At 72.0% G+C, this 47955-nt stretch carries 42 protein-coding genes and 1 riboswitch (1 of these 43 only partly in view); of the genes, 24 read left to right on the top strand and 18 right to left on the bottom strand.

All coding sequences use genetic code 11. The features are described from left to right. Positions 1-139 precede the first annotated feature (139 nt). From ACIODU_RS22570 to ACIODU_RS22535, 8 genes are all read left to right on the top strand, one after another. Complete coding sequence (locus ACIODU_RS22570) at positions 140-784, top strand: HAD family hydrolase (protein ID WP_401769640.1); 645 nt, start codon at positions 140-142, stop codon at positions 782-784. Positions 785-844: 60 nt separating this feature from the next. Next, a complete protein-coding gene (locus tag ACIODU_RS22565; RefSeq protein ID WP_401769639.1) occupies positions 845-2059 on the top strand; it encodes an MFS transporter in 1215 nt (404 codons plus the stop codon). Then, complete coding sequence (locus tag ACIODU_RS22560; protein ID WP_401769638.1) at positions 2028-3200, top strand: acetoin utilization protein AcuC; 1173 nt, start codon at positions 2028-2030, stop codon at positions 3198-3200. The genes ACIODU_RS22565 and ACIODU_RS22560 overlap by 32 nt, the downstream gene beginning before the upstream one ends. 97 nt (positions 3201-3297) lie before the next feature. Then, positions 3298-4113, top strand: a complete 816-nt coding sequence (locus ACIODU_RS22555) for a phosphatase (RefSeq protein ID WP_401769637.1) — start codon at positions 3298-3300, stop codon at positions 4111-4113. A gap of 128 nt (positions 4114-4241) precedes the next feature. After that, complete coding sequence (locus tag ACIODU_RS22550; protein ID WP_161312241.1) at positions 4242-4454, top strand: helix-turn-helix domain-containing protein; 213 nt, start codon at positions 4242-4244, stop codon at positions 4452-4454. Between the two features lie 111 nt (positions 4455-4565). Continuing rightward, complete coding sequence (locus tag ACIODU_RS22545) at positions 4566-4664, top strand: 30S ribosomal protein bS22 (protein ID WP_003948845.1); 99 nt, start codon at positions 4566-4568, stop codon at positions 4662-4664. A 250-nt stretch (positions 4665-4914) separates the two neighbouring features. Next, on the top strand, positions 4915-5964 hold the full coding sequence (locus tag ACIODU_RS22540) for an NAD-dependent epimerase/dehydratase family protein (protein ID WP_356432227.1): 1050 nt from the start codon (positions 4915-4917) through the stop codon (positions 5962-5964). 1 nt (position 5965) lies between these two features. After that, positions 5966-7231: a lysophospholipid acyltransferase family protein gene (locus tag ACIODU_RS22535; RefSeq protein ID WP_401769636.1), complete on the top strand. Its 1266-nt coding sequence runs from the start codon at positions 5966-5968 to the stop codon at positions 7229-7231. A gap of 76 nt (positions 7232-7307) precedes the next feature. Here ACIODU_RS22535 and ACIODU_RS22530 read toward each other — a convergent pair whose 3' ends face one another. The 3 genes from ACIODU_RS22530 to ACIODU_RS22520 form a co-directional block, all read right to left on the bottom strand. Beyond that, positions 7308-8528, bottom strand: a complete 1221-nt coding sequence (locus tag ACIODU_RS22530) for a DUF5667 domain-containing protein (RefSeq protein ID WP_356432231.1) — start codon at positions 8526-8528, stop codon at positions 7308-7310. Between the two features lie 224 nt (positions 8529-8752). After that, positions 8753-9547 carry an ECF subfamily RNA polymerase sigma factor, BldN family gene (locus ACIODU_RS22525; protein WP_356432233.1) on the bottom strand — a complete coding sequence of 265 codons (795 nt, stop codon included), beginning with the start codon at positions 9545-9547 and terminating at the stop codon, positions 8753-8755. A 401-nt stretch (positions 9548-9948) separates the two neighbouring features. Further along, positions 9949-10899: an HAD family phosphatase gene (locus tag ACIODU_RS22520; protein ID WP_161312900.1), complete on the bottom strand. Its 951-nt coding sequence runs from the start codon at positions 10897-10899 to the stop codon at positions 9949-9951. 150 nt (positions 10900-11049) lie between these two features. Here ACIODU_RS22520 and ACIODU_RS22515 point away from each other — a divergent pair, with 150 nt between their 5' ends. The 6 genes from ACIODU_RS22515 to hemB all read left to right on the top strand — a co-directional run bounded on the left by ACIODU_RS22515 (position 11050) and on the right by hemB (position 17571). Continuing rightward, on the top strand, positions 11050-11340 hold the full coding sequence (locus tag ACIODU_RS22515) for a glutaredoxin family protein (RefSeq protein ID WP_401769635.1): 291 nt from the start codon (positions 11050-11052) through the stop codon (positions 11338-11340). Between the two features lie 294 nt (positions 11341-11634). Beyond that, a complete protein-coding gene (locus tag ACIODU_RS22510; RefSeq protein WP_401769634.1) occupies positions 11635-12450 on the top strand; it encodes a redox-sensing transcriptional repressor Rex in 816 nt (271 codons plus the stop codon). Beyond that, positions 12447-13802 carry a glutamyl-tRNA reductase gene (locus tag ACIODU_RS22505; protein WP_356432241.1) on the top strand — a complete coding sequence of 452 codons (1356 nt, stop codon included), beginning with the start codon at positions 12447-12449 and terminating at the stop codon, positions 13800-13802. The genes ACIODU_RS22510 and ACIODU_RS22505 overlap by 4 nt, the downstream gene beginning before the upstream one ends. Next, the gene (gene hemC, locus ACIODU_RS22500; protein WP_401769633.1) at positions 13799-14809 is read left to right on the top strand and encodes a hydroxymethylbilane synthase; all 1011 of its coding nucleotides are present in this window, start codon (positions 13799-13801) and stop codon (positions 14807-14809) included. The genes ACIODU_RS22505 and hemC overlap by 4 nt, the downstream gene beginning before the upstream one ends. Further along, on the top strand, positions 14806-16464 hold the full coding sequence (locus tag ACIODU_RS22495) for a bifunctional uroporphyrinogen-III C-methyltransferase/uroporphyrinogen-III synthase (protein ID WP_356432242.1): 1659 nt from the start codon (positions 14806-14808) through the stop codon (positions 16462-16464). The genes hemC and ACIODU_RS22495 overlap by 4 nt, the downstream gene beginning before the upstream one ends. 105 nt (positions 16465-16569) lie before the next feature. Beyond that, positions 16570-17571, top strand: coding sequence for a porphobilinogen synthase (gene hemB, locus ACIODU_RS22490; RefSeq protein WP_401769632.1), 1002 nt, complete (start codon positions 16570-16572; stop codon positions 17569-17571). Positions 17572-17675: 104 nt separating this feature from the next. Here the strand turns inward: hemB and ACIODU_RS22485 are convergent, their stop codons facing one another. The 4 genes from ACIODU_RS22485 to ACIODU_RS22470 all read right to left on the bottom strand — a co-directional run bounded on the left by ACIODU_RS22485 (position 17676) and on the right by ACIODU_RS22470 (position 21046). Next, positions 17676-18500 carry an ABC transporter permease gene (locus tag ACIODU_RS22485; RefSeq protein WP_401769631.1) on the bottom strand — a complete coding sequence of 275 codons (825 nt, stop codon included), beginning with the start codon at positions 18498-18500 and terminating at the stop codon, positions 17676-17678. Then, on the bottom strand, positions 18497-19513 hold the full coding sequence (locus ACIODU_RS22480; protein WP_401769630.1) for an ATP-binding cassette domain-containing protein: 1017 nt from the start codon (positions 19511-19513) through the stop codon (positions 18497-18499). The genes ACIODU_RS22485 and ACIODU_RS22480 overlap by 4 nt, the downstream gene beginning before the upstream one ends. A gap of 78 nt (positions 19514-19591) precedes the next feature. Further along, on the bottom strand, positions 19592-20437 hold the full coding sequence (locus tag ACIODU_RS22475) for a DUF4097 family beta strand repeat-containing protein (protein ID WP_356432249.1): 846 nt from the start codon (positions 20435-20437) through the stop codon (positions 19592-19594). Positions 20438-20527: 90 nt separating this feature from the next. Next, positions 20528-21046 (bottom strand): hypothetical protein, encoded by a 519-nt coding sequence (locus tag ACIODU_RS22470; RefSeq protein WP_356432251.1) that lies wholly within the window; start codon positions 21044-21046, stop codon positions 20528-20530. Between the two features lie 372 nt (positions 21047-21418). Between ACIODU_RS22470 and ACIODU_RS22465 the strand changes: the two genes are divergently transcribed. Continuing rightward, on the top strand, positions 21419-22156 hold the full coding sequence (locus ACIODU_RS22465; protein WP_401769629.1) for a DUF4328 domain-containing protein: 738 nt from the start codon (positions 21419-21421) through the stop codon (positions 22154-22156). Between the two features lie 82 nt (positions 22157-22238). Here ACIODU_RS22465 and argS read toward each other — a convergent pair whose 3' ends face one another. Further along, the gene (gene argS, locus ACIODU_RS22460) at positions 22239-23996 is read right to left on the bottom strand and encodes an arginine--tRNA ligase (RefSeq protein ID WP_401769628.1); all 1758 of its coding nucleotides are present in this window, start codon (positions 23994-23996) and stop codon (positions 22239-22241) included. Between the two features lie 136 nt (positions 23997-24132). Here argS and lysS point away from each other — a divergent pair, with 136 nt between their 5' ends. Further along, complete coding sequence (gene lysS / locus ACIODU_RS22455; protein ID WP_401769627.1) at positions 24133-25938, top strand: lysine--tRNA ligase; 1806 nt, start codon at positions 24133-24135, stop codon at positions 25936-25938. 74 nt (positions 25939-26012) lie between these two features. Here lysS and ACIODU_RS22450 read toward each other — a convergent pair whose 3' ends face one another. The 3 genes from ACIODU_RS22450 to ACIODU_RS22440 all read right to left on the bottom strand — a co-directional run bounded on the left by ACIODU_RS22450 (position 26013) and on the right by ACIODU_RS22440 (position 29721). Next, on the bottom strand, positions 26013-27551 hold the full coding sequence (locus tag ACIODU_RS22450; RefSeq protein WP_401769626.1) for a DUF2637 domain-containing protein: 1539 nt from the start codon (positions 27549-27551) through the stop codon (positions 26013-26015). 279 nt (positions 27552-27830) lie between these two features. After that, positions 27831-28604 carry a DUF3558 domain-containing protein gene (locus tag ACIODU_RS22445; RefSeq protein WP_356432259.1) on the bottom strand — a complete coding sequence of 258 codons (774 nt, stop codon included), beginning with the start codon at positions 28602-28604 and terminating at the stop codon, positions 27831-27833. Between the two features lie 193 nt (positions 28605-28797). Then, complete coding sequence (locus tag ACIODU_RS22440) at positions 28798-29721, bottom strand: DUF3558 domain-containing protein (RefSeq protein WP_401769625.1); 924 nt, start codon at positions 29719-29721, stop codon at positions 28798-28800. Positions 29722-30037: 316 nt separating this feature from the next. Between ACIODU_RS22440 and ACIODU_RS22435 the strand changes: the two genes are divergently transcribed. Continuing rightward, positions 30038-31231, top strand: a complete 1194-nt coding sequence (locus ACIODU_RS22435) for an RtcB family protein (RefSeq protein WP_401769646.1) — start codon at positions 30038-30040, stop codon at positions 31229-31231. A gap of 52 nt (positions 31232-31283) precedes the next feature. On the opposite strand, the gene ACIODU_RS22430 is transcribed toward ACIODU_RS22435, so the two are convergent. Further along, entirely contained in the window at positions 31284-32060 is a 777-nt protein-coding gene (locus ACIODU_RS22430) for an SDR family NAD(P)-dependent oxidoreductase (protein WP_356432262.1), read from the bottom strand. Positions 32061-32238: 178 nt separating this feature from the next. On the opposite strand from ACIODU_RS22430, the gene ACIODU_RS22425 reads away from it, so the two are divergent. Beyond that, positions 32239-32766, top strand: a complete 528-nt coding sequence (locus ACIODU_RS22425) for a hypothetical protein (RefSeq protein ID WP_401769624.1) — start codon at positions 32239-32241, stop codon at positions 32764-32766. 46 nt (positions 32767-32812) lie between these two features. On the opposite strand, the gene ACIODU_RS22420 is transcribed toward ACIODU_RS22425, so the two are convergent. The 3 genes from ACIODU_RS22420 to ACIODU_RS22410 form a co-directional block, all read right to left on the bottom strand. Continuing rightward, positions 32813-33550, bottom strand: coding sequence for a Mut7-C RNAse domain-containing protein (locus ACIODU_RS22420; protein ID WP_401769623.1), 738 nt, complete (start codon positions 33548-33550; stop codon positions 32813-32815). Positions 33551-33703: 153 nt separating this feature from the next. Further along, entirely contained in the window at positions 33704-34240 is a 537-nt protein-coding gene (locus ACIODU_RS22415; protein ID WP_401769622.1) for a GNAT family N-acetyltransferase, read from the bottom strand. Positions 34241-34316: 76 nt separating this feature from the next. After that, positions 34317-34976 carry a histidine phosphatase family protein gene (locus tag ACIODU_RS22410; RefSeq protein WP_401769621.1) on the bottom strand — a complete coding sequence of 220 codons (660 nt, stop codon included), beginning with the start codon at positions 34974-34976 and terminating at the stop codon, positions 34317-34319. 310 nt (positions 34977-35286) lie between these two features. Here ACIODU_RS22410 and cbiE point away from each other — a divergent pair, with 310 nt between their 5' ends. The 4 genes from cbiE (at position 35287) to ACIODU_RS22390 (ending at position 39456) form a co-directional block, all read left to right on the top strand. Continuing rightward, positions 35287-36681 carry a precorrin-6y C5,15-methyltransferase (decarboxylating) subunit CbiE gene (cbiE, locus tag ACIODU_RS22405; RefSeq protein ID WP_401769620.1) on the top strand — a complete coding sequence of 465 codons (1395 nt, stop codon included), beginning with the start codon at positions 35287-35289 and terminating at the stop codon, positions 36679-36681. After that, on the top strand, positions 36678-37466 hold the full coding sequence (gene cobM / locus ACIODU_RS22400) for a precorrin-4 C(11)-methyltransferase (RefSeq protein WP_401769619.1): 789 nt from the start codon (positions 36678-36680) through the stop codon (positions 37464-37466). Before cbiE ends, cobM begins: the two co-directional genes overlap by 4 nt. Positions 37467-37528: 62 nt before the next feature. Then, on the top strand, positions 37529-38680 hold the full coding sequence (locus ACIODU_RS22395) for an FAD-dependent monooxygenase (protein WP_401769618.1): 1152 nt from the start codon (positions 37529-37531) through the stop codon (positions 38678-38680). Beyond that, on the top strand, positions 38677-39456 hold the full coding sequence (locus ACIODU_RS22390; RefSeq protein ID WP_401769617.1) for a cobalt-precorrin-6A reductase: 780 nt from the start codon (positions 38677-38679) through the stop codon (positions 39454-39456). Before ACIODU_RS22395 ends, ACIODU_RS22390 begins: the two co-directional genes overlap by 4 nt. A 91-nt stretch (positions 39457-39547) precedes the next feature. Here ACIODU_RS22390 and ACIODU_RS22385 read toward each other — a convergent pair whose 3' ends face one another. The 3 genes from ACIODU_RS22385 to ACIODU_RS22375 are packed head-to-tail and all read right to left on the bottom strand — an operon-like array spanning position 39548 to position 43196. Next, positions 39548-41101 carry a precorrin-2 C(20)-methyltransferase gene (locus ACIODU_RS22385; protein ID WP_401769616.1) on the bottom strand — a complete coding sequence of 518 codons (1554 nt, stop codon included), beginning with the start codon at positions 41099-41101 and terminating at the stop codon, positions 39548-39550. Continuing rightward, positions 41101-41751 carry a precorrin-8X methylmutase gene (locus ACIODU_RS22380; protein ID WP_356425677.1) on the bottom strand — a complete coding sequence of 217 codons (651 nt, stop codon included), beginning with the start codon at positions 41749-41751 and terminating at the stop codon, positions 41101-41103. Before ACIODU_RS22380 ends, ACIODU_RS22385 begins: the two co-directional genes overlap by 1 nt. After that, positions 41748-43196 carry a cobalamin biosynthesis protein CobG gene (locus ACIODU_RS22375; RefSeq protein ID WP_401769615.1) on the bottom strand — a complete coding sequence of 483 codons (1449 nt, stop codon included), beginning with the start codon at positions 43194-43196 and terminating at the stop codon, positions 41748-41750. The genes ACIODU_RS22380 and ACIODU_RS22375 overlap by 4 nt, the downstream gene beginning before the upstream one ends. 176 nt (positions 43197-43372) lie before the next feature. Continuing rightward, positions 43373-43445, top strand: a riboswitch (cobalamin riboswitch). A gap of 53 nt (positions 43446-43498) precedes the next feature. Here ACIODU_RS22375 and cobN point away from each other — a divergent pair. Both cobN and ACIODU_RS22365 read left to right on the top strand, forming a co-directional pair. Further along, positions 43499-47140 carry a cobaltochelatase subunit CobN gene (cobN, locus tag ACIODU_RS22370; protein ID WP_401769614.1) on the top strand — a complete coding sequence of 1214 codons (3642 nt, stop codon included), beginning with the start codon at positions 43499-43501 and terminating at the stop codon, positions 47138-47140. Positions 47141-47316: 176 nt separating this feature from the next. Continuing rightward, positions 47317-47955, top strand: partial view of an alkaline phosphatase gene (locus ACIODU_RS22365; protein ID WP_356425682.1) — the start only. It continues 654 nt past the right edge of the window; only the first 639 of its 1293 coding nucleotides appear in the window; its start codon is at positions 47317-47319; its stop codon lies off the right edge, out of view.

The following is a 47955-nucleotide window of genomic DNA, read 5'->3' as shown; positions in this document are numbered from 1 at the left end:
TAAGCCTCGTAGCGCCGATGGTACTGCAGGGGGGACCCTGTGGGAGAGTAGGACGCCGCCGAACAATCTTTGATCGTGGGAATGCCCTGTACCTTCTGGTACAGGGCATTCCTGCGTTCCGGGTCATAAGGTCAGAGGCATGCGCTACGAACTGGTTATCTTCGACAACGACGGTGTGCTTGTCGACAGCGAGCCCCTTTCCAACACCATCCTGGCCGGCTATCTCACCGAGTTGGGCCACCCCACCTCCTACGAGGACTCCCTGCGCGACTACATGGGAGCCGCCGTGCACCGCGTCCACGACCTCGTGAAAGAACGCACCGGCCAGCTTCTGCCCGCCGACTTCGACGACGTCCTGCACGCACGCGTCTTCGCCGCCTTCGAGCGGGAGTTGCAGCCGGTCGACGGGGTGGAGGAGCTGCTGGGGAAGCTGGCCGCCGACGGCGTCCCGTACTGCGTCGCCTCCTCCGGGAGCCACGAGCGGATCAGGGTCGGGCACCGGAAGACCGGGCTCGACCGGTGGTTCGACGACGCCGTCCTCTTCAGCGCGCAGGACGTCGGGCGGGGGAAACCCGCCCCCGACCTCTTCCTCCACGCCGCCGCCCGCATGGGGGTGGCCCCCGATCGCTGTGTGGTGGTCGAGGACAGTCCGCTGGGTGTCGCCGCGGCGCGGGCCGCCGGCATGGAGGTGTACGCCTTCACCGCCATGACGCCCGCCGCGCGGCTCTCCGGGGCCGACGGGTACTTCTCCACCATGGACGAACTGCCCGGATTGCTCGCCTGATCCATCTACCCAGGCGATCCGTCTACCCAGGGGTAGGGCGGCGCCCTACGCTGTCCCGCCATGACAGATGTGCGGTTGCGGCACGGACGGGCCTCCCTGGCGCTGGGCTTCCTCGTCCAGGGGGTGGCCTTCGCCCTGCTCGTCACCCGTATCCCCGGCATCCAGGACCGGTACGGCATATCCGACGCCGTCCTGCCGGTCTTCCTCGCCGCCGTGCCGATCCTCGCGGGCGTCGGCAGCGTGGTCACCGAGAAGCTGGTCCTCCGCGTCCGGCCCGGTGCGCTGCTGCGGGGGACCCAGCCCGTCCTGCTCCTCGCCCTCCTCGGGGTCGGCGCCGGCCGTGAGGTGTGGCAGCTCGCCCTCGCCCTGGCGGCGTTCGGGCTGGCGATGGGGGCGCTGGACGCCTCGATGAACATGCTTGGGGTGCGCCTCCAACGGGCGTACGGGCGCAGCATCATGATCGGTTTTCACGCGGCGTACAGTCTCGGCGGGATCGCCGGGGCCTCGCTCGCCTGGGCCGGGGTGCACCTGGACCTCTCGCTGCTGGTCTCGTATCTGCCGGTGGTGGCCGTGCTGGTGCCGGCCGCGCTCGTCGGCGGGCACTGGTACAAGGCCGCCGAGACCGTCCCGTACGGTCCCCAGGACAGTGGCGGCGCGCCCGGAGCGGTCGCCAAGCCCCTGGTCTTCAAGCTGCTGTTGCCGCTCTGTCTCGTCATGGCGTTCGCGTACATCGGTGACTCCACCGTGTCGAACTGGAGCGCCAAGTACCTCCACGACGTCCTCGGCAGTTCGGAGGAGCTGGCGACCGTCCCGTACAACGCCTACATGGTCACCACGCTCCTCGGCCGCTCGGTGGGCGATCTGGGGGTACGGCGTTTCGGGGCCGTGGCCGTCGTGCGGTGCGGGACGCTCCTCGCGGGCCTCGGGTTCGGTGTGGTCGCGGTGGCGCCGGGGGCCTGGGCCGGGATCGCCGGGTTCACCCTGCTGGGGCTGGGGCTCTGTGTGATCGTGCCGCAGACCTTCGCGGCGGCCGGGCGGCTGTTCCCGGACGCGAGTGACGCGGCCGTGGCCCGGCTCAACATCTTCAACTACGTGGGGTTCCTGGTCGGATCGCCCCTGGTGGGGGCCCTCGGCGACGCCTGGAGCTACCGGGGCGCGATGCTCGTACCAATGGTCATGGTCCTGGTGACTTTTGTATACACCCGCTCGTTCGGGGCGGACCCGGCCCGATACGGTGGCGGGCATGAGCGCTCGCGCACGGCTGATGTGGGATGACGGGGTAACGGGTTACAACTTTGGACCCAGCCACCCCATGGATCCCGTACGGCTCGCGCTGACCATGGGGTTGGTGCGGGCGTACGGCTTGGACGAGGTGGCGGAGGTGGTGTCCGCGCCGGCCGCGGGGGACTCGACCCTGCGGCTCGTCCACCAACAGGACTATGTGGACGCGGTACGGCGCTTCTCGGAGCGCCCGGGCGACGCCGACGGGTCGTACGGCGTCGGTACGCCCGACGACCCGGCGTTCGCCGGGATGCACGAGGCGTCGGCGCTGATCGCCGGGCAGTCCGTGGGGGCCGCCGAAGCCGTGTGGCGCGGGCAGAACGCGCACGCGGTGAACTTCGCGGGAGGTCTGCACCACGCGATGCCGGGGTCGGCGTCCGGGTTCTGCATCTACAACGACGCCTCGCTGGCGATCGCGCGGATGCTGGAGCTGGGTGCGGAGCGGGTCGCGTACATCGATGTGGACGTCCATCACGGGGACGGCGTCCAGGAGACGTTCTGGGACGATCCCCGGGTCCTGACGATCTCGATGCACGAGCACCCGCACACCCTGTTCCCCGGCACCGGCTGGCCCGAGGACACCGGTGGCGACGGGGCCGAGGGCAGCGCGGTGAACATCGCCCTGCCGGCCGGGACCGGCGACGAGGGGTGGCTGCGGGCCTTCCACGCCGTCGTACCCGAACTGCTCGCCGATTTCCGCCCGCAGGCGCTCGTCACGCAGCACGGCGCCGACACGCACTTCGAGGACCCGCTGGCGCACATCGCGGTGTCCCTGGACGCCCAGCGGGCCGTCCAGGCGGCCTGCCACGACCTGGCGCACGAATACGTCGAGGAGGGGCGCTGGGTGGCCCTGGGCGGGGGCGGGTACGCGGTGGTGGACGTCGTGCCGCGATCCTGGACCCATCTGGTGGCGATCGCGGCGCACGCGCCGATCGATCCGGAGTCGGTGGTGCCCGCCGCGTGGCGCGACGAGGTGTACGCGCTGACGCGGCAGTTGGGGCCGGGGCGGATGACGGACGGGCGGACGCCGGAGTGGCGTGCGTGGGACTCCGGGTACGATCCGGCCGACCGGCTGGACCAGTTGATCCTGGCGACGCGCAAGGCGGTGTTCCCCCTGCGGGGGCTGCTGCCCTGACGCGGACCGGGGCCGGCTGCCCGGCCGTTACGCCAACGGTGGGGTTCTGCGGCCGTTCCGGTCCCCCGCGGGCGCCGGAACGGGCAGCATCGGCGGGGTGTTGAGCACCGGAGCCCTGCGGGCGCATCTGCTGGCGGCCAGGCTGGCCGGTCCTGTGGCCACGTCACGGGAGAGGAGTCTGCGCAGTTACCGGCTCTTCGCGGCCAGGGATCCCCGGGTGCTGCTCGGGCTGGATCCCGAACGCCCCTGGAGCGAACGGGACGTGCTGGGGCTGATGGCGGACAAGTGTGGCGTCTCGTCCGATCCCGGTCGGGTGTCGGGCGCGGACGAGATCGACCCCGAGCGCACGCTGTCCGCGCTGCACGCCTTCGCGGAGCGGCTGCGGGAGGCGGCGGCGGACCGGGTTCCCGTGCTGTTCGGTACGGGGCACCCGGGGCGGCTGCTCGGTTTCTACGCGGCCCTGGCAGACGCTTTGTCGGCGGCGGGATGTCTCGTCCTCACCCCGGCACAGGGGAGATGTATCGACATAACGACCCGGTTCGGGGTACGCACGTACCGCCTCGACTACGTACGGGGAGTTGCGTTGATGCGTGAACCGGACCTGCCGTACGCCCGGAGTGAGACCGGCGCGCACACCCATTCGCCGCTGCCCGTCCGGGTGGCGCTGGACGGTCTGGTGGCGTCCCGGGGGCCCCTGCCGGGGCTGGTGGTGGGGGACCACGGATGGGTCTGCGGGGCAGGTCAGCTGGGTTTCGAGGCCATCGGTCTCGCGGACACGGACGATCCCGCGCTGTTCGTCGGCGAGGCGGAGGGGCGGGTGGCCGTCGCCGTACCGCTCGACGACGCCGTACGGTCCGCTTACTACCTGCCGCTTACTCGCTATGTACTCAATCGAGCGTGTCTGTCACAGTAGGCCGCCGTAGGCTGCTCCTCTTCCCCACTCGCACCACCCGCCCCTAGTCTGGGGCGTGAGCGCACAGCGACGAAGAGTCACCGGAGGGGAAGCCGGTGGCCGCCGCGTGCGGAAGGTACAGGTGGGTCATGGCTGCTGGCAGCGAGAGGCCTCTCAACGAGGTCAAGTTCCTTACCGTGGCGGAGGTCGCCTCGGTGATGCGAGTGTCGAAGATGACGGTGTACCGGTTGGTGCACAGCGGTCATCTGCCGGCGATCCGGGTGGGCAGGTCCTTCCGGGTTCCGGAGCAAGCGGTTCACGAGTACCTCCGCGAGTCATTTGTGGGGGTCCAGCCCGCCTAGGGCGTGCACTCGGATTACGTCTCTCACTCGGTGACGGGTAGGCTAGGCCGACGTAGGTCGTGTGGGCCCAGACGCCCCGCACCGAGTGAAGAGAAGTGAGCGAGGGTAGTCGTGGGCTCTGTTATCAAAAAGCGGCGTAAGCGGATGGCCAAGAAGAAGCACCGCAAGCTGCTCAAGCGCACCCGCGTTCAGCGTCGTAACAAGAAGTAGTCCGTTCCCGCTCCGGCGGGGGCGTTCCGCGACAGCTGTTCGTGCATTCACGGCTCTTCCGCCAGAACATGGCGGGAGGGCCGTTGGTGTTTTCCCGGCCGTCGGTGTTCGGGGCTTGTCGGCGTTCCGGGCCCGTTGGTGTTTCTTCGGCCAAAAGAGCTGTCCGGCGGGTCGTGCGGTCACGCCCGGGCAATACCGACCCGCTACGGTGACGTCGGAAGACCACCCGGTGCTAGGGAAGGCGCTGATCTTGGGCAAGGTCGTGCTCGTGACCGGAGCGGCCAGGCAGCTCGGAGGCCGTTTCGTACGGCGCGTTCAACGCGACTCCGACGTCGACCGGGTGATCGCCGTCGACGCGGTTCCTCCCGAGCACCAGCTGGGTGGCGCGGAATTCGTCCGCGCCGATATCCGGCAGCCCGCCATAGCGAGAGTTCTCGCCGAACACCGCGTGGACACCGTGGTGCACCTGGACGTGACCGGTACGCCGCTGGGCACCGGCGGCCGTGCGTCGGTCAAGGAGACCAACGTCATCGGCACGATGCAGCTGCTCGGCGCCTGCCAGAAGTCACCGACCGTCAAACGGCTGGTCGTGAAGTCCAGTACGAGTGTGTACGGCTCCGCGCCCCGCGATCCGGCGGTCTTCACCGAGACCACGCCGCCCAAGTCCCTGCCGAGCGGCGGCTTCGCGAAGGACGCGGTGGAGGTCGAGGGGTACGTACGGGGCTTCGCGCGGCGGCGGCCCGATGTGGCCGTCTGTGTGCTGCGGTTCGCGAACATCCTCGGGCCCGCGGCGGATTCGCCGCTGGCGGAGTACTTCGCGCTGCCCGTCCTGCCGACGGTCCTCGGCTACGACCCCCGGTTGCAGTTCGTCCACGAGGACGACGTGATCGACGTCCTGCTGATCGCGGCCGACGAGCCGCGGCGCGGGACGCTCAACAGCGGGACCTTCAACGTGGCGGGCGAGGGCGTGCTGCTGCTCTCGCAGTGCTCGCGGCGGCTGGGGCGGCCCACCGTGCCGGTGCTGCTGCCCGCCGTCACCTGGGTCGGTTCGGCGCTCCGTACCGTCGGCATGACGGACTTCTCGCCCGAGCAGATCAGGCTGCTGACCCACGGCCGGGTCGTCAGTACGGACCAGATGCGCGAGACACTGGGGTTTGAACCGACGTACTCCACGGCGCAGGCCTTCGCGGACTTCGCCCGCAGCCGGGGTGCGGGGCTGCTGCCGCCCCAGGCGGTGGCCCACGCGGTCGACCGGCTCTCCACGGCCGTCCGCACTCTCGCGAGCAAGGAGCGCAGCTGACATGGCCGATGCCAAGGTGATCCCCTTCGGCGACGAGCCGAGGCGGCGGGGGGCGGGGGGCCGTCCCAAGCAGGCCCCCAAGCAGGCCAAGGACGGGGCCGGGAAGCGGGGGCACGGGGCCGGGAGCGGTTCCGGGCCGGGTACGGGGGCGGGCCAGGGGCGCAAGCCGGGTCCGCTGACGCCCGTACCGGAGCCTGAACCCGAGACCTCGGAGGACGGCGGTCTCCCGGACGGCGGGGAGTCGTTGGGCGGGCTGTCGGCGGCGGCCGCGGCGGCCGGCGCGGAGGCGGACGACGCGGTCCGGGCGGCGGGCGGTGGCCCCGAGGGGGCGGCCGGCGGCGGTGCGGACGGTGGTGCGGGTCGCGGTGACGGTGGTGCGGCGGGCGGGGACGCCGAGGGCGCCGACGGTGGTACGGGCGGTGAGCCGGGCGGCTGGGAGCGGCGGATCGCGGGCGGTCTCGCGTTCCTGCGCCGGCGGGTCACCGGGGACTACGAGGTCGACGAGTTCGGGTACGACAAGGACCTGACCGAACAGGTCCTGATGTCGCTGGTGCGGCCGATTTACGAGAACTACTTCCGGGTCGAGGTGAAGGGCATCGAGAACATCCCGTCGGAGGGCGGGGCGCTCGTGGTGGCCAATCACTCGGGGGTCCTGCCGCTGGACGGGCTGATGATGCAGGTCGCCGTCCACGACAACCACCCAGGGGACCGGCATCTGCGGCTCCTGGCGGCCGATCTGGTGTTCATGCTGCCGGTGGTCAACGAGCTGGCGCGCAAGGCCGGGCACACGCTGGCGTGCGCGGAGGACGCGGAGCGGCTGCTGGAGCGCGGCGAGGTCGTCGGGGTGATGCCGGAGGGTTTCAAGGGCATCGGCAAGCCGTTCGGCGACCGGTACAAGCTCCAGCGGTTCGGCCGGGGCGGGTTCGTCTCGACGGCGCTGCGGGCGGGGGTGCCGATCGTGCCCTGTTCGATCGTCGGGGCCGAGGAGATCTACCCGATGGTCGGCAACTCGAAGACTTTGGCGCGGCTGCTGGGCATTCCGTACTTCCCGCTGACGCCGACGTTTCCGTGGCTGGGGCCGCTGGGGGCGCTGCCGCTGCCGACGAAGTGGACGATCCAGTTCGGGGAGCCGATTCCGACGGACGGGTATCCGCCGGAGGCGGCGGAGGATCCGATGCTGATGTTCAACCTGACGGATCAGGTGCGGGAGCAGATCCAGCACACGCTGTACAAGCTGCTGGTGCAGCGGCGGTCGGTGTTCTTCTGACGCCGCGCCGGACTTTCCGAGGGTGTGGCTGAGGCGGGGTTCCTGGTGGGAGCCCCGCCTCAGCTGTGTCCGTGAGCTAGTCCGCGTCGTCCGCGTGGATGCCGAGCCCTGGGAGCAGGTCGGGCAGCAGCGGGGGGATCGTGACGTCAGGACCCGGGCGGTCGGTGCTGTCCTTGGGTGCGGACGGCAACGGCAGGACGCCGTTCGGCGGGGGGTCGAGCAGGCCGCCGGTCTTGCCGCCGAGCAGGCCCTCCTCCGAGGCGTGCTCCGAACCGGAGCCCGAGGGGCGCGGCGTGTCGCTGGTGTGCGAGCCGCTCTCGCTGGTGCCGGGTGTGGCGGGTGCGCTGGTGGGGGCGGTACGGGGGGTGCCCGGGGAGTCCTGCGGGGTGCCGGGCCGGGGCTCGGTCCTGTGTCTCTCCGGGGCCCGCGGCAGCATCGACTGGAGCGGGGCGACCTCTTCGTCCATCGCGTCGAAGACCGAACTGACCTCGTCGCCCACGTCCGTCAGCTGGACGGGCAGGCGTTCGCGGAGTCCGTTCCACGCCTGGCGGTGGGAGGCGGAGAACGAGGAGAGGGTGGCGATCGGGCCGAGGGAGCCGTCCCGTTCGTAGGCCTGGTGCAGCAGTCGGTGACCTTCGGTCGCGTCGTGCTTCATCCCGCTCAGGGCGCGTCTGATCTCGCCCAGGGACTCGTGGTCCAGGTGGCCGGCGCGGTCGCGCTCCATCAGCCTGCGCGCTTCGTTCAGCCGGGTCGAGGCGTGGTCGAGGTAGAGCTCGCCCCGGCTGGAGTCGTCGTCCGCCAGGTTGAGCTTGAGATCCTCCATGCCGCGCTTCAGCCCGTAGAGCGAGTCGCCGGGCAGGGCGTCGGAGCTGGCCGCGGCCACCCCGCCGAACGCGCCGGCCGCCACCCCGACCGTGAGTCCGCCGGCCGCGAGGCCTTTGGACCACCGGGATCTGGGGCGCAGTTTCCGGAGCGGGGAGGCCCGGTGGGCACCCCGGCCGGACGTCCGCTGCTCGGGCACCGTGGTGCCCGAGGACATACCTCCGCCGGCTGTGCCTTCGAGCAGCATGGCCTCCATGGCGGCCACGAGCTGTGCTCGTTGCACCACTTTGACCTCGGGGTCCAGCGTGGGTCTCGGCAGGTCACCGAGACCACTCGCCAGGGCCAACAGCCGCCCCTGTTCGGCCGGTTCGGCCGACTCGGCGGGCTGTTCGGCCGCCTCGCCCTGAACCGTCCGGTCGTCCAGGGCCTGGGCGAAGGCGTTCGCCCGCCGGTGTGCCGAAACGTTCGCGATCACTGGCGGCACCTCCTCTCGTCATGACGATCGACTCCCCTGGGGGTCCGGAAGGTTGCACACCTTGAGCGCATCCACACCATCGGGTGAATGGCCGCGAGCGTGACGTGACCGCAGGGAGCCTGCATCCCGCACAACGAGCGGCTCGGCACTTGGGTTACGCGCGAAGGATGATCGGACCAGTGAGTCATCGAGGCGTCACCGAAAGTGAGTTGAGTCGTCGGCGGTCAGCGGGCGTCTTCGGGGAGCAGGCGGGCCAGGGTGCGTACGGCTCGGTATTGCAAGGTCTTGATCGCTCCTTCGTTCTTGCCCATGACGCGGGCCGTCTCGGCGACCGAGAGGCCTTGCAGGAAGCGCAGTGTGACGCACTCCTGCTGCTGGGGATTGAGTTTCCGTACGGCTTCCAGCAGCGCCGCGTTGGAGAGGGACTCCAGGACGGAGTCCTCGGGACTGCGCTCGACCTCGTTGGCGTCGAGCATTTCGCCCGTGGTCACTTCGAGCCGGAACCGGCTCGACTTGAAGTGGTCCGCGACCAGGTTCCGGGCGATCGTGACCAGCCAGGCGCCGAAGTCTCGCCCCTGCCAGGTGAAGGTGGAGATCCGGCGCAGGGCGCGCAGGAACGTCTCGCTGGTGAGGTCCTCCGCGGTCGCCTTCCCGCCCACGCGGTAGTAGATGTAGCGGTAGACGGTGTCGCTGTACTGGTCGTACAGCCGGCCGAAGGCTTCGGCCTCACCGGCCTGGGCGCGCTCGACGAGTTCCATCATGCGGGCGCTGTCGCTGTCGGCGGTGGGCCGGCGGGCGGTGGTCGAGGCGGCGGCGCCGCTTCGGCTTCCCCGTCTGCCGACCGCCGCACCGCCGCTCGCCAGGGCATAACAAGGTCCGATAGGGCCGCTCACGGCAGGGGCCGGTGCGGCGAAGGCGGGGACGGCGTACGCGGTGGGGACGAAGCCGCGCAAATGGTCGAGGACCGTTGCGCGCAGCGTAGCCAGGCCCGAGGCGTCAACCCCGACGTGTGGGTACACGGGACTCCCAGAGGCAGAGCTTCCATCACGTGCAGTGCGGGACCGTTCACTCGCCGTGGTGACGGGTGGGGTCCGGTATGCGTCTGAGGAGAATAACGCTTCGTACAGGCAGCGCTACACCCAGTTGCTCAAATCATCGATTACGTCGCTTCTGTGGCGGCTAAGCGGCGGATCAAGTAGCACATGGTGACCATTTGCTGATCAGATTTGGTCAAGATCTGTGTGTTGCGGTGATGGGTTGTGGCGGAGTGTCGTCACGGCGACTACGGGGAGAGACGCGCGGGTAGAACGCCGGGATCGCGAAACACCCCGGGCGGGGCGCCCGGGGTGTGGCGGTGGACTTGTGGCCGTGGTGTTGTGGCGGTGCGGTCGCGATCGCGGTCGCTGACGCGCGGGGAGTGTCAGCGGCGGCGGCGGTGCAGGGCGACGGCGGCGGCCGTGCCGCCCGCGAGGGCGCCCACTCCGGCGGCCGCCGGGATGCCGACCTTGGCCGCCTTGCGGCCGGTCCGGTAGTCGCGCAGCCGCCAGTCCAGCCGGCGCGCGTGCTTGCGGAGCTTGGCGTCGGGGTTGATCGCGTACGGATGCCCCACCAGCGAGAGCATCGGGATGTCGTTGTGCGAGTCGCTGTACGCGGCGCAGCGGTCCAGGTCGAAGCCCTCGGCGGTGGCCAGGGCGCGGACGGCCTCGGCCTTGGCGGGGCCGTGCAGGGGTTCGCCGACGAGCTTGCCGGTGTAGACGCCGTCCACGGATTCGGCGACGGTGCCGAGGGCGCCGGTCAGGCCGAGCCTGCGGGCGATGATCGTGGCCGTCTCGACGGGCGCGGCGGTGACCAGCCAGACCTGCTGGCCCGCGTCGAGGTGGGCCTGGGCGAGGGCGCGGGTGCCGGGCCAGATGCGGTCGGCCATGTACTCGTCGTAGATCTCCTCGCCGATGGACATCAGCTCGGAGACGCGGTGGCCCTTGACGATGGACAACGCGCTGTCGCGGGCGTCCTGCATGTGCTCGGGGTCCTCGACGCCGGCCAGCCGGAACCACGTCTGCTGCCAGGCGAACCGGGCGAGTTCGCGGCGCTGGAAGAACTTGCGCTTGTACAGGCCCCGGCCGAAGTGGAAGATCGCGGCGCCCTGCATCACGGTGTTGTCGAGATCGAAGAAGGCGGCGGCGCGGGCGTCCCCGAAGACGGGGAAGTCGGGCACGCGCGTGTCGCCGCCGGCGGGCGCGGCGCCCGCGGCGAGCGCGTCCTGCGATTCCTGCGTGGACTTCAGTCCTGCCTCGGCTGCGGCCTCGCCCGCCAGCACACTCCGGGCTGTCGCGGAGCGCCTACGGGGAGTGAGCCATCCCAGTGCGGCCATGTCGTGAGCATAGCCAGTCTGTTCGGTGCTTCCCCACGAGCCGGGATGCCGGGGGGTGAACTCTCCACGACCGGTCTGTTAATCAGGCAACCAGGGGGCGCCTGTGGACGTCCGGCGCCGGACGGCGCGGCGCGGGCGGAGAATGGCCGCATGAGTCCATTGATACGGAATCCGTTGTCGCGGCGCGGGAAGAGGAAGGCGGGGGAGCGGATGGTCACGCTCGTGTCGAAGCCGGGGTGTCATCTGTGCGACGACGCCCGCGCGGTGATCGAGAAGGTGTGCGCGGAGACGGGGGCGTCGTGGGAGGAGAAGGACATCACTCAGGACGAGGCGCTGCACCGCGCGTACTGGGAGCAGATTCCGGTGGTTCTGGTGGACGGGGAGCAGCACACGTTCTGGCGGGTGGACGAGGGCCGGCTCCGTCGCGAACTGGGGAGCTGAGCGGAAAGCCGGTTACCATCATGGGCGCTTCGCCGGGCATTTCATCGGTGGAAGCGGTCTCGGGGGCGTATTTCGTGAGGAGTGTGTGCGGTTTTGCCCCCTTCATGTGTGCATCAGGCTGAAGAGGCCGACGGTCCCGGGATCGCGGGATCGAGGTGCGTGACCCCGGTCACTTTGCTCGGACAAAACGGACACCATCTTTGTGCACGCGTTCACAAAGACATAGCCTGCATTCGACGGGGCGGTCCTGGGACATACGGCCGCCTACAGCCTCGCTCATCCCGCAGGAGCACCGTGGCAACTGGCCGAACTCACCGACCGGCGACCCGTAGCCGAGGAATCCCCGAGGCCACCGTCGCCCGGCTTCCCCTGTATCTGCGCGCACTGACCGCTCTGTCCGAGCGGTCCGTACCCACTGTCTCGTCCGAGGAACTGGCGACCGCGGCCGGGGTCAACTCCGCGAAGCTGCGCAAGGACTTCTCCTACCTCGGTTCGTACGGGACCCGGGGGGTGGGCTACGACGTCGAATACCTCGTCTACCAGATCTCCCGTGAGCTGGGCCTGACGCAGGACTGGCCGGTCGTGATCGTCGGAATCGGTAACCTCGGCGCCGCGCTCGCCAACTACGGCGGATTCGCGTCCCGCGGGTTCCGGGTCGCCGCGCTGATAGACGCCGACCCGGAGATGGCCGGCAAGCCGGTCGCCGGGATGCCCGTCCAGCACACGGACGAGCTGGAGAAGATCATCAGCGACAACGGTGTCTCGATCGGGGTCATCGCGACCCCCGCGGGCGCCGCCCAGCAGGTCTGCGAGCGGCTCGTCGCCGCCGGGGTGACCTCGATCCTCAACTTCGCGCCGACGGTGCTGTCCGTCCCCGACGGGGTGGACGTCCGCAAGGTCGACCTCTCCATCGAGCTCCAGATCCTCGCCTTCCACGAGCAGCGCAAGGCCGGCGAGGAGGCCGCGGCCGAGGCCGCCCTGCCGCCCGGCGAGCGCGCGCACCCCGCGGACGCCGCCGCCGTCGCGGCCGCCCCGCGCGACAGCGCCCCGCCGCACACCGCGACCCGGAAGGGGCCCGAAGGGGACGTACCGGCGGTGATGCCGGCATGAGCCTCCTGGTCGTCGGACTGAGCCACCGCAGCGCCCCGGTGAGTGTGCTGGAGCACGCCTCGCTCTCCACGGACGCGCAGATCAAGCTGTTGCAGGACTCGCTCGCCGCCGAGCCCGCCACCGAGGCGGCCGTCCTCGCCACCTGCAACCGCATCGAGCTGTACGCCGACGTCGACAAGTTCCACGCCGGGGTCGCCGAGCTGTCCACGCTCCTCGCGCAGCACAGCGGTGTCGGCCTCGACGAGCTGACCCCTTACCTCTACGTGCACTACGAGGACCGGGCCGTCCACCACCTCTTCTCGGTGGCCTGCGGCCTGGACTCCATGGTCGTCGGCGAGGGACAGATCCTCGGGCAGATCAAGGACGCGCTGGCGCTGGGGCAGGAGCTCCACACCGCGGGCCGGCTGCTCAACGACCTGTTCCAGCAGGCCCTGCGGGTCGGCAAGCGCGCTCACAGCGAGACCGGGATCGACCGGGCGGGGCAGTCCCTCGTCACCTTCGGGCTCGAACAGCTCGCCGCGGGCCGGGCCGTCGAGGCCTGGGCCAAGGACAAGCGGGCCCTGGTGATCGGCGCCGGCTCGATGTCCTCGCTCGCCGCCGCCACCCTCGCGCGGGCCGGCGTCGAGGAGATCGTCATCGCCAACCGCACCGCGCCGCGCGCCGAGCGGCTCGCCGAGATCCTCACCGAGCCCGGCGGTACGGGCGTGCGGGCGCGGGCCGTGACCATGGGCGCCGTCGCCGGTGAACTGACACGTGCCGACATCGTCGTGTCCTGTACGGGGGCGACCGGCCTGGTCCTCGCCGCCGACACCGTCGAGGCCGCCCTGACCGGCCGTACCGCACCGCTGGCCCTGCTCGACCTCGCCATGCCCCGGGACATCGACGCCGGGGCGCACCGCCTCGGCGGCATCCGGTTCGTGGACATCGAGTCGCTCGCCGAGGCCTCCGCCGACGCGCCCATGGCGGCGGACGTCGAGCTGGTGCGCACGATCGTCTCCGACGAGGTGGCCGCCTTCGGCGCCGCCCAGCGGGCCGCGCACATCACGCCGACCGTGGTCGCCCTGCGCGCCATGGCCGCAGACGTGGTCAGCACCGAAGTCGCCCGCCTCGAAGGCAGGCTCCCCGACCTGGACGAGAAGCAGCGCGCCGAGATCACGCGTACGGTGCGCCGTGTCGTCGACAAACTCCTGCACGCGCCCACCGTGCGGGTCAAGCAGCTGGCGAGCGAGCCCGGCGGCGCCGGATACGCGGACGCGCTGCGTGAACTCTTCGACCTCGACCCGCAGACGGTCGCCGCCGTCAGCCGGGCCGACCTGAACGACACCGACGGTGTAGGCAGAGGGCGAGTATGACCGAGAAGGCACTGAGGCCCGAGCGGCCTCCGCGGCCCGACAGGCCCCCGGGGCCCGGACGGCCGCTGAGGCTGGGTACCCGACGCAGCAGGCTCGCCCTGGCCCAGTCCGGGCAAGTGGCCGAAGCCGTGCGCGCGCTGACCGGGCGACCGGTGGAGCTCGTGGAGATCACCACGTACGGCGACACCTCCCGCGAGCACCTCGCGCAGATCGGCGGTACGGGCGTCTTCGCCACCGCGCTGCGCGACGCGCTGCTGCGCGGCGAGGTCGACTTCGCCGTGCACTCCCTCAAGGACCTGCCGACCGCGCAGCCCGACGACCTCACGCTGGCCGCCGTGCCGGTCCGGGAGGATCCGAGGGACGTGCTGGTGGCGCGGGACGGGCTGCGGCTCGGCCAACTGCCCGCGGGCGCCCGGGTCGGTACGGGGTCGCCGCGCCGGGCGGCGCAGCTCAACGCGTACGCGCGCGGCCACGGTCTGTCCCTCAGGACCGTGCCGATCCGCGGGAACATCGACACCCGCCTCGAACACGTCCGCAGCGGGGAGTTCGACGCCGTCGTGCTCGCCGCCGCGGGGCTCCACCGGATCGGCAGGATCGGTGAGGTGACCGAGTTCCTGTCGGTCGACACCGTTCTGCCCGCCCCCGGCCAGGGGGCCCTGGCAGTAGAGTGCGCCGCGGTCAACGTGGACCTCGCCGCCGTGCTCGCCGGGCTCGACGATCCGCACACGCGGATCGCCGTGACCGCCGAGCGATCCCTGCTCGCCGCCCTGGAGGCCGGTTGCAGCGCACCTGTGGGTGCCCTGGCCGACCTGCTGGCCGAGGAGCAGGTTGTCAACGAAATGCGCCTGCGCGGCGTCGTCGGCACGACCGACGGCTCGACGCTGGTGCAGCTGTCCACCACCGGTCCCGTACCCACGTCGCACGGGGACGCCATCGCGCTCGGTCGCGAACTCGCGTCCGACATGCTTGCCAAGGGTGCGGCCGGTCTTATGGGGGAGCGACTTTGAGCCCCACCACCTATGACCTAACGGCCTACTCCGCATCGGGGCACGTCACCTTCCTCGGTGCCGGACCCGGAGATCCGGGTCTGCTGACACTTCGCGCCGTCGAGGCGCTCGCGGGGGCGGATGTTCTGATCGCCGAGCCTGATGTGCTCGAAGTCGTACGCGGCCATGCCAGGGCGGGGGTGAGCACACCGGCACTGACGGTCGTCGACGAGGCGTCAACAGCCGCCGGGATCCCCGCTATCCGGGACGCTGCCAATCTTGTCATGGAGGCCGCGCGCGGCGGCAAGCGGGTCGTCCGTGCGGTGACCGGTGACCCGGGCCTGGACGGAGGCGCGGGCACGGAGATGCTGGCGTGCGCCGCCGCCGGCATCTCCTTCGAGGTCGTGCCCGGTATCGCGGCCGCGGTCGGCGTGCCGGCCTACGCCGGGGTGCCGTTGCGGGACACGCAGGGCACGGACGTGCGCCTGGTCGACGCCAGGACCGCGAGCGAGCGGTGCTGGACGGAGATCGGCGCGAGCGACGGCACGGTCGTCGTGTCCACCACCCTGGAGACGGTGGGCGCCGCCGCCGGGGAGATGGTCGCGGCCGGCCGCAAGCCGGACACCCCGATGACCGTCACCGTCGCCGGTACGACCACCCGGCAGCGGACGTGGACGGCCACGCTCGGCACGATCGCGCAGACCCTCAAGCAGGCGAAGGTGCTGCCGTCCCCGGACGGGCACCAGTCCGTCATAGCCGTCGTCGGCGAGCGCAGTTCGGCCGCCCAGCGCGACCAGCTCGCGTGGTTCGAGTCGAAGGCCCTGTTCGGCTGGAAGGTCCTCGTCCCGCGCACCAAGGAGCAGTCGGCCTCGCTCTCCGACCAGCTCAGGTCGTACGGCGCGGTCCCGCACGAGGTCCCGACCATCGCGGTCGAACCGCCGCGTACGCCCCAGCAGATGGAGCGCGCGGTCAAGGGCCTGGTCACCGGGCGCTACGAGTGGATCGCCTTCACGTCGGTCAACGCGGTGAAGGCGGTGCGGGAGAAGTTCGAGGAGTACGGGCTCGACGCCCGGGCCTTCGCCGGGATCAAGGTCGCCGCGGTGGGCGACCAGACGGCCGCGTCCCTCATCGAGTTCGGGGTGAAGCCCGACCTCGTGCCGTCCGGCGAGCAGTCCGCCGCGGGACTGCTGGAGGACTGGCCGCCGTACGACCCGGTGTTCGACCCGATCGACCGGGTCTTCCTGCCGCGCGCCGACATCGCCACCGAGACCCTGGTGGCGGGGCTGATCGAGCTGGGCTGGGAGGTCGACGACGTCACGGCGTACCGCACCGTGCGCGCCTCGCCGCCGCCCGCCGAGACCCGTGAGGCGATCAAGGGCGGTGGCTTCGACGCCGTGCTGTTCACGTCCTCGTCCACGGTGCGGAACCTGGTCGGGATCGCGGGCAAGCCGCACAACGTGACGGTGATCGCGTGCATCGGCCCCGCCACGGCGAAGACCGCCGAGGAGCACGGCCTGCGGGTCGACGTCCTGTCCCCCGAGCCGTCGGTGCACAAGCTGGCCGAGGCGCTGGCCGCGTTCGGCACGCAGCGCCGCGAGACGGCGAAGGAGGCCGGCGACCCGGTCACCCGGCCGAGCGAACGGCGTCCCGGCAGCCGCAGGCGGCGTACGACGTAGGTGTGGAAGCGGCGGTCCCGGCTGCCCGGATTTTCGCGGGTGGCCGGGACCGTTCCCGTACCGGACGACATCAGAACTGAACAAGCAAGCAAGAGGCGACTGACGATGACTGTGTACGGATCCTTCCCCGGCGCGCGCCCCCGGCGGCTGCGGGTCAACCCGGTGATGCGGCGGATGGTCGCCGAGACCCGGCTGCATCCGGCGGACCTGATCCTCCCCGCCTTCGTACGGGAGGGGATCAGCGAGCCGGTGGCGCTGGCCTCGATGCCGGGGGTCGTGCAGCACACGCTCGACACCCTGCGGAAGGCGGCGGTGGACGCGGTGTCGGCCGGGGTGCCCGGGTTCATGCTCTACGGCGTCCCCGACGACACGAAGAAGGACGCGGTGGGGTCGGCGGGCACGGACCCGGCCGGGATCCTCCAGATCGCGCTGCGCGCGGTGCGGGCGGAGGTCGGGGACGAGCTGGTCGTCATGTCGGACCTGTGCCTGGACGAGTACACGGACCACGGCCACTGCGGGGTGCTGGACGCGGAGGGCCGGGTCGACAACGACGCGACGCTGGAACGGTACGCGGAGATGGCCCAGGTCCAGGCCGACGCGGGCGCCCATGTGCTGGGCACCAGCGGGATGATGGACGGGCAGGTCGGGGTCGTACGGGACGCGCTGGACACGATCGGCAGGGAGGACGTGTCGATCCTCGCCTACACGGCGAAGTATTCGTCGGCGTTCTACGGCCCGTTCCGGGAGGCGGTCGGCTCCTCGCTGAAGGGCGACCGCAAGACCTACCAGCAGGACCCGGCCAACGCCCGTGAGGCGCTGCGGGAGCTGGCCCTGGACCTGGCGGAGGGCGCCGACATGGTCATGGTCAAGCCGGCCCTGCCCTACCTGGACATCCTGGCGGCGATCGCCGCCGAGGTGGCCGTACCGGTCGCGGCGTACCAGATCTCCGGTGAGTACGCGATGGTCGAGGCGGCGGCCGAGAAGGGCTGGATCAACCGCGACGCGGCGATCCTGGAGACCCTGACGGGCATCAAGCGGGCGGGCGCGTCCATGATCCTCACGTACTGGGCGACGGAGGTCGCGGAGAAGCTGAACGCCGCGCGCTGAGCCGCGTGGTTGCGTGCTTCCCGCGCTCGGCACGCTCGTCACGCCGAAGGGGCGGCGCACTCCGACGGAGTGCGCCGCCCCTTCGGGCGTTCTCAGGGGTGCCGTTACTTCGGGTCGCGGTTGAAGAGGGACGTGGACCAGACGTAGCCGAGGGCGGCCAGGGCCAGGCACCAGACCACCGCCAGCCAGCCGTTGTGGCCGATCCCGGTCCCCAGGAGCAGGCCGCGCAGCGTCTCGATGGCCGGGGTGAAGGGCTGGTACTCGGCGATCGGGCGGAACCAGCCCGGCATCGCGTCGAGCGGTACGAACGCGCTGGAGAGCAGCGGCAGGACCATCAGCGGCATGGCGTTGTTGCTGGCCGCCTCCACGGTGGGGCTGGACAGGCCCATCCCGACCGCGATCCAGGTCAGCGCCAGGGAGACCAGGGCGAGCAGTCCCACCGCCAGAAGCCACTCCACGGCGGTGGCGTCCGTGGACCGGAAGCCGATCGCCACCGCGACGGCCCCGACGCAGATCACACTCACCATGCACTGGATCACACTGCCGACGACGTGCCCGACGAGAATCGAACCGCGGTGGATCGCCATCGTACGGAAGCGGGCGATGATGCCCTCGGTCATGTCCATGGAGACGGACACCGCGCTGCCGATCGTGGTGCCGCCGATGGTCAGCAGCAGGATGCCGGGGACGAGATAGGCGAGGTACGCGGACCGGTCCCCGCCGCCGCCCCCGATGCCGGTGCTCATCACGTCGCCGAAGATGTAGACGAAGAGCAGGAGGAGTACGACCGGGGTGAGCAGCAGGTTCAGCGTCATGGACGGGTAGCGGCGCACGTGCAGGAGGTTGCGGCGCAGCATCGTGGCCGCGTCGCGGACGGCGAGGGCGAGGGAGCCGAGGGAGCGGGCGGGGGCGGGGGCGGCGGTGCTCATCGGGCTGTCTCCTGGGTCCGGTTCGGCCGGCTCGGGTCGGTGGGGGCGGTCAGGGCGAAGAACACGTCGTCCAGGTCGGGTGTGTGTACGGTCAGCTCATCCGCTTCCAGGCCGGCCGCGTCCAGCCGGTCGAGGAGGGATCGGAGCGCGCGCTGGCTGCCGTCGCCGGGGATCCGCAGCGCCAGCGCCTCGTCGTCCCGGGTGGCGTCGCGGCCCAGCGCGGCGGCGGCGGCGCGGTAGGCGGAGGGGTCGGTGAAGCGGAGTCGTACGTGTCCGCCGGGGACGAGCCGCTTCAGCTCGTCGGCGGTTCCCTCGGCGGCGATCCTGCCGTCGTGCAACACGGCGATGCGGTCGGCGAGTTCGTCGGCCTCCTCCAGGTACTGGGTGGTGAGGAAGACGGTGACACCGCCCGTGACCAGCTCGCGGATGACGCCCCACATGGTGTGACGGCTGCGCGGGTCCAGGCCGGTGGTCGGCTCGTCCAGGAAGATGATCCGCGGGTCGCCGACGAGCGTCATGGCGATGTCGAGGCGGCGCTTCATGCCGCCGGAGTAGGTCGAGGCGGGCTTCTTCGCGGCGTCGGTGAGGTCGAACCGGTCGAGGAGTGCGGCGGTGACCCGCCGCCCCTCGCGCGGGGGCAGGTGGTGCAGGTCCGCCATGAGGAGCATGTTCTCCTCGCCGGTGATCAGCCCGTCGACGGCGGAGAACTGCCCGGTGACGCCGATCGCGGCGCGCACCTGGTGGGGCGAGGTGGCGATGTCGTGGCCCGCGACCTGGCCCTGGCCGCCGTCGGCGGCGATGAGCGTGGACAGGATCTTCACGGCGGTGGTCTTGCCGGCCCCGTTCGGCCCGAGCAGGGCGAAGACGGACCCGGCGGGGATGCGGAGATCGATGCCGTCGAGGACGGTCTTGTCGCCGTACGACTTGCGCAGACCGATCGCGGAGATGGCGGCGGGCGACGGGCGACCGCCACCGTCGTTCATTCTGGGCGTGGGCATGACAGAAGAAGGCATGGGACCCTCCGTGAGAAGGCGTGAGTGGTGGGGTGGGGAGAGTGGTTGGGCCGGCCGGGGGTGGTCGTGAGGCCCGGGTCAGGCCCTGGCGCGGCGGATGTCGACGTTGCCGTACCGGGTGCGGGCGCGGATCTTGACCGATTCCTCGCTCTCCTCCGGGGCCTCCGACGGGGTGAGGGTGTTGCGTACCTGGCCCGAGGTGGAGCTGACGTCGAGCCAGGCCGCCGTACCCTCGCGGACGCCGACCTCGATGGCGCCGTACGAGGTCTCCAACTGGACGGTTCCGCGCACCACTTCGGCGACGCGCAGGGTGCCGTGTGCGGTGGTGGCGGTGACCGAGTCCTCGGCGCGCTCGACCATGATGTCGCCGTTGGAACCGCTCACGCGCAGGTCCCCGGTCGCGGTGCCGACGGTGGTGGTGCCGTGCGAGTTCTTCAGGACGGCGGGGCCGTCGACCGTACCGACGCGCACGCTGCCGGAACTGGTGGTGATCTCCGCCAGGCCCTCGACCCGCTCGACGGTGATCGAGCCGTGGGAGGCGGTCAGGTGGAGCGGGCCGGTGGTCTCCAGGCGGACGTCACCGGACGAGGTCTTCACCCGCACGTCACCGAGCCGGCCCTCGCCGAGCACCTGGGCCCAGGAGCCGGCCATATCGATGTTCGAGTCCGTGGGGAGTTCGACCGTCACGTCGACGGTGCCGGTGCGTCCGAGGGGGTAGCGCTGCTTGGGCGTCCGGACGGTCAGCACACCGCTCGTGTACGTGACCTCGGTCTGCTCGGCGGCCCGTACGTCCTGGTCCTTCTTCGGGTCGCGGGGGGCCACCGCCACCAGGGTGTCGGCGCGGTCGGCGGCGGTGAACTGGATGGATCCGGCGTCGACGCGGGCGTTGACGGAGATGGGCAGGGGCGTGTCGAAAGAAGGCATGGCTGTCTCGTCCTCTTGGGTCGTGGGTGCGTCCCCGCTGGTGGGACGTGGTGGGGGTGAAGTGGTGTCAGGGGGCGGGGCCGGGTGCGGTCAGCGCACCCAGCCCGTGATGCTCTGTCCGATGGACTGGGTCTTCTGGGTCGTACGGGGACGGCTGCCGCCGTCGACCGCGGCCGACACGGCCCGTACCAGCCAGGCGTTGACCGACAGGCCCTCGCGGTTGGCGGCCTCCTCGGCGCGGGCCTTGAGGGGCGCGGGCAGGCGGAGGTTGACGCGGGCTGTGCCGCCCTCGTCGCCGTCGGCGGGCGCGTGCGCCTTGAGCGGCTCGGCGGAGGCGGCCGGCTCGGCGGGGGTACCCCCGTCGGCGGGCGGCCGGGTCACGACGAAGTCGGGGTCGACCCCGCGCAGCCGTACGTCGACCGAGCCGGGGGCGAGTTCGCGGGTGATCTCGTCCGTCGCGGCGGAGAGCACGTTGAGCATGGTCAGCCGGGCCGCCGACTCCAGCGGAGCGGTGAGCCGGTCGGCCAGCTCGCGGGCTTCGTCGCCACCGGCTTCGGCGGCCACCGCGAGTTCGCGGCGGAGGGAGTCGACATACGGGGTGAGGTCCATGACGCCATCATGGCATCAGAGTGGCGCCATGTGCAAGCCGTTGTGGCGCATCTTTGGGTGGGGGTGCGGTCCTGCCTCGCTGAACTGCGGAAATGCGATGGCGCCACCTTGATTCAAGGTGGCGCCATGTGGTGCCGCATGGCACCGCATTGGCGCCGGGTGGTGCCGCGTGACGCCACGCGGACGCTAGGAAGTGAGTGCCGCTTCCGAGACCGCCGCCGGGGCGTCCCGCTGGATCGAGTGGCCGGCGCCCTGCGCGACGGCCCACCGGAAGCCCGCCTAATGATCTCCGTGGACAGTCGGTCGCCGCCCCGCGTATGTTCCAGCGGTGCCGCCGATCGGCGGTCTCTTTTCTGTGGGGGGTCCACTGCCATGTCCATGAGTCCCGTGCTGCCCAGACCCGGCCCGTTGCGTTCGCCCGTCGGTCTCTCCCACGTGGTGATCCTGATGCTCGGAGTCGCCATCACGGCCGATGTTTTCTCGCTGGTGGTCGGCTTCAACCTCCATGCGGCGTGGAGTGACGTGCTGGCGCCCGGATATGACGGATCGTCGGGCGATTCGTACGAGCGCGTCGAGACCCTCTACGGTCTGTCCGGCGGAATGCAGGGTCTCTCGCTCCTGGTCTGTGCCGTGCTGTTCATCAGCTGGTTCCACCGGGTTCGCGGCAACGCGCAGACCTTCGCCCCCGACGCGCACAGCAAGTCGAGCGGCTGGGCGGTGTGGGGGTGGCTCGTGCCCGTCGTGAGCCTCTGGTACCCGCGCCGCATCGCCCTGGACATCTGGGCCGCCAGCGGACCCGAACCCCACCTGGGGCTCGCCAAGCCCCCCTCGCGCGCCCTGATCAACGCCTGGTGGACTCTGTGGCTCGCCACCTTGTTCTACGGGAATCTGGCGTCGCGGAGGTACGAGGGGGCGGTGGACGGGGCCGACGTCCAACGGGCGGTCGCGGAGCTGATGGTGTCCGACGTCATCAACATCGCCGCCGCGGTGCTGGCGATCCTGGTGGTACGCCGGCTCACCTCGATGCAGCAGGAGAAGGCGAGGGCGTGGATGAGGCTGTACGGCGATCAGCCGGCGGGCACGCCCGACAGCGCGCTGCCCCGGCCGTGAACAGACGTCCCTGATGTCGCGGCCGGGGGTCGGAGGCGCGGTACGGAGGCGGGGTCCCGGCGGCGGGCGGGCCGCCGGAGCGTCAGAGGCGTTCCGGCGACCGGATCCCCAGCAGCGTCAGACCCTGCTGGAGGGTGCGCGCCGTGAGGTCGCAGAGGAAGAGGCGGTTCTCGACCAGGGCCGGTGACTCCGCCTTGAGGACCGGGCACTGGTCGTAGAACGTCGTGAACAGCGAGGCCAGTTGGTAGAGGTAAGCGGCGAGCTTGTGCGGCTCGTACGCCGTCGCCACCTCGGTCAGCACCTCACCGAACTGGTCAAGGTGCAGTCCCAGCGCCCTTTCCGCCGGGGCGAGTTCGAGTTCCGCGTGAGCGGCGGGGCCGACGTCCCCGGCCTTCCGTACGATCGACTGGATCCGCGCGTACGCGTACTGGATGTACACGGACGTGTCGCCGTGGAGCGAGACCATCTGGTCGAGGTCGAACTTGTAGTCCCGGACGGCCGACGTGGAGAGATCCGCGTACTTCACCGCGCCGATGCCCACCTGCTCGCCCCGCTCGGCGATCTCCTGCTCCGTGAGGTCGCGAGCCTTTTCCCGTACGACCGCCGTCGCCCGCTCGACGGCTTCGTCCAGCAGGTCCTCCAGCCGTACGGTCTCGCCCTCACGGGTCTTGAACGGCTTGCCGTCCTTGCCGAGCACCGTACCGAAGGCGAGCTGGACGGCCTTCGTTCCCTCGCCCAGCCAGCCGGCCCGCCGCGCCGTCTCGAAGACCATCTTGAAGTGCAGCGACTGCCGCGCGTCGACCACGTACAGCAGGGTCGTCGCGTCCAGCCGCGTCACCCGGTCCCGGATCGCGGAGAGGTCCGTGGCCGCGTACCCGTACCCGCCGTTCGACTTCTTGACGATCAGCGGCACCTGGTTGCCGTCCGGGCCCAGCACGTCGTCGAAGAACACGCACAGCGCGCCCTCGGAGCGGACCGCGACCCCGCTCTCCTCCAGGATCCGGCAGGTGTCCTCCAGCATGTCGTTGTAGCCCGACTCGCCCACGACGTCGGGGTCGTGGATCTCCATGTCGAGCTTGTCGAAGACGGAGTAGAAGTAGATCTTCGACTCGTCCACGAACTTCTGCCAGAGCGCGAGCGTCTCCTTGTCACCGGCCTGGAGCGCCACCACCCGGTCCCGCGACCGGGCCTTGAACTCCTCGTCGGAGTCGAAGAGCGCGCGCGAGGCCTTGTAGAGCCGGTTCAGGTTCGACATCGCCGTCTCGCCGTCGATGTCCCCGGCCCGGTGGTCCAGTTCGTGCGGGTGCTCCGTCAAGTACTGGATGAGCATGCCGAACTGGGTGCCCCAGTCGCCGATGTGGTGGCGCCTGACCACCTTCTCGCCGGTGAACTCCAGGATCTCGACCATGGCCGCGCCGATCACGGCCGACCGGAGGTGGCCGACGTGCATCTCCTTGGCCACGTTCGGCTGCGCGTAGTCGATCACCGTCGTGCCGGGGTGGGCCGCGAAGGGCACCCCGAGCCGGTCGTCGGCGGCCCGCGCGGCCAGCGTCTCCGTGATCGCCCGGTCGGTGAGCGTGATGTTCAGGAAACCGGGTCCGGAGACCTCGATCTCCTTGATCACGTCGTTGGCCGCCAGCGCGGCGACGACCTGGCCGGCCAGCTCCCGCGGGTTGCCCTTGAGCTTCTTGGCGAGCGCCAGGATGCCGTTGGCCTGGAAGTCCGCCCGGTCGCTTCGACGCAGCAGCGGATCGGCGGAGCCGGCCTCCGGCAGAGCTGCCGAGAGGGCGTCCGCGATGCGCTGATCGACGGTCGAGGCGAGGGAAGTGACCGGGGCCATGGCGGGGAGCCGTTCCTGTCGGGTACGGGGAGTCGCCCCAAGTATCCCATGGGCCATCAATCGATTTTCGCTCTGTCACCGGGACCTGGGACAATGACGGTCGCCGGTTTTTCTGGGGCGTAGCTGAAAGAAGGACGTGCCGATCGTGGCTCAGAGCACCGAGGCCGACTGGGTCTCCCGTTTCGCGGACGACGTCATCGCCGAGTCGGAGCGGCGTGCGCCTGGGAAACCCGTCGTCGTCGCGTCCGGAATCTCCCCCTCGGGCCCGGTGCACCTGGGCAACCTGCGGGAGGTCATGACCCCGCACCTGGTCGCGGACGAGATCCGCCGCCGCGGGTACGAGGTCAGGCACCTGATCTCCTGGGACGACTACGACCGCTACCGCAAGGTGCCGAACGGCGTCCCCGGCATCGACGCGTCCTGGGCCGAGCACATCGGCAAGCCGCTGACCTCGGTGCCCGCCCCGGCCGGGTCGGCGTACCCGAACTGGGCCGAGCACTTCAAGGCCGCGCTGATCGGGTCCCTGGGCGAGCTGGGCATCGAGTACGACGGGATCAGCCAGACCGAGCAGTACACGGCCGGGACGTACCGCGAGCAGATCCTGCACGCGATGCGGCACCGCGGTGACATCGACGCGATCCTCGGGCGCTACCGGACGAAGGACAAGGACAAGGCGGCGGGGGACGGGGCTGGGGCTGGGTCCGGGTCCGGGGCCGGGCCCGGTGCCGGGGCTTCCAAGGCTCCCGGCAAGCAGCAGCAGAAGAAGCCCGAAGAGGCCGAGCTGGAGGCCGCCGAGGGCTCCGGCGCGGCGGAGGAGGACGACGGCAGCGGCGGGTCCGCCGGCTACTTCCCGTACAAGCCCTACTGCGGCGGCTGCGGCAAGGACCTGACCACCGTCACCGCCTACGACGACGACACGACCGAGCTGACGTACACCTGCACCGCGTGCGGCTTCTCCGAGACGGTCCTGCTGAGCGAGTTCAACCGCGGCAAGCTCGTCTGGAAGGTCGACTGGCCGATGCGCTGGGCGTACGAGGGTGTGATCTTCGAGCCCTCCGGCGTCGACCACTCCTCGCCCGGCTCGTCCTTCGTCGTCGGCGGCCAGATCGTGCGCGAGATCTTCGACGGCGTCCAGCCGATCGGCCCGATGTACGCGTTCGTGGGCATCTCCGGGATGGCGAAGATGTCGTCCAGCAAGGGCGGCGTGCCGACGCCTGCCGACGCCTTGAAGATCATGGAAGCGCCGCTGCTGCGCTGGCTGTACGCGCGCCGCAGGCCCAACCAGTCTTTCAAGATCGCCTTCGACCAGGAGATCCAGCGGCTGTACGACGAGTGGGACGCCCTGGAGCGGAAGGTCGCCGACGGTTCCGTGCTGCCGGCGGACGCCGCCGCGTACGGGCGCGCCACGGGCACGGCGGCCGGTGAGCTGCCGAGGACGCCGAGGCCGCTGCCGTACCGCACCCTCGCCTCCGTCGTGGACATCACGGCGGGAGCCGAGGAGCAGACCGTACGGATCCTCAGCGAGCTGGACCCGGAGCGGCCGCTGACCTCGCTGGACGAGGTACGGCCCCGGCTGGACCGCGCGGAGAACTGGATCACCACACAGGTGCCGGCCGAGGCGCGGACGGTCGTGCGCGACGAGCCCGACAAGGAGCTGCTGGGCTCGCTGGACGAGCAGGCGTCGGAGTCGCTGCGGCTGCTGCTGGACGGCCTCGACAGTCACTGGTCGCTGGACGGGCTGACGACGCTCGTGTACGGCGTGCCGAAGGTGCTCGCGGGGCTGGAGGCGGACGCCAAGCCGACGGCGGAGCTGAAGGTCGCGCAGCGGACGTTCTTCGCGCTGCTGTACCGGCTGCTGGTCGGCCGGGACACCGGGCCCCGGCTGCCCACGCTGCTGCTCGCGGTGGGGGCGGACCGGGTGCGGAGGCTGCTGGGGGCGTGAGGGGGAGCGGGGGTACGTGAAGGGGGCCCCGTCCGGCTGATGCGCCGGGCGGGGCCCCTTTTTGCGCGGTGCTGCTAGGCGATGTGCTCGGCGTCCAGCTCTTCCTGGAAGCGGTACGGGAAGTCGTTCAGGTACTTCTTCAGCGAACCCTCGTTCAGCGGGCCGCCGTTGCGTCCCTGGAGCCCGTAGAGGTCCATCAAGTAGATCGCGAACTGCCGGGCGTTCGGCATCTCGTTGTTCTCCTTGACGTACTTCCGGAAGGCGGCGAAGTACGCCTCCTCGCGGTTCATGCCCTCGGGCAGGCTGGGCGCGGGCTGCTGCTCCTCGCGCTGGTCCTGGACCATGGCGTCGGGGAGGTCGTCCGTCGCCGGGTCCGGTCCGAAGGGGGCGCCGGTGCCCGCCGGCTGGCCGGGGACGCCGCCGAGCGGGCGGCTGCGGCCGGGACCTGACGGGATCATCACCTGCGAGGACTCGGGGACGTCCGCGTAGGTCGGGTTGTACGAGCCCTCGTACGCGCCGTCCGGGACCAGCGGGGCGGCGAACCACGGGCTGACGGGGGCGGCCACCTGCTCGGCCTGCTCGACCTGGCCGACCTGGCCGACCTGTTCGGTCTGCTCGACCACCTGACCGGCCTGGGCGGCCACGGTCTCGGGGTGCTCCTGCGGGCCCTGGGGTTCCTGGGGAAGCTGCGCCTGAGTCTGCTGCTGGAGTTGCTGGAGTTGCTGGAGCTGCTGGAGCTGTTGGAGTTGGTCCTGTAGCTGCGCCTGCATCTGCGCCTGCGCCTGGACTTGGGGCTGACCCTGCGCCGGAAGCTGTGCCTGGGGCGGGAGTTGCGCCTGCGGTCCGGCCTGCGCCGCACCCGCCGTCATCTCGCCCTGCCCCTGCGGGAGTTCCGCGGGCCGGGGCGCGGGCGGCAGCAGCATCGGCTCGATCCCGGCCGCCGCCAGGCCCGCCGGGGCGGTGTCCGCGAGCGGCACCCCGTACTTCGCGAGGCGCAGCGGCATCAGCGACTCGATCGGCGCCTTGCGCTTCCAGCCGCGCCCGAACCGCGCCTGGAGACGCGACTGGTAGATGAGCCGGTCCTGTTCGAGCTTGATGACCTGCTCGTACGAACGCAGCTCCCACAGCTTCATCCGGCGCCACAGCATGAACGTCGGTACGGGGGACAGCAGCCAGCGCGTGAGCCGCACGCCCTCCATGTGCTTGTCGGCCGTGATGTCGGCGATCCGGCCGACGGCGTGCCGCGCGGCCTCGACGGCGACGATGAACAGCAGCGGGATCACCGCGTGCATCCCGACACCCAGCGGGTCGGGCCAGGCCGCCGCGCCGTTGAAGGCGATGGTGGCCGTCGTCAGGATCCAGGCCGCCTGGCGCAGCAGCGGGAAGGGGATACGGATCCACGTCAGGAGCAGGTCCAGCGCGAGCAGGACGCAGATGCCCGCGTCGATGCCGATCGGGAAGACCAGTGAGAACTTCCCGAAGCCCTTCTCCTCGGCGAGTTCGCGCACGGCGGCGTACGACCCCGCGAAACCGATCGCGGCGATGACCACCGCTCCGGCGACCACCACCCCGATGAGTATCCGGTGCGTGCGTGTCAGCTGCATCGCGGCCACCCGCGATCCCCTCCCGAATTCGGCCCCGTGGCTCGACACCCCCGGCGCGTCGATCACACGGACCGCACGGGGACTTCGACCTCTGGCGGGGCACAGCCTGGCACATGTGTGCGGACGGCGTGGCGTGTGGCGTGGAGCCCGGCCGTCCGGTAAGGGCAGGGCTCCGTGGAAATGGGGAGATAACGACGCGGAGCGGCCGCGAAACGATGTCAAACCGTTTTGGGGCGGCGGGACCGGCGGGACGTTCGCGGGACGTTCGTAAGAGAGGGGCGGTGCGTCCTAGGACTTGGCGCTCGACGACGGGGAGGCCTTCTTCGACGCCGTGCCGCTCGCCGGGGCGTCCGGCGAGTCGCCGGACCCGGTGGCGACCTCCGTCACCACGCCCTGGGCCGCCGACACGGCGTCCTTCGTCAGGTCCGCGCTGCTCGGGGACTTGGCGCCCGCGTAGCCCGCGCCGTTGTACGTGAGGGTGACGACGACGTTCTCCGTACGCGCCACGACCGTCACGTACGCGAAGTCCTCGCCGGTCTTCCTGAGCGTGTACGTGACGACGCTCGCCTGGTCGCCGACGTCGGTCGACGGGGTCGCCTTCACGGACTCGGCGCCGTCCGTGGACGTCGCCGCCGCGAGCTCCTTGGTGAACTGCGCGCCCGCGCGCTTCGCGCCGGAGCCGAGGGTCACGTCGGAGTCATACCGTGTCAGGGACACGTCCAGCCAGCGGTACTGCGACCCCTTCACCCCGTTGTCGTCCAGGCCGTTCCAGGAGCAGCTGCTGCGGGTGGAGACGTCGCTCGACTTCCCCGCCGAACCGCCCTTGATCTTCGCCTTCGGCACCAGCGCGTCGACCGTCGCCCGGCTGATCGTGTCGCACGAGTCCGGGAGGCCGCTGTACTTCGCGGGCTCGACCGTGGCGGACGCCTTGGGGGCGGGGGCGCTGGAGGTGGCCGCTTCGCCCTTGTCATCGGAGCCGGACGAGCAGCCGGCGACGACGAGCATCACCGGGACGGCGGCGCAGGCGAGGAGGCGGGGGAGTCGCGAGGCTGATCGGCGCATGGTTCCTTCAGTGTTCCTTGGGTCGGTCAGGGCGGTCGGTGGCGTCGGTGGCGGTCAGTGGCGGTCAGGTGGTCGTACGGTCCTACGGTCGTACGGTCCGATCGGCCACGGTAACCGCCGCGCCGCGTGCGTGGCCCCCGCAACGGGAGGACGTCCGTCACCCGCGAGACCCGCGGACCGGGCGCGGGACCGGCTACTCGTTCATCTCGTCGGCGAGCTTCCGGGCCAGGCCACGTGCCCTTTCCTGGAGTTGCGCGCTGTCGGGGACGTCGGTGGGGTGGGCCGGCTGTTCGGTGTACTGGACGGTCACGATGACGTTCGATGTGCGGAACACCACGCTCACGGTCCGGTTCTGGGCGGCCGATCCGGACCGGGCGACGGCGTCGTCCAGGAAGGCCGCGTCGCCGAGACCGTCCAGGACGCGCGGCTGCAACCCCTCAACGGGCGCGCCGGGTGCGCCGGGTGCGTCGGAGGCCCCCGGCGAGCCGGGGGAGGGCGAGGTGGTGGCCGAGGGGGAGACGGTCTGGGGGGTCGTACCGGAGGCGGTGGAGGCGGTGGAGGCGGTGGAGGCGGTGGAGGTGTCGTCCGGGGAGGTGCCGTCCGTCGAGGAGGTGCCGGGGGACGGGGAGCCGGCGCCGTCGCCGTTGCCCGCGCCGTCGCCGCTGCCCGGGGCGGGCAGCTCCGCCGCCGACTCCTTGCGCGCGTAGACCTCCTGCGCCCGGTCGTCGTCGCTCACGGCGGGGTCGTACGACACCACGCGCTCGACGTCGATGACCAGCTGGTGGGAGGCGTCCGGGGAGTCGGCCTTCCAACTGCATCCGACGCGGCGGTCCGTGTCGTACGTCACGGCGGCCGTGCCCCGGTAGATCTTCTCCTGCTGCTCCTCGGCGAGGCCGGGGGTGGTGGGCAGCAGCTCCTGGAGCGTGGCGAGCGGCACGGATCCGCAGGGCTCCCGGAGCGTGCGGTACTTGCCCGGTGAGGCGACGGGGGTGGGGCCGCCCGGCTTGGGGTCGGTCGGGGAACCGTCGCCGCCTCCGGCGCCGGTACAGCCGGCGGCCACCGCCACGAGGAGCGCCACCAGGCCGGGTACGTACGCCTTTCGCGCGTTTCGCTGCACGGTCCCGGGCTCCGTTCTGTACGAGGTGCTGCACGAGCTGCCGCACGAGGTGCTGTGAAGGGGGTGCTGCTATGGGGTGGGGCGGGTGCCGGGCGGGCGGCCCGCGTGGTTCCCGTACGCACCCCGGGCGGGTCCCCGCACGTGGTCGCGCGCGGGGGGCCGACGGGAGGCCGTACGAAAACAGTTTGCCGCCGCCTGACGGTCGATGGACACAATGTGTATCGCACGCGCCGCCGTCGATGCTGGTCGGGTGGGTCTTTTGACTGCCGCGGTTCCGGTTTTTGCGCTTTCTGACTTTTCGGGGGATCGAGGAATTATGTCGTACGTAGAGGTACCGGGTGAGAACGTCCCGATCCGCATGTGGACGGACCCGGCGTCGGTCGAGGACATCGCGATGCAGCAGCTGCGGAACGTCGCCACGCTGCCGTGGGTGCGGGGCCTGGCCGTGATGCCGGACGTGCACTACGGCAAGGGCGCGACGGTCGGCTCGGTCATCGCGATGCAGGGCGCGGTGTGCCCGGCGGCGGTGGGGGTGGACATCGGCTGCGGCATGTCGGCGGTGAAGACGTCCCTCACGGCGAACGACCTCCCGGGCGACCTCTCCCGCCTCCGCTCCCGCATCGAGCAGGCGATCCCGGTCGGCCGGGGGATGCACGACGAGGCGGTGGACCCGGTCGGGATGGACGGCTTCCCGGCGGCGCGGTGGGACGACTTCTGGGAGCGGTTCGACGGAATCGCGGAGGCGGTCAAGTTCCGTCAGGACCGGGCGACGAAGCAGATGGGAACGCTCGGCGGGGGCAATCACTTTTGGGAACTTTGCCTCAATACGGACAACTCGGTCTGGATCATGCTGCACTCGGGTTCCCGCAACATCGGCAACGAGCTGGCGGACTATCACATCCAGCAGGCCCACAAGCTGCCGCACAACCAGGGGCTGGTCGACCGGGACCTGGCTGTCTTCGTCGCGGACACCCCGCAGATGGCCGCATACCGGAACGACCTCTTCTGGGCGCAGGAGTACGCCAAGTACAACCGGGCGATCATGATGGCGCTCTCGCAGGACGTGATTCGCCGCGAATTCCGGAAGGCGAATGTGACCTTCGGAGAGGTCATTTCCTGCCACCACAACTACGTGTCCGAAGAACGCTACGACGGAATGGACCTTCTGGTGACACGGAAGGGTGCGATCCGCGCCGGAAGCGGCGACTTCGGCATCATTCCCGGGTCGATGGGGACCGGCTCGTACATCGTCAAGGGACTCGGAAACAAGGCGTCGTTCAATTCGGCGTCGCACGGCGCCGGCCGGCGGATGAGCCGGAACGCGGCGAAGCGCCGGTTCACGGCCCGGGATCTGGAGGATCAGACCCGGGGCGTGGAATGCCGTAAGGATGCGGGTGTGGTGGACGAGATTCCGTCCGCGTACAAGCCGATCGAAAAGGTGATCGAGCAGCAGCGGGACCTGGTGGAGGTCGTCGCGAAGTTGAAGCAGGTCATCTGCGTGAAGGGGTGAACCGCCGGGTTGGGCGAGTGGGGCGGGGGCTGTGTGGGGCCCGCCCGTTGGGTCACAGTTCTCGGTGGACCTTTGTGTTGGACGCCTGGGCGCGGGGGCGGACCACCAGGAGGTCGATGTTGACGTGGCTGGGGCGGGTGACCGCCCAGGTGATCGTGTCCGCCACGTCGTCCGCCGTGAGGGGCTCCGCGACTCCCTCGTACACCTTCGCCGCCCTCTCCTCGTCGCCGTGGAAGCGCGTGGTGGCGAAGCCCTCCGTCCTGACCATGCCCGGCGCGATCTCGATGACGCGGACCGGGGTGCCGACGATCTCCAGGCGGAGGGTCTCGGCGAGGACGTGCGCGCCGTGCTTCGCGGCCACGTAGCCCGCGCCGCCCTCGTACGTCGCGTGGCCGGCGGTGGAGGACAGGACGACCACCGTGCCGTCACCGGTCGCGGTGAGCGCGGGCAGGAGCGCCTGGGTCACGTGCAGCGTGCCGATGACGTTCGTCTCGAACATCTGGCGCCACTCGGCGGGGTCCCCGGTGGCCACGGGATCGGCGCCGAGCGCGCCTCCGGCGTTGTTGACGAGTACGTCCACCGAGCCCCGGCCTTCGAGGTCGGCGGCGAAGGCGTCGACGGCGGCGCGGTCGGTGACGTCAAGGGTGTGGGCCGTGGCGCGGTGTCCGGCGGCGGTGATCTCCTCGGCGAGGGCCTCGATCCGGTCCTTGCGGCGTGCCGTGACGACGACGTGGTACCCGGCGGCGGCGAGCTGCCGCGCGGTCGCGGCGCCGATGCCGCTGCTCGCTCCGGTGATGACGGCGGTGCGGGTGGTCTCCGGGGCGGTCATGGCGTAACCCTTCGTGCGTGTGAGCGACAGAGCCCCAGGATAGGCGGGCGGTGAACGCCTCGCGGGGGCGGTGGGCCGCCCCGTGGGGGCGTTCGCGGGCTGCCACGCGGGTGAGAGGGGGGCGCGCCGGGCTGACGGGTGGTCAGGATCGCGGTGTGATGATGATTATGTTCGCGCCATGAGTGTCATGCGTAGGTCGCTCCTGGTCGTGGTGTCCGCCGTCACGGCGCTGGTGATGGGCGCGGGGTCCGGTACGGCGGTGGCTCCCGGCCCCGGTTCCGCTCTCCCTCCGGCATCGGACCCCGCTCCCGCGCCGATCGCCCCCGAGGCCGACCTCGCCCACCACGGGCAGGTGTCGTTGCGGGACGGGCAGCTGCACGTCCGGGTCGGTTCCGAGAACCACGGCCCGTCCGGGCTGCCCGACGCGACCGTACGCCTGGACTTCTCGGTCCCCCTGGCACCCGGCCAGGCGTTGCCCCCCGCCTGCCTGTGGGGCGGGGACAGGACGGTGCTGTGCCGTACGGGCGAACTGCGGGCGGGCGGACGGGCCCGCGGAACCGCGCTCGACCTCGTGGCGCCGGGTGCCCCGGCCGAGGTGGTCGTGGACGTCGACACCGCGTGGAACGGCGGCGCGAGCGACCGTAACCCCGAGAACGACCACCACCGCGTGCTGGCACCGGCGACCGGCGACCCGTACATCTTCTGATCCTGATACCGATACCGATACCGATCCCTGATGTGGGTTCGGCCCGTCACGCCGCCGCGTGGTGTCCGAACTCGCGGACCGCCTCCTCGACGATCGCCGCCAGCCTCGTGTGGTGCGCGCCCCGCCAGTACACGCGTTCGCACGACTCGCACTGGGCGAATACGTCGTACGTACGCTCCGTGCCGCGCTCCAGCTGTTCCCGTACGGCCTCCTTGTCGGCCGGGCCGAGCACGCCGTTGCAGGCGGTGCAGCGCGTCCACGGGGTGAGCGTGGGCGCGAAGCGCTCCAGCACGTCGCGGAGTTGGTCGTCGGGCCGGTCGCTGTAGATGTACGCCCCGGCCCAGAGCTCGCGCCGCCGCAGGAGCCCCCGGTCCCGCGAGAGCATCACCCGGCGCTCGGTGGCCGACAGCGTGGCCAGGGCCGGATCCCCGAGGTCCTCGCTCTCGTACGCCGCGTCGATCCCCAGCAGCCGCAGCCGCCGGGCGAGCGTCCCGAGGTGCACGTCCAGCAGGAAGCGCAGGGGCGCTCCCGGGACCTGTTGCGGCCGGGCCACGCCCCGTACCTCCACGGTCTCGCCCTCGGCGGGGATGTGGGAGAAGGGCACGGGCCGGCCGTCCACCAGCGCGGGGCCCGCCTCGGTGAGCGGGATGCCGAGCGACTCCACGACGTGGCCCAGGGTGGACGAGCCGTCGGTGACGAGGGTCGTGGGGCCCTGGCGCCGGGCGGACGCGACGAAAAGGTGCAGGTCGGGGGCGACGCTGAGCTGGATCTCGGGTCCGTTCACGCCGTCAGGATGTCACCGGGGGAGGTAACGGGCCAGGCAATTGCGGGCGTACGGGTGCGGGGCGTGCGGCTGCCGGGTGTACGGGTGCCGGGTGTAGGGGCGGGTGAGGTGACGGGGGCCGGGTGCCGGGTGCCAGCTGTGACGTTCCGCCGTTCACGTCGGTATGTGCGGCGACTCCAGGTCCAGCCGCCAGTTGTTGCACCGCATGGGGTGTCCCACCGGGTACTCGAAGTCGCACTCCCCCTGGAGGACGAAGCCCGCCCTGCGGCACACCCCGTTCGACGGCGGATTCCCCACGGAGGGGAAGGCGTGCAGGTAACGGTGTTTCTTCGTGGCCCGCGCCGCCTCCACCACGGCCCTGGTCGCGGCGACGGCCAGCCCCCGGCCCTGGAACGCGGGCAGCACCGTCCACCCCGTCTCGTACACCTGCTCGCCCTGCCAGGTCTGCTCCCAGAACCCGATCGTGCCGACGGCCTCCCCCGACGACGGCAGCACGACACGGAACATCCGGCCCCTGTTCGTACGGTCCGCGCTCAGGGCCACGTAGCGCGCGTGCCGCTTGAGAAGCGCCTCCTCGGTCTCCGGGCCGCCGAGGTGGTGCATCAACTCCGGCGCGTTCGCGGCGCGGAGCAGGCCCAGGTCGTCCTCCGACCAGGGCTCGATCCGTACCGCCGGTGCTTCGATGTCCATGTCTCGCACTGTAGGACCTGGGTCTGACAATCGGGCGTCGGTGCTGCTGGGGGCCGGTTCTGTCGCGGTCCGGTCTTTACGAGCCGGTGTGCGGCGGGCGGCCCGCGAGCAGGTTCCAGCGTCCGCCGCGTCCGCTCAGCTCGACGGCGGACAGGGGGCGTACGTCGATCCGCCAGAACGCCTCCGGAGGTGCGCCGAGGGCGTGCGCGGTGGCGGCGCGGACGACGTCGGGCTCGGCCACGGCGAGGACGCGCCGGCGGGGGTCGTCCTGGCCGGCCCCGCCGCCCGCCGACGCGTCCGGCAGGGCGTCGAGCCATTCGCCCACGCGGGTCAGCAGGGCCAGCAGGGACTCGCCGCCGTGGGGGGCGGCGGCCGGATCCGCCAGCCAGGCGGCCACCGATTCCGGCTCCTCCGCGGCCACTTCGTCCAGCGTGCGGCCCTGCCAGCGGCCCATCGCCCAGGGGGCGGGGCCGGTCAGCGGCACGGCGGCGGCGTCCAGGCCGAGGGCGCGGGCGGTCGTGTGGCAGCGCCGGGTGGGGGTGACGTAGAGCCGGGACGTACGGGGGAAGCTCTCCCGTACGGCTTCGGCCTGCCGCAGCCCGACGGGATCGAGCCCGTCGTCCGCGCCCGGGCCGGCGTCACCCGCCGCCTGCGCCTCCGCCGCCTCCCCGAAGCGCGCCTCGCGCAGCGCCGTGCTCAGGGCCGGTGCGATCAGCAGCACCCGGGTGGTGGTCATACGGCTCCCCTCGTCCGCCCCGCGCGTACCGGTCGCCGGGACCGGCCACGGGTCCGACCGTCGTCGGACAGGCCCCAGTTCAGCACGGGCCGCGCGGTGCGGGCGCGGGCGCCTCGGGGTCGCCTGTGCCCTTGTCCTCAATCGCCGGACGGGCTTGATTTTCAAGCCCGTCCGGCGATTGAGGACAACGGGTGGCCGTTCACGTCAACGCCGTTCACGCCGTATCGCCCTCGCCCAGGGTGCCCGTGGCCCCCCAGGGCCACTTCGCTAGAGTGCGAGGTCGGTCTTCCCCCAGCTCAGAGGTGCCGTAGTGAGCCCCGCAGCCCCCGCGTCCCCGCCGCCGGCGCCCTCCGCGCCCCCCGTGTGCGTGGTCGGGATCGGCGCCGACGGGTGGCGCGGGCTGTCCGTCGCGTCCAAGGACGCGCTGCGCGACGCCGACGTACTCGTCGGCGGGCCGCGCCAGTTGGACCTCCTCCCCGACGAGTGCGGCGGCGAGCGGGTGGCCTGGCCCGCGCCCCTGCGGCCCGCCGTGCCCCGGCTGCTGGCCGCACACGCGGGGCGCAGGATCGCCGTGCTGGCCAGTGGCGACCCGATGTTCTACGGCATCGGCCGCGCCCTCTCCGAGGAGGTGGGCGCGGCGGCCCTGCGGATCCTGCCCCACCCCTCCTCGGTGTCGTACGCGTGCGCCCGGCTCGGCTGGCCGGTGGAGGACACCGAGGTCGTCACCCTCGTCGGCCGCCCCGCGGCGCGACTGGCCGCCGCGCTGTACGACGGCCGCCGTGTCCTGGTGCTCAGCGTCGGCGCCTCGACCCCCGCCGAGATCGCCGCGCTGCTCCGCGACCGGGGGTACGGGCCCAGCCGGCTGCACGTCCTGGAACAGCTCGGCGCCGAACGCGAACGCCACACCGTGGGCGCCGCGCACGACTGGGCGGAACCGGCGGGCGACCCGCTCAACGTCGTCGCGGTGGAGTGCCGGAGGGACGCGGACGCGCCGCGTATCGGAGCCGTACCAGGCCTTCCTGATCATCTGTACGAACACGACGGCCAGCTGACCAAACGGCATGTACGCGCGGCCACCCTCGGCGCGCTGGCACCCGCGCCCGGCGAGCTGCTGTGGGACATCGGCGGCGGGTCCGGGTCGATCGCCGTCGAGTGGATGCGGACGCACCGCTCCTGCCGCGCCGTGTCCGTGGAGCGCGACCCCGTACGGGCCGAGCGCATCGGCCGCAACGCGCACGCTCTCGGGGTGCCGGATCTGACCGTCGTGACCGGCGCCGCGCCCGCCGTGCTGGCGGGACTGCCGGTGCCCGACGCGGTGTTCGTGGGCGGCGGCCTGACCGCCCCGGGACTGCTCGACGCCTGCTGGGCCGCCCTGCCGGTCGGCGGGCGGCTGGTCGCGAACACCGTGACGCTGGAGTCCGAGGCGCTGCTGGCGCGGTGGTACGGGCGTTTCGGCGGCGAGCTGGTACGGCTCGCGGTGGCGCACGCCGTGCCGGTGGGCGGGTTCACGGGGTGGCGGCAGGCGATGCCGGTCACGCAGTGGGCCGTCACCAAGGGCGGGCGCGGGGAGTCCGTGGGGTCGGACGCTCCGGCCGCTTCTGTTGGGGCTGTTGGGCCCGCCGAGTCCGCCGAGTCCGCCGAGTCCGCCGAGCCCGTTGGGTCTGTTGCGTCCGCTGCGTCCGCTGAGTCTGGAGAAGAACGTTGACCGTGTACTTCATCGGCGCCGGGCCCGGCGCCGCCGACCTGATCACGGTGCGCGGCGCCCGCCGCCTCGCGGAGTGCCGCGTGTGCCTGTACGCGGGCAGCCTCGTCCCGCGCGAACTGCTCGACTCGTGCCCGCCGGACGCGCGTCTGGTCGACACGGCCCGCATGGACCTCGACGGCATCACGGACGAACTCGTGCGCGCCCACGCGGAGGGCCACGACGTCGCCCGGCTGCACTCCGGCGACCCGTCCGTCTTCAGCGCGGTCGCCGAACAGATGCGGCGCCTGGACGCGGCGGGGGTGCCGTACGACGTGGTCCCCGGCGTCCCGGCCTTCGCGGCGGCCGCCGCCGCGCTCAAGCGCGAGCTGACCGTGCCGACGGTCGGCCAGACGGTGATCCTCACGCGCGTCGCCCAGCGCGCCACCCCGATGCCGGAGGGCGAGGACCTGGCGACCCTGGGGCGCAGCGGGGCGCTCCTGGTGCTGCATCTGGCCGCCCGGTACGTCGACCGCGTCGTTGACGAACTGCTGCCGCACTACGGTCCCGACTGCCCGGCGGCCGTCGTGGCGATGGCCAGCCGGCCGGACGAACTGGTCCTGCGCGGCACGCTCGCCGACATCGCCGGCCAGGTGAAGGCGGCGGGCGTGGTCCGCACGGCCGTGATCCTGGTGGGCCGGACGCTGGCGGCGGAGACGTTCCGCGACAGCCACCTGTACTCGGCCGCGCGGGACCGGGACGACGACGGGCACGAGGATGTGCCGGTCGGGCGGAACAGCTCCTCCTGAGGAGCGAGCAGAACAGCTCCTCCTAAGGAGTGTGCGGAACAGCTCCTCCTAAGGATGTGGTCATGAAGCAGCCCCAGGACGTGGTCATGAAGCAGCCCCGCATACTCGTCGTCGGCGCCGGGATCGCCGGCCTGGCCCTCGTGCGCGCCCTGCGTGACCAGGGCCTCGGCGCCGAGGTGGTCGAACGCGATCCCGACTGGCGGACGACCGGCGCCGGCCTGTACCTCCCCGCCAACGCCGTACGGGCCCTGGAGCGCCTGGGCCTCGGTACGGAATTGGCCCGGCGCGCCCACCCGGTGACCCGCCAGCGGATGCTCGACCACCGGGGCCGCGTCCTGGCGGACTTTCCCGTCCGCGCGATCTGGGGCGGCGTCGGCGACTGCCTGGCGATCAGCCGCGCCGGCCTGCACGACCTGCTCCGCTCGGCGGTCGGCGACTCCGTGGTGCGGCTGGGCACCGGTGTCACGTCCGTGGACGACGCCGGTACGGTCACCTTCGCCGACGGTTCGTCGGAGACGTACGACGTGGTCGTGGGCGCCGACGGGGCCGGGTCGGCGGTGCGGCGCAGCGCGTTCGGGGGCGCGGAGCCGCGCTTCCTGGGGCAGATCTGCTGGCGGTTCCTCGCGCACGAGGATCCCGGCGCCCCGCCGGTCACCGACTGGACGGTGCGGCTGGGCAGCGGGGGCCGTACGTTCCTGACGGTCCCGCTGGGTGACGGGCACCTGTACTGCTACGCCGACGTCAACAGCGCGGAGCCGGTGGCCCCTGCGGGTGACTGGCGTGCGTTGTTCGCCGATTTCGCCGGGCCGGTGCCGTACCTGCTGGAGCAGGGGGTTGACGCGTACTTCGCGCCTCTGTCGGAGATCGACGACTCGGACTGGGCGCGGCCCCACGCGGTGCTGGTCGGCGACGCGGCACACGCGTGCTCGCCGAGCATGGCCCAGGGCGGCGCGATGGCGCTCGAAGACGTGCTCGTCCTGGCGGAGCTGCTGGGCGGGGCGGCGCGGGCGGGGGCGGCCGCCCGGACGGACATCGGGGGCGTACTGGCCGCCTATCAGGCCCGACGGGCGGACCGCGTGCGCTGGGTCCTCGGCCAGAACCAACGCCGCGACAAGGCCCGCAACCTGCCCACCCCGCTGCGGAACCTCACCCTCCGGATCGCGGGGGAGCGCCTCTTCAAGGCCAACCACGCCCCGCTGCACGCCGAAGCATGACGCCGTCCACGGAAGTGCCACGCTCGCCCCACCTGCTGATCCTCGGCGGGACCACCGAGGCGCGCCGTCTCGCCGAGGCGATCGCCGCCCGGCCCCACGGCGGCCCGCGTGTCACCACGTCCCTCGCGGGGCGGGTCGCGCGGCCGACGCTGCCGCCGGGCGAGGTGCGGATCGGGGGGTTCGGCGGCCCCGAGGGTCTGGCCGACTGGCTGCGCGCCCACCGGGTGACCGCGCTGATCGACGCGACCCACCCGTTCGCCGCCACGATCAGCTTCAACGCGGCCCGCGCCGCCGCCTCCGCGCACGTACCCCTGCTGGCCCTCCGCAGGCCCTCCTGGACCCCGGCGGACGGCGACAACTGGCACGGCGTCGGCTCGCTGGAGGAGGCGGCCGACGCGCTCACCACGCTGGGCGCGCGCCGGGTGTTCCTCACCACGGGACGGACGGGGCTGTCGGCGTTCGCGGGCGGGGACGGCGGGATGTGGTTCCTCGTCAGGTCGGTGGACGCGCCGGAGCCGCCGTACCCCGCACGCATGGAAACCCTGCTGGACCGCGGCCCGTTCACCCTCGCCGGCGAGCGCGAGGTGCTCCGGCGGTACGCGATCGACGTCGTCGTGACCAAGGACAGCGGCGGCGAGGCCACCGCGCCCAAGCTCACGGCCGCCCGGGAGGCCGGCCTCCTGGTGGTGGTCGTCCGGCGCCCGCCGGTCCCAAAGGGCGTGACCGAGGCGGCGACCCCGGCGGAGGCCCTGGCGTGGCTGGCCCGGCACATGTAGCGGTCCCACGGCGCGGCGGAGCCGGTGACCTGTCACCGTGCCCGGGGACCCGCCACCGCGACAGCGCCGACGGGGCCGTCCCGTCGCACCCTCAGCCCTCCGGGTACCGCCTCGGTGTCCACACGATCTGCTCGCCGTCGCCCTCGCCGCGCCGTACCGTCACCGTCTGGGTCGAGCCGATCAGCAGGATCGTGCGCATGTCGACCTCCGTCGGGTCGAGGTCGGCGAGGCGCACGATTCGGACGCTCTCCTCGGGGCCGCCGACATCGCGTCCTAGGACGACGGGTGTGTCCGGGGCGCGGTGCTCCAGGAGCAGTTCGCGTGCCTTGCCAACCTGCCAGGTGCGGCTGCGCGAACCGGGGTTGTAGAGCGCCAGCACCAGATCGGCCGCCGCCGCCGCGTGCAGGCGTTCGGCGATCACCTCCCACGGCTTGAGCCGGTCGGAGAGGGAGATCACGGCGTAGTCGTGGCCCAGCGGCGCCCCCGCGCGTGACGCGGCGGCGTTCGCGGCCGTCAGGCCCGGCAGCACCCGTACGGGCACCTCCCGGTACGGGTCCCTGGACGCCACTTCCAGTACGGCCGTGGCCATCGCGAAGACCCCGGGGTCGCCGGACGACACCACCGCCACCCGGCGTCCGCGCCGCGCCAGGTCGAGGGCGAACTCGGCCCGTTCGGACTCGACCTTGTTGTCGGAGGGGTGGCGGCGCTGCCCGGGCCGTACCGGAACCCGGTCCAGGTACGTGGTGTACCCCACGAGGTCCTGGGCGGCCGCCAGTTCGCCGCGCGCCTCCGGCGTCAGCCACAGCGGCCCCGCCGGGCCCGTCCCGACCACCACGACCTCACCGCGGGCTCCCGGTGCGGGAACCGCGTCGATACGGCTCGGGAGCACGGCCACCGAGAAGTACGGCACGGACTCCGGGTCGATGCCGGCGAGCGCGCCGGTGCGTTCGCCGGCCATCGTGGCGCGCTCCACGTACCGCGCGTCCGCCAGCCGGCCCGAGCGTTCGATCGCCCGCCGCACCGTGGGGAACGTACGGCCGAGCTTCATGACGACGGCGGAGTCGGCCGAGGCCAGCCGGGCGGTCAGTTCCTCCTCCGGGAGGGTGCCCGGCAGGATCGTCAGCACCTCCTCACCCTCGACCAGCGGAGTGCCGAGACGGGCCGCGGCGGCGCTGACCGAGGTGACGCCGGGGACGACCTCCGTGGGATAACGGTGGGCCAGCCGCTTGTGCATGTGCATGTACGAGCCGTAGAAGAGCGGGTCTCCCTCGGCGAGGACGGCGACCGTACGTCCCGCGTCCAGGTGGACGGCGAGGCGGGCGGCGGACTCGGCGTAGAAGTCCTCCATGGCGCCCTGGTAGCCGCCGGGATGGTCGGTGGTGCCGGTGGTGACCGGGTAGACCAGCGGCTCTTCGATGTGGTCGGGACGCAGGTGCTCGGCCGCTATGGACCGCGCGATGGACCGGCCGTGGCGGGCGCTGTGATAGGCGATCACGTCGGCCTCGGCGATGATCCGCACGGCTCGTACGGTCATGAGGGACGGGTCGCCGGGGCCCAGGCCGACTCCGTAGAGGCGGCCGGTGGCGGCCGTGGGGGCAGCGCTGTTGTCGGTGGGGGGCGTGCCGGGGACGCTGTTCTCGCTCACTACTCTTCCTCGCTCGCGATCGCGTTGACGGCCGCCGCCGCTATCGCGCTGCCGCCGCGCCGGCCCCGTACGACCAGGTGCTCCAGCCCGGAGGGATGGGCGGCGAGCGCGTCCTTGGACTCGGCCGCGCCGACAAAACCGACCGGCACGCCGATGACGGCCGCCGGGCGCGGCGCGCCCTCCTCGATCATCTCCAGCAGCCGGAACAGCGCGGTCGGGGCGTTGCCGACGGCCACCACCGCGCCCTCCATGCGGTCCCGCCACAGCTCCAGCGCCGCCGCGCTGCGGGTGGTGCCCAACGCGGTGGCCAGGCCGGGCACGGACGGGTCGGACAGGGTGCAGACGACCTCGTTGTCCGCGGGCAGCCGCTTCCTGGTGACGCCGCTGGCGACCATGGCGACGTCGCACAGGATCGGCGCGCCCGCGCGCAGCGCCTCGCGGGCACGGGCCACCACGCCGGGGGTGAAGGCGAGGTCGCGCACGAGGTCGACCATCCCGCAGGCGTGGATCATCCGGACCGCGACCTGGGAGACGTCGGCGGGCAGCCCGGTGAGGTCCGCCTCGGCGCGGATCATGGCGAAGGACTGGCGGTATATCGCCGGGCCGTCCTTCTCGTAGTCGAACGCTGTGGACACTGGGGTCTCGCTCATCTCGTCTGGGTGGGGGTCGTCGTCCGTGCCGCCGCGACCGCGTCGGCGAGTTCCTGTCCCGCCGCGGTCGTACGGGCGTCTCCGTCGACGGAGACGTCGTAGGTGCCCTCGCCCGTCGCGACGACGTCCACCCAGGAGGTGCCCTGGGGGTGGCCGCAGCGGCGGGCGCAGCCGGACCAGTGGACGGGCAGGTCGGGGGGCGGCAGGTGTCCTCCGGGCGGGCGCAGGGCGCGGGCCGCGTCCGTCCGTACGTCGGAGAGCGCCTTGGCGCATCCGGGGCGGCCGGTGCAGGCGCCGACGCCGTGCCAGGGGGAGGCGGGGTCGGTGACCAGTCCGGCGGTACGGAGGCGGTGGAGCAGGTCGTCGGCGGTGTCGGGGGCGAGGCCGGGGACGATCACGCCGCGCCAGGGGGTGACGCGGAGGGTTCCGCGTGCCGTGGTTCCAGCGGCGCCCATGTCCGTGTCCGTATTCGCATCCGCCGTCGTTGCAGCCGCCTTTGCCGCAGCCGCCGTCCCCGCAGCCCCTGCCGCCGTCCGGAGCATCCGCCACTGGGCCGCGCTCAGCCGGCCGAGCGGGGCGTGGACGGACAGCGCCACCGTCCCGTCGGGGGAGCGGACCGCCCCCGGGGCCGGGGGGCCGGCCGCCGGTCCGGGCTGCCGGGCCGCCGCCGGTTCGCGCTCCGCCGGGATCCCCGCCTCCGCCAGCCGCGCGGTCACCGCCGCCTCCAGGCCGTGGCCGGCGGGCAGTTCCCGTACGCGCCAGGCGCCCGAGCCGCCCGCCGCCGCGACGGTGAGGAAGGTCTCCGCCGTCACGAGCGCCGCCCGGGCCGCGTCGGTGGCGGACACTCGCCAGCCTGACGGATTTGTCTGGATGTGCAGGGCGGTGGTGCCGTAGCGTTGTGCGAGCAAGGTCACATCAGCGCCCAACGCGGCCACATCGCCCCGGCCGTCGTCCAGCGCGAAGAGAAAACGTCCGGAGAGGGCTGTCGCGGTCGCGCTCGCGCACAGCAACTCGTCCAGTTCCTTCGACCACAACTGCACAGAGTGCGAAGAGGATCGGCCCCGGTCCTGGCCCCCCGCAGACCCCCGGCCGTCCAGCCCGGCCAGGGGCGAGGCGACGATGTTCCGTATGCGTTCGTGCGCCTCGGACGGCAGCAGTCCGGCGTCGTACAGCACCCGCGCGAGCTGCCCGCCACAGCTCTCGCCCAGCCCCCGCAGCTGGATGTTGCCCCGCGAGGTGATGTCCAGGTGTCCGTCGCCCAGGCGCTCCGCCGCGGACTCCAGCACCTCCGCCTGGTGGTGCGTCAACACCCCTGCGGGCAGGCGCAGTCGCGCCAGCCGACCGTCGTCGGCGGCGTGCAGCCGGAGCGCGCCGGGGCAGGCGTCACCGCGCTCCCGCACGGGAGCTTCGTCCCGGTTCACGGGTGTTGGCGAGGTGGGCGGCATGGCGGCGAGCATACCCACGTGTCCGCCGTCCGGCCCCGCCCGCGGGGGCCGCCGCCCTCCGGCCGCCGGTGTGCTCGTTCAGGCGCCCTCCCGGCCCGTGACCTGCACCACCTACTATGCAGACGTATGCAGACGGCGGGCCGCCAGGTCCGCCACCGCCAGCGACGGCGTCAGGGGAGGAAGCCCGGTGCGAATCCGGCGCGGTCCCGCCACTGTGAGCCCGGCAGCAGCCGGGTGAGTCAGGAACTCCCGCCGTCCTCCCACCGCCCGGGGCGCGGACCCCGAGGAAGGCCAGACGCCGCATGATCCTGCTCCTGTCGACCTCCGACACCGACCTGCTCAGCGCCCGCGCAGCCAACGGGGCGGGTGGCCCGGTCGAGTTCCGGTACGCGAACCCGGCCCGGCTCGCGCTGGACGACCTCCCCGCGCTGCTGGACGGCGCCGACCTCGTCGTCGTACGGCTCCTCGGCGGGCTGCGCGCCTGGCAGGAGGGGATCGACCTCCTCCTCGCCCACGACCGGCCCCTCGTCGTCCTCACCGGCGAACAGGCCCCCGACGCGCAGCTGATGGAAGCCTCCACCGTCCCCATCGGCATCGCCGCCGAGGCGCACGCCTACCTGGCGCACGGCGGGCCCGCCAACCTCGGCCAGCTGGCGCGGTTCCTCTCCGACACGGTCCTGCTGACCGGGCACGGCTTCGAGCCGCCCGAGCCCGCGCCGGCCTGGGGCCGGGTCCACCGCCGGGTGGAGACGCTGGACGCCCTCGGCCGCCGGCCGGTCGTCGCCGTGCTCTACTACCGCGCCCACCACCTGAGCGGCAACACCGCGTTCATCGACACGCTGTGCGAGGCCGTCGAAGAGGCGGGCGGGCGGGCCGTGCCGATCTTCGTCGCCTCCCTGCGCGCCCCCGAGCCCGAACTGCTCGAAGCGCTGGGCGGGGTAGACGTGATCGTCACCACCGTGCTGGCCGCCGGCGGCACCCGGCCCGCCGAGGCGTCGGCCGGCGGGGACGACGAGTCGTGGGACGCGGGCGCGCTCGCCGCGCTGGACGTGCCGATCCTCCAGGCCCTCTGCCTCACCAGCAGCCGCGCCGCCTGGGAGGAGAGCGACGAGGGGCTGTCGCCGCTGGACGCCGCGTCGCAGGTCGCGGTGCCGGAGTTCGACGGGCGGCTCATCACCGTCCCGTTCTCCTTCAAGGAGATCGACGAGGACGGTCTCCCGTCGTACGTCGCGGACCCCGAGCGGTCGGCGCGCGTCGCCGGGATCGCCGTACGGCACGGGCGTCTGCGCCACATCATGAGCCAGGACAAGCGCCTCGCCCTGGTGCTCTCCGCCTACCCGACGAAGCACTCCAGGATCGGGAACGCGGTGGGGCTCGACACCCCCGCGAGCGCCGTCGCCCTGCTGCGCCGCCTGCGGGAGGAGGGGTACGACTTCGGCGACGAAGAGGTCCCCGGCCTGGAGTCCGGTGACGGCGACGAGTTGATCTACGCCCTGATCGAGGCCGGCGGCCACGACCAGGAGTGGCTCACCGACGAGCAGTTGGCCCGCAACCCGGTCCGGATACCCGCCGCCGACTACCGGCGCTGGTTCGCACAGCTCCCCGCCGACCTGCGGGAAGCGGTCGAGCGGCACTGGGGCCCGGCGCCCGGCGAGATGTTCCTCGACAAGAGCCGGGTGGGCAACGGCGGCGACCCGGACGGCGACATCGTCCTCGCCGCCCTGCGGCGCGGGAACCTGCTCATCCTCATCCAGCCGCCGCGCGGCTTCGGCGAGAACCCCATCGCGATCTACCACGACCCCGACCTGCCGCCCTCGCACCACTACCTGGCCGCCTACCGCTGGATCCAGGCGTCCCAGGAGGACGGCGGGTTCGGCGCCGACGCCATGATCCACCTCGGCAAGCACGGCAACCTGGAGTGGCTGCCGGGCAAGAACGCGGGCCTGTCCGCCTCCTGCGCACCCGACGCGGCCCTCGGCGACCTGCCGTTGATCTACCCCTTCCTGGTCAACGACCCGGGCGAGGGCACGCAGGCCAAGCGGCGCGTCCACGCCACGCTCGTGGACCACCTCGTCCCGCCGATGGCGCGTGCCGAGTCGTACGGCGACATCGCCCGGCTGGAACAACTCCTGGACGAGCACGCCGCGATCGCCTCCATGGACCCGGCCAAGCTGCCCGCGATCCGCGCCCAGATCTGGACGCTGATCCAGGCGGCCAAGCTCGACCACGACCTCGGGGTGGCGGACCGCCCGGAGGACGAGGGCTTTGACGAGTTCATCCTCCATCTCGACGGCTGGCTCTGCGAGATCAAGGACGCGCAGATCCGCGACGGCCTGCACGTCCTCGGCGGCGCGCCCGCCGGGGACGCCCGGGTCAACCTGGTCCTGGCCATCCTGCGCGCCCGCCAGATCTGGGGCGGTACGTCGTCCCTGCCCGGCCTGCGCGAGGCCCTCGGCCTGGACGAGTCCGCCGCCACCCGCACCACCGCCGACGAGGCCGAGGAACAGGCCCGCGCGCTCGTGCGGGCGATGGAGGACGCCGGCTGGGACCCGGCCGCCGCGCCCCGTATCGCCGCGGGACACGGCCAGGCGGTCGCGGACATCCTCGACTTCGCCGCCCGCGAGGTCGTCCCGCGCCTGGCCGGCACCACCGACGAGATCGACCACGTGCTGCACGCGCTGGACGGCGGGTTCGTCCCGGCGGGCCCGTCCGGGTCCCCGCTGCGCGGCCTGGTCAACGTCCTGCCGACCGGCCGCAACTTCTACTCCGTCGACCCAAAGGCCGTCCCGTCCCGCCTCGCCTGGGAGACCGGCCAGGCGCTCGCCGACTCCCTCCTGGAGCGGTACCGCACCGACAACGGCGAGTGGCCCACCTCCGTCGGGCTGTCGCTGTGGGGTACGAGCGCGATGCGCACCTCGGGCGACGACATCGCCGAGGCCCTCGCGCTGCTCGGCATCCGGCCCGTCTGGGACGACGCGTCCCGCCGCGTGACGGGCATCGAGCCGATACCCACCGCCGAGCTGGGCCGCCCCCGCGTCGACGTCACCCTCCGTATCAGCGGCTTCTTCCGCGACGCCTTCCCGCACGCGATCGGGCTGCTGGACGACGCGGTCCGCCTCGCCGCCTCGCTGGACGAGCCGGACGACACCAACTTCATCCGCGCCCACGCCCGGGCCGACCTGGCCGAACACGGCGACGAACGGCGCGCCACCACCCGTATCTTCGGTTCCCGGCCCGGTACGTACGGGGCGGGCATCCTCCAGCTCATCGACAGCCGCGACTGGCGCACGGACGCGGATCTCGCCGAGGTCTACACGGTCTGGGGCGGGTACGCGTACGGCCGCGAGCTGGACGGCCGCCCGGCGCGCGGCGAGATGGAGACCGCGTACAAGCGCATCGCGGTGGCCGCCAAGAACACCGACACCCGCGAGCACGACATCGCGGACTCGGACGACTACTTCCAGTACCACGGCGGGATGGTGGCCACGGTGCGCGCGCTCAGGGGCACCGCCCCGGAGGCGTACATCGGCGACTCGACCCGCCCCGAGACGGTCCGTACGCGCACGCTGGTGGAGGAGACCTCGCGGGTCTTCCGCGCCCGGGTGGTCAACCCGCGCTGGATCGAGGCGATGCGCCGCCACGGCTACAAGGGCGCGTTCGAGCTGGCCGCGACCGTCGACTACCTCTTCGGGTACGACGCGACGACCGGCGTCGTGGCCGACTGGATGTACGACAAGCTGACGGAGACGTACGTACTGGATCCGGAGAACCGGCAGTTCCTCCAGGAGGCCAACCCCTGGGCGCTGCACGGGATCGCCGAGCGGCTGCTGGAGGCCGAGTCGCGCGGGATGTGGGAGAAGCCGGACCCGGCGGTCCTGGACGCGCTGCGGCAGGTGTTCCTGGAGACCGAGGGCGACCTGGAGGACAACGGCGCCGAGGACTGAGCGCGGGCGCCGACCAGAAGCGGCGGCCGGAAACGCGGGGCGGACGGGCCAGGTAGGTGTACGGACCAGGTGGTGTCCGCCCCGTGTTTCCCCCGCCGTCACTTTTCCTTCACTGCGGAGACTGTCCCTCCGCTTAGCTTCCTCGGTGAAAGCTGTGCCATTCATGAGGAGCTGCTGTGAACACACGCGTGCTTGGTACGCGATGGGGCGCACCCGTCGCCGCGGCCGTGACCGCCGCTGTCGCGACGATGGTGCTCAACCCGACGCTCGGTGCGTCGGCCGCTGCTCCGCACTCCGCGGCGAAGGCCAAGGCGCCCGCCGCGAAGAACGTCATCTTCATCAACGGTGACGGCATGGGAGCCGCCATGCGCGAGGCGGGGCGCCTGCACCTCGCCGGCCTGGAAGGCCAGTTGGCCATGGACCGCCTCACCGCGTCCGGCCAGCTCACCACCACCCCGCACGACCCGAAGGCCGTCGTGACGGACTCCGCCGCCGCGGCGACCGCGTGGGCCACGGGCGAGAAGACGTACAACGGCGCGATCAGCGTCGACGTGGACGGCAACCCGCTGGCGACCCTGGGCCAGCAGGCCAAGGCGGCCGGCAAGGCCACCGGCCTGGTCACCACCGCCCAGGTCACCGACGCGTCCCCGGCGGCGTTCTTCTCGAACACCGCCGACCGCGGCAAGCAGGACGAGATAGCCCGCCAGTACCTCGACGTCAGCAAGCCCGACGTCATCCTCGGTGGCGGCGAGGACTGGTGGCTGCCCGCCGGTACGCCGGGCGCCTTCAAGGACAAGCCCGCCGAGGACACGTCC

The sequence above is a fragment of the Streptomyces sp. NPDC088261 genome, from assembly GCF_044740805.1.
Classification (GTDB): domain Bacteria; phylum Actinomycetota; class Actinomycetes; order Streptomycetales; family Streptomycetaceae; genus Streptomyces.
The sequence above is the reverse complement of the archived record's forward strand: the minus strand, read 5'-3'. Positions and strand labels throughout refer to the sequence as shown.

Bases quoted from the DNA above. Each gene is read 5' to 3' on its own strand.
- ACIODU_RS22485 (WP_401769631.1), bottom strand. From the start codon at position 18,500: ATGAGCACCGCCGCCCCCGCCCCCGCCCGCTCCCTCGGCTCCCTCGCC.
- ACIODU_RS22395 (WP_401769618.1), top strand. From the start codon at position 37,529: ATGAAGCAGCCCCAGGACGTGGTCATGAAGCAGCCCCGCATACTCGTC.
- ACIODU_RS22560 (WP_401769638.1), top strand. From the start codon at position 2,028: ATGAGCGCTCGCGCACGGCTGATGTGGGATGACGGGGTAACGGGTTAC.
- ACIODU_RS22520 (WP_161312900.1), bottom strand. From the start codon at position 10,899: ATGGCCGCACTGGGATGGCTCACTCCCCGTAGGCGCTCCGCGACAGCC.
- ACIODU_RS22565 (WP_401769639.1), top strand. From the start codon at position 845: ATGACAGATGTGCGGTTGCGGCACGGACGGGCCTCCCTGGCGCTGGGC.
- ACIODU_RS22535 (WP_401769636.1), top strand. From the start codon at position 5,966: ATGGCCGATGCCAAGGTGATCCCCTTCGGCGACGAGCCGAGGCGGCGG.
- ACIODU_RS22415 (WP_401769622.1), bottom strand. From the start codon at position 34,240: ATGGACATCGAAGCACCGGCGGTACGGATCGAGCCCTGGTCGGAGGAC.
- ACIODU_RS22410 (WP_401769621.1), bottom strand. From the start codon at position 34,976: ATGACCACCACCCGGGTGCTGCTGATCGCACCGGCCCTGAGCACGGCG.
- ACIODU_RS22445 (WP_356432259.1), bottom strand. From the start codon at position 28,604: ATGCGCCGATCAGCCTCGCGACTCCCCCGCCTCCTCGCCTGCGCCGCC.
- ACIODU_RS22390 (WP_401769617.1), top strand. From the start codon at position 38,677: ATGACGCCGTCCACGGAAGTGCCACGCTCGCCCCACCTGCTGATCCTC.
- ACIODU_RS22475 (WP_356432249.1), bottom strand. From the start codon at position 20,437: ATGCCTTCTTTCGACACGCCCCTGCCCATCTCCGTCAACGCCCGCGTC.
- ACIODU_RS22425 (WP_401769624.1), top strand. From the start codon at position 32,239: ATGAGTGTCATGCGTAGGTCGCTCCTGGTCGTGGTGTCCGCCGTCACG.
- ACIODU_RS22550 (WP_161312241.1), top strand. From the start codon at position 4,242: ATGGCTGCTGGCAGCGAGAGGCCTCTCAACGAGGTCAAGTTCCTTACC.
- hemB (WP_401769632.1), top strand. From the start codon at position 16,570: ATGACTGTGTACGGATCCTTCCCCGGCGCGCGCCCCCGGCGGCTGCGG.
- ACIODU_RS22515 (WP_401769635.1), top strand. From the start codon at position 11,050: ATGAGTCCATTGATACGGAATCCGTTGTCGCGGCGCGGGAAGAGGAAG.
- ACIODU_RS22430 (WP_356432262.1), bottom strand. From the start codon at position 32,060: ATGACCGCCCCGGAGACCACCCGCACCGCCGTCATCACCGGAGCGAGC.
- ACIODU_RS22480 (WP_401769630.1), bottom strand. From the start codon at position 19,513: ATGCCTTCTTCTGTCATGCCCACGCCCAGAATGAACGACGGTGGCGGT.
- ACIODU_RS22470 (WP_356432251.1), bottom strand. From the start codon at position 21,046: ATGGACCTCACCCCGTATGTCGACTCCCTCCGCCGCGAACTCGCGGTG.
- ACIODU_RS22380 (WP_356425677.1), bottom strand. From the start codon at position 41,751: ATGAGCGAGACCCCAGTGTCCACAGCGTTCGACTACGAGAAGGACGGC.
- hemC (WP_401769633.1), top strand. From the start codon at position 13,799: ATGACCGAGAAGGCACTGAGGCCCGAGCGGCCTCCGCGGCCCGACAGG.
- ACIODU_RS22465 (WP_401769629.1), top strand. From the start codon at position 21,419: ATGTCCATGAGTCCCGTGCTGCCCAGACCCGGCCCGTTGCGTTCGCCC.
- cobN (WP_401769614.1), top strand. From the start codon at position 43,499: ATGATCCTGCTCCTGTCGACCTCCGACACCGACCTGCTCAGCGCCCGC.
- ACIODU_RS22505 (WP_356432241.1), top strand. From the start codon at position 12,447: ATGAGCCTCCTGGTCGTCGGACTGAGCCACCGCAGCGCCCCGGTGAGT.
- ACIODU_RS22375 (WP_401769615.1), bottom strand. From the start codon at position 43,196: ATGCCGCCCACCTCGCCAACACCCGTGAACCGGGACGAAGCTCCCGTG.
- ACIODU_RS22435 (WP_401769646.1), top strand. From the start codon at position 30,038: ATGTCGTACGTAGAGGTACCGGGTGAGAACGTCCCGATCCGCATGTGG.
- ACIODU_RS22570 (WP_401769640.1), top strand. From the start codon at position 140: ATGCGCTACGAACTGGTTATCTTCGACAACGACGGTGTGCTTGTCGAC.
- argS (WP_401769628.1), bottom strand. From the start codon at position 23,996: ATGGCCCCGGTCACTTCCCTCGCCTCGACCGTCGATCAGCGCATCGCG.